The sequence below is a fragment of the Nocardia sp. NBC_00881 genome (assembly GCF_045207455.1).
Taxonomy (GTDB): Bacteria; Actinomycetota; Actinomycetes; order Mycobacteriales; family Mycobacteriaceae; genus Nocardia.
The window spans coordinates 4,884,791-4,942,461 of sequence record NZ_CP108798.1 but is presented as its reverse complement, the minus strand read 5'-3'; the positions used below and the strand labels follow the sequence as shown (position 1 = coordinate 4,942,461).

Sequence of the window (57,671 nt, the reverse complement as noted above, 5' to 3'; positions counted from 1 at the left end):
ACTTCGGTTCGGTCGGGTGCGGACGTGATAGTTCTGCCGTGCAACACCGCCAGCGTCACGGCGCTGGAGCATGTTCGCGTGGAGGTCGGTCCCGGTGTGCCGGTGATCGGCACCGTTCCCGCGATCAAGCCCGCGGCGGCCGTGTGCCGCTCGGTAGCGGTGTGGGCCACCGCGGCGACCACGGCAAGCCGGTATCAGGCCGATTTGATCGCGAAATTCGGTGGCGACGCGAACGTGGTCGGCGTCGCCTGCCATGGTCTGGCGGACGCGATCGATCGCGGTGACCTGATGGCTGCCGGCGCCGCGATCACCAGCGCCGCCGAGCGGACGCCGCGGGACGTGCAGGGCGTGGTGCTCGGCTGTACGCACTACCCGTTGGTGATCGATTCGATCATGGCCGCGCTGCCTGATGGCGTCCGTCTCTTCGACAGCGCACAAGCCGTTGCCGCACAGACCACCCGGCGCATGGATTCCCTCGGTCGCCCGAGTATTGGCAACGGCGAGGTCCGGGTGCTCGACAGTGGTAGGCCCGGTGAACTGCCTGCTAGTGCGGCCGCGTTCGAGTCGGGCCGCATCTTGGGCGCGCAGGAGTGAACACTGGCGTGGCGCGACCGTCCGCCGTGGAGGTCCAGGAAGCGCTGCGGGCGATCGCGGACCCGGCCGATGCGATTCATCTGCGGCGGTTTTTCAAGACCGGCCCCGGTGAGTACGGTGAGGGCGACGTATTCATCGGAGTCCGAGTGCCCGCGACCAGGGGCGTTGCGAAACGTTTCGCGGCGCTTCCGCTCGACGAGATCGATCGGTTGCTCGACAGCACTGTGCACGAGGACCGGTTCGCCGGCCTGGTCATCCTCAACGCCAGGTTCGCCGCGGTGTCCAAGCCGCGCACCTTCGACGACGCGGCCCGCGCGACCGTGGTCGAGCTGTACCTGGCGGCGGTGCGTCGTGGCAGGGTGAACAATTGGGATCTGGTCGACGTGTCGGCGGAGAATATCGTCGGCCCGTGGCTGCTCGATAAACCGCGCGAGCTGCTTTTCCAACTGGCGCAGGTGGATTCGGTGTGGGAGCGGCGGGTGGCCCTGCTGTCCAGCTTCGCGTTCATCAAGGCAGGCGACGCCTCGACCACGTTCGCGCTCTGTGCAGGGCTGCTCGACGACCGGCGCGATCTGATCCAGAAAGCGCTGGGCTGGATGCTGCGCGAAGTCGGCAAACGTATCGATCGATCGCTGCTGATCAGCTTCCTCGACCAGCACGCCGCGGTCATGGGTCGCACCGCATTGAGCTACGCGACCGAACATCTGGAGCCAGCCGTTCGCGCCCGCTATCGCGCGCACTAGCCGTTCTGGCGATCGAGGAATCCGCACCGCCGACACGTCGAACCTTTGAGCTTCTTGCCGCGCAGGCGATTCGGCTGCTACCGGCGGCGATGAGAATGTGTTTCCGGCACCGATCGGTGCCCGATCAGAACTGAATCTTCAGGTGATCGGTCACCGGATGCGCCTGGCATCCGAGGATGTAGCCGTTCTCGATATCCTCCGGATCGAGGATCTCGGCGTTGTCCATATCGACTTTGCCCTCCAGCACCGTGCACGCACAGGAGCCGCATTCCCCTTCCTGGCAGGAGTAGGGCACGTCCAATCCCTTGGCCAGCATGATGTCCACCAGAGTCTGCTTGCGCGGCCATGTCAGCTCGTGCACCTCGCCGTCGAGTTCGACCTCGACGGTCGCTGCGTCGGCTGCCTCTTCGTCGGACACCTCGGCCGGTGCCTGGTCGGCGAACGGGTCTCCGGCGAGGGAATTGAAGACCTCGGCGTGCGTGCGTGCACGAGGCACGCCCAGCTGCGCGAGTGCGTCGTGCACCCGGTCCATGAACGGCTTCGGCCCGCACAGGAACGCGTCATAGCCCCGGTAGGGCGCGACCAGGGTGGCCAGCGCGTCGGCCGTCGGCAACCCCTGCAGGTATTCCAGCCAGTGGACCACCGTGAGTCGCTGCGGATGCTTCTCCATGAGATCGCGCAGCTCGCCCGCGAAGATCACCGACTCGTGGTCACGGTTGGCGTACACCAGCACGATGCGGCCGGTGCCGCGCGCGAGCGCCGACTTCAGGATGGACATCACAGGTGTGATACCGCTGCCCGCGCCGAACAGCAGCAGGTCTTCGTCCAGGTCCTTGGGGGTGAAGACGCCCGACGGTGGCAGCACTTCGAGCTGGTCGCCCGCTTTCACGTTGTCGCACACCCAGTTCGACCCGTAGCCGCCCTCGGTCCGCTTGATGGTGACCTTCGGCCGATCGTCGGTGTAAGGCGAGCTGGCTAGGGAGTAGCACCGGGCAACCGAGCCGGTTCGGGCGCTGGGAATCCGCAGTGTGAGGAACTGGCCGGGCTGGTAGCGGAACTTTTCGGCCAGTTCGTCGGGGACGTCGAAGACCAGCGAGCAGGTGTCGGCCGTCTCGGTGATGACGGTGGATACTCGCAGCACGACCGAGCGCGAGCCGTGTGGAACCTCGACAGTGGTCATGTCGTCCTCTCGAACCTGACACGGGCGCCGCGGCGCGCGAAAACTAGAACGTGTTTCAGTTTCATCGTACGTCGGTCGTCGCCTGCCTCACAAGCTGGGCCTCGAGACCGGCGATCAACACCTCCATGCCGAAGTCGTACGAATACCGTCCGCGCAGGTCCGCGATATGCCGGGTGGCTCGCTCGACAACGGAGGGCAGCGTCACGTCGACGGGTGCGGACCGATCGCGCGGATTCACCCGGCTGCGGCCGAACAGATAGGTGTGAATGGTCGCGTAGCCGGCGAGCACGTTGCGGTCGTCGAAGCCCGCGTCGGCCAGGATGTCCATTACCGCGGCGATCAGGTCCAGCTGTTTGCCGAGCATCTGTTCGATCAAGATGTCGCCGAGCCCGGGGTGCTTGCGGAGTTTCTCGTCGATCTGGTCGACGAGGTCACGCAGCCGGTGCTGCCACGGTCCGGACTGTGGCGGTGGTGTGCGAACCCCGGTCAGCGCCGCGGTCGCGACGAGGTCGAGCAGCTCCCGCTTATCGGCGACGTAGTAGTACGGCGCCATGGGGGAGACGCCGAGTTCACGCGAGAGCCGCCGCATGGAGAGCTTCTCCACGCCGTCCGCGCGGACCACCCGCAGTGCCGCCTCGACGATCTCGGACTCCGACAGTGTGTTGCCGCCTCCGTTCGCCTGCATTCGTCCGACTCCCATGTCACCTCTACCGCTGTGGGCGCGCGTCGCCCGCCACGTGCTGTTCACCCGATTTCCATCCCGAAGTCTAGAGTGCCGCGCCGCTGGCCCGTCAGCGCGCGTTCGACCCGGGCCGTGGATGGAATCGCCCGGTCGCCCCCGATGGCCGGCGCGATACAGCCGGTCGTCATCCCACTGAGTGATACCTGTTCCATTTTGTCAGCTGATGACGTTATCGTGGGGTCGCGGCTGCATCGGGTAGCCGGGCACACGGATCGTCCTCTCGGAGGTAGACATGCCGGAATACGGATCCATCGGAAACGCCGACAACATCGGACGGGTGGAGACAGCGGCCGCGCGGTCGTCCGACGAGACGCCCCTGGTGGAGGAGAGCCTCATCGAAGAGGTATCCATCGATGGTATGTGCGGCGTCTACTAGACGGGCGGTACACGACGATGCTCGATCTCGATACCCGCTGGCAACTGCATCCGCGAGTGGCGCTGCGCCCGGAACCGTTCGGTGCGCTGCTCTACCACTTCGGCACGCGCAAGCTCTCGTTCCTGAAGAATCCGCGGATCGTCGAGATCGTGCGGTCGCTGCCGGAGCACGCCTCGGCCCGCACCGCCATCCGTGCGGCGGGCGTGCCGGACGACGGTGTCCTGTCGTACGTGAAAGCACTGACACAGCTGGTCGATTCGGAGATGATCATCGGTGTGCCCGCCGGCGCACCGGCGGCGCCTGCCGCCGTGAGCGAGCGCCAGCGAGCGAGCCAAGAACACAGCGCGCCACTCGCGCACGACGGAGTCGAGCGCCAGCGAGGCGTAGTCGTGAGCGAGCGCCGGCGAGCGAACCGAGGACACAGCGCTGCTTCGGCAGCCTCGGAGGCAGCAGTGGTCCCACCGCCGGACGGTGCCGTACGCCTGGTGGACCGCTTCGAATCCGGTCTGGCCGCACCGATCTGCCTCACCTGGGAACTCACCTACGCCTGCAATCTGTCCTGCGTGCACTGTTTGTCTTCCTCAGGACGCAGGGACCCGCGTGAGCTGAGCACGGAGCAGTGCAAGGCGCTGATCGACGAGTTCGAGCGGATGCAGGTGTTCTACGTGAACATCGGCGGCGGCGAACCCACGGTGCGCCCGGATTTCTGGGAGCTGGTAGACTACGCGACCGCGCACCACGTGGGAGTGAAGTTCTCCACCAACGGCGTGCGGATCACGCCCGAGGTCGCGGCCCGCCTCGCGGCCAGTGATTATGTCGACGTGCAGGTCTCGCTCGACGGCGCCGACGCCGCGGTCAACGATGCCGTGCGCGGGCCAGGCTCCTACGACATGGCCATCCGCGCGCTGGAAAACCTTGCGGTGGCGGGCTTCCGGGACGCGAAGCTGTCGGTCGTGGCGACCAGGCACAACATCGGCCAGCTCGACGAGTTCCGCGCCATCGCCGAAAGATACGGCGCCACGCTGCGTTTGACCAGGCTGCGGCCGTCAGGACGTGGTGCGGACGTGTGGGACGAACTGCATCCCACCCCCGAACAGCAGCGCATGCTCTACGACTGGCTCTTGCGCAACGGTGCGGGTGTGCTCACCGGCGACTCGTTCTTCCACCTGTCCGCGTTCGGGCAGGCGCTGCCGGGCCTGAACATGTGCGGCGCCGGACGGGTGGTCTGCCTGGTCGACCCGGTCGGTGACGTCTACGCCTGCCCATTCGCCATTCACGATCGGTTCCACGCCGGCAACGTGGTGGCGGACGGCGGTTTCGGTGCGGTGTGGCGGTCGTCGGAGCTTTTCGCCGAGTTGCGGGAGCCCAGCGGCGCCGGCGCGTGTGCGTCGTGCAGCCACTACGACGCGTGCCGTGGTGGCTGCATGGCGGCGAAGTTCTTCACTGGGCTCCCCGCTGACGGGCCGGATCCCGAATGCGTGCAGGGTTACGGCGAGGCGGCGCTGGCCGACACCGGCCGGATGATCCCGCGCTCGTCGGTCGACCACTCCCGCGGAACAAGACCGCGTGCCGGTGCGCGCGGGACCGGCCCGATCCCGCTGACGCTGAGCGCGACGCGCCCGGCCGGATTTTCGCCTGAGCGCCGACCTGCCCGAGCTTGTGACGAGAGTCCGCTGGCGTGATTCCGTGTGGGTAGCCAGAAGTTTGCTATTTGTGCGGCAAGGGCGTTCGTCCGGTTGCGACCGGGCGATTGCCCGTTCGTTGCCGGATGCTCGAACAAGATCACAAGCGGGGTCCCTGCGCTGGTTATGGCGAGTGCTGCGCCCTGCGGTGGGATCGATTCGGCCGGAAATCCTTTCTTTTTTCCGGACTGTTGATGCTCTCGCGCGAAACTCCGCCTAGCATGCCAGGAATGCGCCATGATCGCCTGCCCGATGGATTCGGGGTGCGGATCGATCCTCGGGTACGCGCATACTCCGGTGGGCGGGTCCTGATCGGCGGTTCGCCTGCTCGGTTGCTGCGGCTTGCCCCGGAGGCCGCCGAGATGATCGGCGACGGGTACCTCGAGGTGAACGGCCCGAAGTCCGCCATTGTTGCCAGACGGCTGCTCGACTCCGGGGTGGCCAATCCCCGTCCCCGGCTGCTGCCCTCGCCGGACGATGTCACCATTATCGTGCCGCTACACAACAACAGCGAGGGGCTGGTCAGGCTGCTGGCCGCGCTACGCGGGCACAACGTCATCGTGGTCGACGACGGTTCAGACCAGCCGGTCCGTATTCCATCCAACCGCGGCGCCCGCTGCCGGGTGACGGTGCTGCGGCACGACCGCAAGCATGGCCCCGCCGCCGCGCGCAACGCCGGGTTGCGCGCGGCGACAACCGACTTCGTCGCTTTTCTGGACTCCGACGTGGTGCCGCGCAGTGGCTGGCTCGAGGTGATGCTCGGCCACTTCAGCGACCCCGAGGTGACGCTGGTCGCCCCGCGGATCGTCGCGCTGGACCCGGAGTCCAACGCGCTTGCGCGCTATGAGCACACCCGTTCCTCACTTGACCTCGGCAGGCGGGAGGCTGCCGTGCAGTCGCGCGGGCTGGTGTCCTACGTGCCTAGCGCGGCGCTGCTGGTGCGCCGCAGGGCGCTGCTGGCCCAGGGCGGCTTCGACGAGTCGATGCACGTCGCCGAAGACGTCGACCTGTGCTGGCGGCTGGAGCGGGCGGGCTGCCGACTGCGCTACGAACCCGCCGCGCACGTGGCGCATGATCACCGGGTCTCCTTTCGCGCCTGGTTCGGTCGAAAGATGTTCTATGGCACCGGCGCCGCACCGCTGGGTGAGCGGCACGCGGGAATGGTCTCGCCGCTGTCGGTGCCGTCCTGGACGGTGCTCGCCGCGCTCCTGTTCGCCACGCTGACGAAGTGGGGACTGTTCGGCGGGATCATCACCCTGATCACCGCACTGGCTCGACTACGCCGTGTCTTCACCGAGTTGGACAACCCGACCCGGATCGCAGCGATCTATTTGTCCCGCGGCTTTTTCGCCGGGCTCTGGCGGCTTGCCTCGGCCATGTGCCGCCACTACTGGCCGGTCACGCTGCTCGCCATGCTCATGTCGCGGCGGATTCGCCGTATCGCGCTGACCATGGCGGTCGCGGACGGCCTCGCCGACTGGTTCACCCATCGCGACGCCGGTGGCCTCGACCCCGTGCGGTACGTCGCCTACAAGCGGCTCGACGACATCGCCTACGGCGCCGGACTGTGGCTCGGCGCCTTCCGTGCGCGCAGCATAGAAGCGCTGAAGCCCACGACGCCACCACGGTGATCGAGTCGGACGACTCGAGATGACCCGCACGCTGCTCGCCGTACCGCATCGTCGTCGCACGGCGACGTGGCCGGCGCCGAGATACTGAACGGGACGGGTCCGGATGGCCGACACGCTCATCGTCGGAGGCGGGACCGCCGGGTGTGTGCTCGCGGCGCGGCTGAGTGCGGACCCGGGCCACGCGGTGCGACTGCTCGAGGCGGGTCGGCTGTGGACCACCCCCGGTGCCGTCCCCGACGAGCTGCTCGACGCGACCGCCATGCCGATCGGCCCGCATTCGCCGTGGCTGTGGCGCTACGAGGTCACGCTCGCCGCCGACCCGCCGGTGGTCGGAAACATCGTGCGCGGCCGGGTGATCGGCGGCTCGGGATCGATCAACGGCGGCTACTTTCTCCGTGCCACCGCGGCGGATTTCGATGCGTGGACCCGCGCGGTGGGTGCGTCGGCGTCCTGGTCGTTCGACGACGTGTTGCCGATGTACCGCCGCACCGAGCACGATCTGGACTTCGGCCATCAGCCGTGGCACGGACGCTCTGGTCCGATTCCGGTGCGCCGCACGGCGAATCCCGCCGCCCTCAGCGCAGCGTTCGTGACGGCGTGCCTGGCCGCCGGATTCACCGAAGTTCCTGATCTCAACGCACCGGAGGGTGACGAAGGCGTCGGCGCGGTGCCGTGCAACGTCGCCCAGGGCAGACGGATCGGCTCGGCACTGGGCTATCTGCTTCCCGCGTTGGCCCGCCCCAACTTGACGGTCAGCGGGGAAACGCAGGTCACCCGCATCCGTTTCGACGGTACGCGCGCGATCGGCGTGGATTGCCTACGTGCGGGCCGGACCCACACCGAATGGGCGGACCGCATCGTGGTCAGCGCCGGAGCGATCGAGTCGGCCGCGTTGCTGCTGCGCTCCGGCATCGGTGACCCCGGCCGGCTTCGCGCACTGGGTATTCCGGTGGTGCATCCCAGCCAGGTCGGCGCCTGGTTCAGTGATCATCCCGAGATCGGGATCGACTACCTGCTCGAGTCGGACGAACAAGCCACCGTCCCCTTGGAATCCGTGCTCGAGCTCGACGACGTCGAACTCCGGCCCTACGCTGTGTCCTTCGCGCCGGGTGTGCGTCGGCTCGGCGTCGCGCTGATGCGTCCGCGCTCGACCGGCGTGCTTCGGCTGCGCTCGGCCGACCCCACCGTCGCTCCGCTGATAGACCATCGGTATCTCGCCGCGGAACACGATCGGGCCCGGTTGCGTGCTGGGGTGTCGACCGCCGCCGAACTGCTGCGGTGGATGAACGTGCACCCGCTCGTCGAGCCGATTCCGGCGGGTGCGGATCTCGCGGGCGCCTGGCTACGGGCAAATCTGGCAACGTCGCAACACCTATCCGGAACCTGTCGAATGGGAAGTGAAAACGACGAAGCGGCGGTGGTGGACGAGTCGTGTCGAGTGCACGGGGTGACCGGATTGTTCGTTGTGGATCTCTCCGTAGTGCCCGTACCGCTGAGTCGTGGACCACAGGCTACGACGATGATGATCGCGGAAAAGGCCGCCGGGTACCTCACCTCGTGAAGTGAGGGGGTTTCGGCTCCTGGCCTGCCGGTGGCGCGGCAGCTCGGCCCGGGCCGACGCGAATGCGGTCGCGCCCACAGTTGCGTCCTCGGCTTCCGGCGCTGGTAGTGACCGTCGGCGCTCGTGCAAAATTTTTTAGAGGAATTTATTCCTTTTTGTTTAGGAAGCGCCTAGCATTCGCCATGCACGGAGTGCCCTGCTGCGATGTAGCCGACCCGAGGCGCGGCGCGCTCCAAGAGGCAATGACGTGCCAGTCGTCGTGCGCCAGCACCGGCGCAGGCTTGTTCTTGCTGCTCTGAAGCGCTCGGCCAGCTGTGGTTTCGCCATCTAGGAGGTTTTTCTGGTGCACGGTAGCGACTCGGCTGGCGTCCGTGCGCTGCCAGAGCTGAACGGCGCCTATTCGGATCGGCTTGCCGACCGGGCTGAGGCGGTACCGAGCCTGTCGGTGACCGCGCGCACCACCGCGGCGCCGCGGGTGTCGGCTGCCGCCCGTCTGCACTATCTGTATGGTCCAGCAGAGGCGGCGGTCGACGTCACCTCTCGTGAAGTGACCGATACCGATAGCCTCTCGGCGCGATCGGCGCGCCGGTGTTCGACACCCGGCTCCACGTGCTCGATTCGCGGCTTCGGTCGTTGCCGGTCGTGGATGAGCTGTATCTGTCGGGGGTACAGCTCACCCGGCGTTATCTCGGTCGCGCGGGACCGACTCCCGCACGCTTCGTCGCCGACTCGTTCGCCGGCAACCCGGTGCGCCGGACCACACATTTCGAACCTCGAATGCCTCGGGCGCAGCGACTTCCAGATGAAGCTGGGGTCGGCGGCGGACCGAGCTGGGCGAGATCGAGCCCGTGCACGGTGCGGTCGATTCGGTGGTCCGCCAGTGGTCGTAGTGCGTGACCAACCCGGAATCAGCGAGCAGCCGGTCGCCGACGGCGTCGAATTCGAACCGGGCACTCGGCAACTCGCGCAGTTGCCCGCGCCAGCGGTGCGGATGGCGGCACAGGTCGCCGCCCGGCTCGGTGCCGAACTGAACTGCCTGCTCGGAGTCCGCGAGCTGTGCACCGCTACCGCGGTGACCGAACTCGCCGAACTCATCGAGCGGGCGGGTGGATCCGGCGGCGCGTCCCTGGTCGCGCAGCTGCGGGCGCGGCCACGGCCGCCGCTGGTTCCACTTGATACCGCACGGCGGCGCAGCACGGCGGCGCTGCACACCGACGCCGACGGTCCGTTCTCCCGGTTGCGCGTGCAGGTGCGCGAGCGTGACATTGCCGCCTTCTTGCACGCCGGGGTGCCGTTCGGGCAGCGGGTCGAGGTGCCCGACCTGCCGCGCTCGTCGGCGCGCCCCCCACTGTTCGAGGTGCTGCTCGCCTTCGGCAATGCCGAGGCAATCGCCGTCGAACTGCCCGTACTGTCGGTGGCCACCAGTACCCTGGACACCGGAGTGACCGAGTTCGATCTCCAGCTCACGGTCACCGAGTACTCTGCCGGTGCCGGACTCGGGGAAGGTCCGGCATCGGCGGGGATTCCGGGGAATTCACCCGCGCCACGGATTTCTTCGACGAGGCGTGGCACGCAATACGCGCGAGGGCAGGCCCGCTTCCTCGGCGCGGACACCGAAGAGGTGTGCCTGCGCGGCCCCGCCGCGGCGCGCGGACTGCCGTGCGCGGTCCGCACCTTCGGCCGAGCACTTCGTCGCAGACCCCTCGCGCCCGCGGGCGGGCGGCTCTCCCCGACCCGAGATCTGATGTGGTGGACCCGCTCCGGCGCGAAACGTTTCAGCGGACGGACCGATCATCAGGTGAGGGTGCGCGGACTGCGCTCGAACTCGGTGACATCGACGCCATCGAGCTACGCGTACGCCGTGGACGGGAACCGTGCGCAACCATGCGGTGGATGCCTCGCACCGGCGGATGACCCCGGACTCCGCGCTGGACAGGATCGGCCACGCCAGCACCGTGGTGCGGACGGACCCCACCGCACTTGGACCCCGACTCGAACTGGACCAGGAAGAAGGAAAGAATGACCAACCCGTTCGACGACAACGACGCCAAGTTCTATGTCTTGATCAACGACGAGGGCGAACACTCCTTGTGGCCGGTCTTCGCGGCCGTTCCTGACGGCTGGACCATCGCCTATGGCGCCGCCAACCGAAAGTCCTGTCTGCGATACGTGGAAACCCACTGGGTGGACATGCGCCCCAAGTCGCTCATCGAAGCCATGGCCAACGAGGCGAACTGACCAAGACCACCTGAATACGCGGGCGCGCCGCTCACCTCCCGCTGGTGATCGGCGCGCCCCGCCCAATGCCCGCGATCACCCGTCGGCGCGGAGGGATTCGATCACCATCTAAGCCTGTTGGCGCCATTCGGCAACGGCCCTGATGCGCAGGATTCGAGTGTCGAGTCGAACTGTTCGGCGCGCTCGGTCGACCGATGTAGGTGCAAGCGGCATTCCGGACGTCGGTCGTGTCCGGGCGGGTCGTCCCCGACAGCTGGCCGACGGCTACTGCCGCTGATCAGGCGGCGGCGGAGAGTGTGTCGAACTCCTTGTCGGTCAGGGTGATCCGTGCCGCCTCGGTGTTCTCCTCGACGTGCGCGACGCTGGACGTGCCTGGGATCGGCAGCACCACCGGCGCGCGGCGCAGCAGCCAGGCCAGCGCCAGCTGCGCGGGCGTGGCGCCGTGGTCGGCGGAGATCGCGTCGAGCGGGCCGCCCGGCTTCGCCAGTTCACCGGTGGCGATGGGGAACCACGGGATGAAGGCGATATTCTCCTGCTCGGCGTAGTCCAGTACGTCCTCGTCGGTGCGGTTGGCCAAGTTGTACAGGTTCTGCACCGACACGATGGTGGCGATTTCGCGTGCCTGGCGCAGCTGCTCGACGCTCACTTGTGAGACGCCGATGTGGCGAATCTTGCCTTCCCGTTGGAGCAGAACGAGCTCACCGAGCTGGTCGGCCAGCGGCACCTGGGGGTCGATGCGGTGCAGCTGGTAGAGGTCGATCCGGTCGACGCCGAGGTGACGCAGGCTGAGTTCGGTCTGTTGGCGCAGGTACTCGGGTCTGCCGACCGGACGCCAATCCCCGGGTCCGCCCCGGGTCAGTCCGCCTTTGGTGGCGATCACCAGGTCGTCGGCGTAGGGGTACAGCGCCTTCCTGATCAACTGCTCGCTGACGAACGGGCCGTAGGAGTCTGCGGTGTCGATGAAGTCGACGCCGAGTTCGACAGCGCGGCGCAGCACCCGCACCGCCTCGTCGGGATCCTTCGGGTCGCCCCAGATGCCGGGCCCGGTCAGCTGCATCGCGCCGTAGCCGAGCCGGTGCACCGGAAGGTCGCCGCCGAGGGCGAAGGTTCCGGAGGCTTCGGCGGGGCGTGCGTGGAGGTCTGTGCTCATGGAATTCGGTTCCTTCCGAAGTAATGGAACTGCGCGAAAATGCTTGCGAGCGTCGCGCCCGCGCGGGTATATCGTCGCGGTGCGGGCGCCGGCTCTCTTGCGGGAACGTGATCCCCTTGGCGTCGATTCCCGTAGCGTGGTCCGTGTTCGCCGTGGGCGGAATGGTCGGGGGTTGCTTCCGCGCTGTGCCGGGCGACGAGGCCGGGTTCACCACAGCGCATTCGCCGCCGCCACGTGGCCGAAACGGATGCCCATGAGATGCATGACCCGCAGCCACGAGCACACGGGCATCCGAGCCGAAGCGTTGGCCCAGATCGACCTCCGATGCCGGTGCGGCGTGCACGACCGGGCATGATCGCAGCAGATCCGAACCGGGCCCTCGCCGAACGCGGATCAGGCGCCGGGCAGCGATCGCCGAGACGAGGAGGCTCCCGATCGAGACATCACGCGGGCATGGTGCGCAGGCCGAGCATGGACAGGACCACGCCACCGCGCCGGGTTTCGCGGCCCTGACGAGCGCAGTCCTCGGTGTGGCCGTTCTATTGTGCGTCCACTTCGACTGGGCTCCGTTCGTTAGGAACTCGACCGGTCCCGATCAGCTCATCGGCATGCTGAGCGGCGGGATTCTGGTGGGCGCTTCCCTGCTGGTGTGGGCGATCAAGTCGCTATATCTGCTCGGCAGGGAGCACCGGTGGTCCTGGAAGGTCGCCGCGGTACCGGCGGTTGCGCTCGCAGGGCTGGTAGCCGGCTTGGTCACGCAGCCCGCGAGCTTCGACTCCGCACGTCCGGAAATGGAGGAAGTCGCGGTCGAGATGCTGCGCGAGGATGGGCTGGGTACCCGCCAGGACCTGAGTCTCGACGGGCTCGATATCAGCTTGGCTCAACGTGAGTCCGATGGGCGTGTCTACTTCTACGATGCTGACGGGTTCGTGGGCTCGAACGTCTACGGTTGGGTCTACTCGCCCGGCACCGAGCCGGTAGGGAATGCCGGCCAACGGTTCGAAAAACTGTCCGGAGACTGGTACTCGTTCGTCTTCACCACCGACTGAGGGCCGCTGGCGGCCTCGACTCAGAACCTCGCGATCCGCATGGGTACAACCCAACGGGCGCTCGCCTCGGCGTCAGGGTCGACTTTCACGCGGCGGTGGTACCGACTTCGCCGTTTGAAGTTGCATCCCGTACCGGGGTACGGGCTTACCGTGGCGTCATGATGATTACACCTGCTTCCGGGGATTGGGTGCCGGACTCGTGCACCCTGCCCACCGCTGAGCAACCGGTTCGGGTCGCGGAGTTCGACCGGTTCTTCGCCGAGTCCGTGCGGCGCACACATCGGCCTGCACGGACTGGGCTGGATCTGCTGCTTGCCGCCGACGCCGAACCTGCCGGCCGTGACCTGGCTGCCCGTGAATCGGGCTGCTGCTCGTTCTTCGCTTTCAGCTTCGCTACCACTGATGCGGGGCCGGTGATGCACATAGAGGTTCCCGACTCCCAGGTCGAGGTACTGGACGCGCTCGCCGCGCGGGTGGACACCTTCATCGGCAGCGAACACTGATGAACGGCTGCGCACAAGCCGTCGGCCGCGGTGGTGCCTATGATCGCGCGGAGCTGCCGAAGAGGACCAGCCGCATCAGCAGGCGCACCCGGTCCTGCGCGGCCATCGATGCGTTGCCGAAGGTGCGGCCCAGATCGACGACCACCGTGAAGGCCGCGTGGATGAGAAACCGCGCCTCGGCGGGAGTGAGTTCGGGACGCACCTCGCGCAGCAGCCGGGCCCACTCCTCGACGCTGAGCCGCTGGATATTGCGCAGCACAGTACGTTCCTCGGCCGGAACATGTTGAAACTCCGTGTAATACACAAAGGTCAGTGCGCGTTCGGCGAACGATCCCGCGACGTACTGGGTGATCAGTGTGGTGAGCGCGTCCTCGGAGTCGGCGGCCGCCGTGACCGCGGGCCCGATGGCGCCGGAAACCCGTTCCGCGGCACGGCGGAACGCGGCGGCGAGCAGGTCGCTTTTGCCGCGGTAGAACCGATACACCGCAGACGCGGCTGACAAGCCCGCTGCGGTGGCGATGTCCTCCACGCTGACGTTCGGGTATCCGCGTTCGTGGAACAGCTCCACCGCTTTGCGCAGCAGGAGTTCGTGTTTGAACGAGTCCGGGATCTCCACCACCGCGACCGGCTCCACATCCCGCTCCTCCGGCAGATCGGCGTGCACGATCGACCAGCACGCCGAACTCAACAGACGGGCAAGCGCTTTCACGGGTAGGTTGGCGTGGTGGTCGGCGATGCTGGTGATCGTGCTGAGTAGCGCGGCGCGCAGCACTCGATGATCGTCGTCGGTCAGCTCCGGGCGCAGTGCGGCCAGCTGGGCGCCGAGCGCGCCGAGGACTGTCGCCTGCTCCTCGTTGAGCGTGATCTGGTCGTCGGGTTCGAGGTATCGGCCCTCCCAGCGCACCAGGGTGACCGTGGGACGGTTCTCGATCGTGATCGCGATGAGCGCGTCGAGTATGTGTCGCAGCCGCTGCTCGGCCGGCCGGCCGGCCGCCTCTTCCGCCAGCTGGACCGATGCGGTCATGGCCCGGCCCACACGCAGCAGTTCCTCTCGGAACAGCGCGTACTTGCTCGGATAGTGGCGGTAGAGCGCGGCGGAGCTGATGCCGAGCCCGGATGCGATGTCCTCCATGCTCACACCGTGGTAGCCGAGTGCGCCGAACGCGGCGGCCGACGCAGCAGCGATCTGGGCCCGCCGATTCTTCGGCCTGCGCCGGATCTCCCGAGGTGCCGAATCGCCGCTGCCCGCCCTCCGCGCCATACGGCGATTGTCGACACTCATGCGGCCATGGTAACGACACTTACCGGCCAGGACGCCGCGCGATAGTACTGCATGCGGCCGAACCAAGCCGGGCGCCTGCTGATCCAGCGCCGGCGCGCAAGGGCCACTACCGAGCCGCGGGGATCGTGAATCCAACGGGAAGCGGCACTGGCTCATTCGTGGCCGGGGGACGTGTGCCGGTGGCGTCGGTCGCGCGACCAGCGGCGGCAATGCGACTCCTACACTGTGCGCGAGACCTGAAAGCCGCGGTCATACGGGCCGCTGCGCGGTTAGATCGCATCCTCTGGATTGTTTCGTGTCGAACGTTGCCACTCCTAGCGTCCGCCACGCATCCAGTAGACGCTTGTCGCCTGACCCCGCGACGAGATCCGGGTCGTCGAGTTGTTCAGCGGAGGAGCAATGGATGGCGTCATATCCCCGCAGTGCACAACCATCAGCCAGCTCGGCCGCGCGCAGCATCAATGCCTCGTCGATCTCGATTACCTCAACTTGCGGCCAGAGCTGGTCCAATAGGCGCCGGCAGCCTGAATAGGCCACGTCATCGAGGCGCCTTATCCGATGAGCCTGCGCGAGCGCTGCTGTGGTCTCCACGTAGAGGAGCCTGTTCGACACCACTGCGTCGGCATCATCCCAAAAGCGGCGGCAGGCTTGACTGCTCGGCTCGTCGACCAGTAACGGAACAAAAGCGGAGGTATCGAGATACCCGATCACCGGCGCTGCTCATCGATGAGCTCACTGACGATGCCGTTCCCGTGGATCGGTTCAGGGGCTGGCTGCTTCTTCTTGCGCGCGGGTTGAATGCGTCCTTCGCTGCGGAGCTGTTCCAGCCGTGTCAGGCGGCCGACCGGAACGATGCGGGCGATCGGTTGCCCATGATCGGTAACCGTCACCGTATGTCCTGATCGAACCTCCGCCAAGTGTCGACTGAGGCTATCTCGTAGCTCTCGAATTCCGACGTCCATGGCAGAAGTCTCCTCTTGTCGCCATATATTCGTATTAAATTATAGCCACAATTCTCACCCCGCAGGGCGTGGCCGCTGGGTCAGGTACCAGTCGAGTAGGTCCGGGTTGTCGACCGCGCTGGGTTCGACGACGCGAGCTGGATCGGCGCCCTGGAAGAGCTTCTTGATCGGCACCTCCAGCTTCTTACCGGTGCGGGTGTGTGGGATGCCGGGGGCGAGGATGATTTCGTCGGGGATGTGGCGTGGGGACACTTGGGTTCGGATGGTGTTGTTGATGCGCGTTTTCAGTTCGTCGGTCAGTTCGGCGCCAGACGCGAGGACTACGAACAGCGGCATCCAGTATCCGCCGTCGGGTTGCTCGGCGCCGATCACCAGGGCTTCGGCGATCTCGGGTAGGCGCTCGACGGCCTGGTAGATGTCCGCGCTGCCCATCCGGATGCCGTGCCGATTGAGCGTGGAGTCGGAGCGGCCGTGCACGATCACGCTGTGCCGGTCGGTGATGGTGATCCAGTCGCCGTGCCGCCATACGCCGGGATAGGTGTCGAAATACGCCTCGTGATAGCGCTTTCCGTCGTCGTCGTGCCAGAAGCGCACCGGCATGGACGGCATCGGTGCGGTGACGACGAGTTCGCCGACTTCGCCGCGCACCGGCTGCCCCGCGGCGTCGAAGGCGTCCAGCGCGACGCCGAGGTACGGCGCCGACAGCTCGCCAGGCCACACCGGCACGGTGCGCACGCCGCCGATGAACGCGGACACCACGTCGGTGCCGCCGCTGATCGAGGACACCTGGACGTGGTCGCCGACGTTGGCGCCGAGCCACAGCGCCGAGGAGGTAGGCAGCGATGCGCCGGTGATGCCGACCATGCGCAGTGTGGACAGGTCGTAATCGGCGCGCGGCACGGAGCCTGCCTTGATGCAGGCGAGCACGTAGCCGGGGCTTGTGCCGAGCACGGTGGCGCCACCGCGCGATAACCAGCTGGTTGAGGAAGCTTCACGATGATCTGGGGTCTGCCATATTGCTGGCGTATTTCGGCGTTCGGTGGATGGTGGGCTGATGACAGCTTCCGGTCATCTCTTGCTGCCGGTCACCAGCGCGCCGCGCTTGGTGACCGCGAGAGGCGCGGGCAGCTTGTGCGCGTTTGCGGCGGCTCGGACTGGCGCCCAGGATCACAGTGCATCGAGGTGGCTCAGCAGGAGGATGGTGAGGCCGACGGTGCCGGCGAATCCGACTCCGCCGTCGCGGATTGCGGCGGCGGGGTGGGCGCCGCGGGCGTGAGCGAGTAGGGCGGTGATGATGCCGATGATGATGCCGAGCAGGACGGAGATCGTGATCAGCAGGATTTTGGTGAGTTGGTTGTCGTGCATTGAGTTTCGCCTTCGATCCGGTGGGACTGGTGGGTTCCCATTGAGCTCGATCGGCTGGTGACTGAGGTCGTGTGGCTCGGCTATGGTGCGGGTGTGCGCATGTCAGAGCTGGTGTGGCGACTTCGGGACTCGCCGCGACTCCCGATGATCGAGTGCGTGGGTAGGGGCTCGGTGCGGTGACTGGCGGCGAGGGTATGACGAAGGAGAGCTTTCTCGAAGAGCTTGATTGCCTGCACGAGGCGGCGGGGTCGCCGGGTATGCAGAACATCGCCCGGTGGACAGAGCTCAACCATCCGCCGGGCGTCAAGCTCAGAACTCTTTCGGGGTGGTTCGCTGGCGGTGCGCGCAGGCATGTGCCGCGGTCGGTGTCGGAGAAGGACTTCGCCGTTGTTGTGGAGTACCTACTCGACCGCGCTGGCAAGACAACCACGATCGACGCCGAGGTCGGCAAATGGGTCAAATGGCTGAGAGAGGCGAATACAACTCGATCAGCTCCGAAAGTGGTGGTGGTGGGCAAGATCCCTGCCGAAGCAGCGTATTTCGTGACTCGCGATCAGCTGCGTCGGCTTGCCCATGCTTTGGCGGGTTCGCGGGTGGTGGTGGTGGTGACCGGGATGATGGGGGCGGGCAAGACACAGTTGGCTGCCGCCTACGCCCGCAGTACTGGCGCCACTGTGGTGGGTTGGGTCAACGCCGCAACTGACGGCACACTCTTAGAAGGACTGGCGGACATCGCCGAGCGGCTGCGTGTCGCGGATCCTGAGGGGGATTCGCAGCGTTCGGCGCACCTGCTGCGGGATCATCTCGCCTCCCGCGCAGAGGAGGGGTTGCTGGTGTTCGACAACGCAAGTGACCCGGATCGGGTCTGTGAGTTCATTCCCGCCCGGGGCGGCACACGCGTGATAATCACCAGCACCGACCACGACTTCACCACTTTGGGCACCCGAGTGCAGGTCGAGGTCTACAGCCGTGCGGAATCGGTCGGGTTCCTAACCGCCGCAACCGGACTCGTCGACGACCATGGCGCCGATCAAGTGGCAGAGGATCTGGGTGATCTGCCGCTGGCATTGACGCAGGCTGCAAACACCATCACCACCCTCTGCCCCCCGGATTACGCCAGCTATCGGCAATTGCTCGCCCAACCGATGCCGCGAGCCTTCACCTGCCGGGCCGGTGAGAGCCATCCCCACCCGGTGGACAAGGCGATCCTGCTGTCGCTGGAAACTATCGAAGCTCCCACCGGCGATCCCGAACTCGATACCGCGGTGCGGGAACTACTCGAGATCATGGCGATGCTCTCACCCGCCGGAGTATCCGTCGCAATCCTGCCCGACAAACCGGGGCGTCTTCGTGAGGCTCTGGCCCGGTGTGTCCGAGGATCACTACTGACTCGCTCGACCACAGGCGAGTCGGTCACAATGCACTGCCTCATCGCCCGGGTCCTGCGCGAACGAGCCGGAACCGACCACACGTTGGCACAGCTTGCTGCCAACGCACTCACCGTCATCGAAGGCAACCTGTTCGATAGAAGTCAAGCCTGGCAACGCCGTGCCGAAGGTGCACATCTCATCGACCAGATCGACGCCATCTGGAAGACCGGAGCACACACCACCAGCGCAGAAGTCACCACGCGGTTGTTCCGAGCACGCGCCTGGGCCAGCAGACAGTTGAGCGCAGCGGCGGATACGGCGCGCGGAGTCACCCACAGCAAGCAGACGCTCACCGACGCCGAGCATTGGCTCGAGCCCGATCACCCTCTCACTCTCGCCGCGCGCAACAACCTCGCCCACGCCTACTTCTCCGCGGGACGGCTCCGGAAAGGCATTCGGCTCTACAAACGCAACCTCATCAAGGCCAAGCGGGTACTAGGAGCCAACGACCACCACACCTTCCTCGCCCGCAACAACCTCGCGGGAGGTTACCGATCGGTGGGCCGAGTTGCCGAGGCGATCACGCTCTACGAGCGCAATCTCCCCAACGTCGAGCATTGGCTCGAACCCGATGACCACATCATCTTCACCACCCGTAATAACCTCGCCAGCGCCTACGAATCCGTCGGACGATTCCCCGAAGCCATCCGGCTCTACAAGCGCAACCTCGCCGAGGCCGAGCATTGGAGCGAGACCGATAACATCACTACCCTCAACAACCTCGCTGGCGCCTACACAGCCACCAACAATCCCCTTCAGGCCATCCCGCTCCTCGAGCAAACTCTCACCGACGCCGAGCGGGCACTAGGAGCCAACGACCACCCCAAACTCCTCACAATTCGCCACACCCTCGCCAACGCCTACGCATCCACCGAACGATTCCCCGAAGCCATCCGGCTCTACAAGCAGATACTCCCGGAGCTCGAGCAGACGTTCGGAGCCAACCACCCCCGCACCCGCACCACTCGCGAAAACCTCGCCAAAACCTACAGATTGGTGGCCGAAGCCATCGAATGGTACGAACAGATCCTTACCGATCACAAGCGGGTACTCGCACCAGACCACCCCGACGTCTGCGCCCTGCGTAACCTCCTCACCACCCTCCGCAGAAGCCAGGACGAGTGTCGCTGAACGATCTCCAACACCGGCGGTGTGGGAGCAGACCTGCAGTTACACAACAGATCACATGTCCAAATACGCCGGAACGGGCATCCCCGGTCACCCTGATCAGCGGCTACGCCATATCCGCCCGCCTGTTTTTGCGACTACTACGGCGACGCCGATAACCCCCCACGTCCGAGTGGTTCTCGGTGGTTAGGCTGCCGTTAGCATGGGGCCTCGAATCGCACCTTGGTGTCGGGTCGGCTGCATGCACCGGTCAGTCGTCGATGCCGTAGATGTTGCGGCGTATGCTGTCGTGCTGGTGCCGGTCTCCCGCGCCTCCCTACAAGCCGATCTGCTCGCCGCCCAGCAACGCTGCCTGCGCATCGCCGCCCGAAACCACACTCGAAACACAACGGATCCGACGACAGCGTCTCCGACCATTTCGCGGCCTCCACGTGCTTGCCTGGAGCCGGAACTCACCCTGTCGCGTAGCTGCGCGGCACGCTCGATGGTCAAGCCCATAACGTGCGCGTGGCACCAGCGCTCGGCTAGCTGGCCGTCTGCCGCGACATAGACGCCGCCCACACGGACTACCGGCTGGACCGCGGCACGGTCCCGCGCGGAGTCACCAATTCGCACACCAGACTCACCGCCCGTGCGGCACCACCGAAATGCGCAAGATCCGGTGTAACGATCGCAGCCGCCTGGACCTTGTGCACCGTGTGGACCACCAGCGTTGTCGGCATGTAGGTGTCCGGCTGAATGGTGAGCAATCCCGCGAAGGCGTAGCCGCCCTGACGGGCAAGGTCTCCGATCACTTGCTCATCGCGCATTCTGTCGTCGGTGACGTCCAGGCGCAGCAGTCCTATTGCTTTTGGCTGCACGAGTTTTCCCTTCATCAGAGAATTTCGGGCGGCGGTGAGTGCGCGCCGCCCGCGGGTGGTGGTCGTCGCTAAGTTCTCGATCTAGGCGCGCTTGGAGCACCGCGAACGGCTCGACCGGCGGTTGGCCCTCATCGTTCGGCGCAGAGCCCAGGTCGTCATCCCCGAGCGGAAGGAGGCAGGCGGCGGCGATGATCCCGACGGCGCACAGCAGGATTGCGAACAGCGCGCCGCATACCTCTGCATCCATGGTCATCGCCTCGATGTCGGAAACACCAGGTACTGAGCTCGCGTGGCCGTCATCGTGGATCAATCGAGGATCGAGGACACATGGCCGAGCGCGGCGACGTACTGCTTGCACGTCGGCCTGTGTCCTGCATGTTTGGAGAGCACGAACCGCGCTCGCTCGAAGTCCATCACGATGGGCTGCACGGTGCAGTCGCGGTGCTCTATCTCCCACCGGTCATAGGCGCTCATCAATGTCGGCATGTCGTGCCTCCAAGGGTTGGGGGTTTGGGAGCACACCCGACTGGGGGCCGAACGAGTCCGGACCGAAAATGACCTCGTTCGGCTAGCTTCCGCGGATCCGAGAAAGGGGGATCGGAGCCCCGGCGCTGGGTGTGCTGGCTCCAGATTCCGTTCTGAGACTTGCGATCCCAACGCCCAGCAGGGCTAGCCCCAGTGGGGCTTGTCGTCCGGCAAAGACAAACGCTTCTGGGCCAAGGATCGAGAGTTTCAGCACGTGGGACGGCTTCGGCGCATAGGCTGATGACAACAGCGGTTGATCCGGCTGAAGGGGACACATGGGTGTTGGGGGACGCATTTGCCGCGCGTGCAGAGCGGCATTACCGGTAGTCGACACCGGCAGCATCTGTGCGTCCTGTGCTCGCGCCGCTGGATTCAAGAAGTTGCTGCCCGCCGGCTTCTTCGACGAACCCGCGATCCGAAAAGCGTTGGCCAACCATGACTTCGGCGTCGTGTTCGCCGCCGTCCGCGAGCAGACCGGCCTCTCACAACTGCAGTTGGGTGCGTTGCTCGACCTCACCCAGTCCCGGGTCTCCGCTGTAGAGCGGGGTGAACGTCGTCTGATCAGCGTCAAGCTGGTTGCCCGGATCTCCGATACTCTCGGCATCCCGGCTTCGCTCCTCGGGTTCTACTCCGAGTCTCCGAGTAGCCTGGCCAGCGAGGAGGTGACTTGGATGGAACGTAGGGATTTCATCACCTTGGTAACCGCGGCAGCGCTCGGTTCCCACCTTCACCCGGAACTCGAACGGCTGGGAGGACTGCTTCCCGGACGGCTCGAGCCAGTTACCCGGCCGCACATCGGGTCCGGAGACATCGATGCCATCGAGGCCATCACCGATGGCTTCCGGCGATGGGATCTGGCGTACGGCGGGGGGCTATGCCGCACAGCGGCACTCACCCAGTTGCACCAGGTCCGCGCGCTCGAGGGCGCGGTATGCGCCTTCGATGTCCGCACGCGATTGTGGATCGCCACCGCCGAGCTGGCGAGCATGGCCGGATGGCTCGCCTACGACATCGAAGAACACGACTCGGCCCGCACGCTGTGGACTTACGCTCTGCAGACGGCGTACCGCGGTGAAGACCACCCGCGTAGCACAGATCTGACGGTCAGCATTCTGCTGGACATCGCGCACCAGTCACTGCACTTGCGGCGGCCGCGGGAAGCGCTGAAGTTCGCCCAGCTGGCCTCGTCGACGGCGGTCAACCGAAAGCATCCGGTCAGTACGATCACCGCCGGATACATTGCGGCCGTGATGGGCTGGTGCTGGGCGTCGCTGAGCGAGACCGCAGCGACCGAGCGGGCGATCGGACAGTCGGAAAATCACTACACGTCTGCAGACCCTGACACGCTGCCGCCATGGGCATGGTTCGTGACATCCGCCGAAATCGCTGCACAACAAGGGCATTCGATGTATCTGCTATCACTCTCGGAACCAGATTTCGCACCGACGGCGATCGAACGGCTGTCGATCGCGGTCAACGGACATGCGATGGAACATGCGCGCAGCCGTGCTGTCGTCCTGCCCACCCTTGCCGGTGCGTGTCTACAGGCTGGTGATTTCAAATCAGCGGCCGGCTATGGCCGTGACGCGATCACGGCAATCACCGAACTGTCGTCGCAGCGTTGCTATGTACGGCTGCGCGACCTGGACGCCATCGCAGCCCACCACGACAGCGACGTGTATGTCGCCGAGCTGCGTGACGGAATTCGGGCGGCGCTCGCGGCCACCTTGTGACACCGGACAGCGAGCTGCCAGGGCGCGAGGCGCTGCGGGCAGCGTGCATGAAGTTCGGCGTCAACGACGAAGGCGCGCGGCTGCTGCACCACCGATCTAACGCGGTGTGGCTACTTCCTGAGCAAAACCTGGTCGCGCGCTTGGCGCCCGACACTGCCTACCGGCGGGAACGTGCCGTCACAGCGATCGCCGTCACACGTTGGCTCGGGGACGCCGAGAAGCCGATTGCCCTGACTCCGCTCACCGGACGGCAACCGGTGGTCACCAGCGACGCGATCGCAACGTTCTGGCCATATCGTCCCTCGAACAACCAACCCAGCCCAGCAGACCTCGGCGCGCTCGTGCGGCGGCTGCACACCGTCACCGCGCCAACGTTTTCGGTTCCGCATTATCAGCCGCTCCGGCGACTCTTCGAGGCTCTAGCCCTTGACGACGAACGAGCGGCACCAGCACTTGCGGGTCCAGATCGGGCATGGCTGCGGGGACGCGCCGACACAGTGGTTGCCGAGTTTCGCCGTACCCGATTCCCTCTGGGAGAAGGTCTGATTCACGTCGACGTCCACAGCGAGAACGCAGTTCAGGACCACAGGCAGTGGGTACTGATCGACTGGGACCAATGCTGCATTGGTCCCCGCGAACTCGACCTGGTCAACGGCCTACCTGACCACTTCCACCAACCTGCGGGTGATCGTGAGCTGTTCGCAGCCGCCTATGGTTACGACCTACTCGGCTGGTCCGGCTGGACATTGCTCCGCGACATCACCGAACTCCACTCCATGGCTTCCTATATTCGGCTCGCGCCGAGCAAGCCCGCCGCGGCAGTCGAACTCCGCCATCGCTTCCATTCGCTGAGAACGGGCGACGCCACAGCCATCTGGCACGCAATCTCATAGATTTCGGTCCCAAGAGCACTCGCTCCGCTACGACATCGGCGCGCACAACGTGCTCGAACAGCGAACTGAATCCAACTTGATCGGTGGTTTGGGTCGCTTGGATCAGCGCACCCGGCACCTCGATCGAGGGCAGGCTCACTGCCGGAAGTTCGCTTACTTTAAACCCATTGTGTCGCAGTGGAACCCATGAAGGATCTGTCTAGCTGTCAGTTGCTTCCGCCCGGACGGATCGCGCTGTACCAGTCGAGTAGGTCCGGGTTGTCGACCGCGCTGGGTTCGACGACGCGAGCTGGATCGGCGCCCTGGAAGAGCTTCTTGATCGGCACCTCCAGCTTCTTACCGGTGCGGGTGTGTGGGATGCCGGGGGCGAGGATGATTTCGTCGGGGATGTGGCGTGGGGACACTTGGGTTCGGATGGTGTTGTTGATGCGCGTTTTCAGTTCGTCGGTCAGTTCGGCGCCAGACGCGAGGACTACGAACAGCGGCATCCAGTATCCGCCGTCGGGTTGCTCGGCGCCGATCACCAGGGCTTCGGCGATCTCGGGTAGGCGCTCGACGGCCTGGTAGATGTCCGCGCTGCCCATCCGGATGCCGTGCCGATTGAGCGTGGAGTCGGAGCGGCCGTGCACGATCACGCTGTGCCGGTCGGTGATGGTGATCCAGTCGCCGTGCCGCCATACGCCGGGATAGGTGTCGAAATACGCCTCGTGATAGCGCTTTCCGTCGTCGTCGTGCCAGAAGCGCACCGGCATGGACGGCATCGGTGCGGTGACGACGAGTTCGCCGACTTCGCCGCGCACCGGCTGCCCCGCGGCGTCGAAGGCGTCCAGCGCGACGCCGAGGTACGGCGCCGACAGCTCGCCAGGCCACACCGGCACGGTGCGCACGCCGCCGATGAACGCGGACACCACGTCGGTGCCGCCGCTGATCGAGGACACCTGGACGTGGTCGCCGACGTTGGCGCCGAGCCACAGCGCCGAGGAGGTAGGCAGCGATGCGCCGGTGATGCCGACCATGCGCAGTGTGGACAGGTCGTAATCGGCGCGCGGCACGGAGCCTGCCTTGATGCAGGCGAGCACGTAGCCGGGGCTTGTGCCGAGCACGGTGGCGCCGACCTCGGAGGTGATGCGCCACAACGCGTCCGGCGTCGGATAGGTGGGGCTGCCGTCGTAGCAGACGATGGTCGCCCCGACCAGCAGGCCCGCGATCTGGAAGTTCCACATCATCCAGCTCGGGCTGGTGTACCAGAAGAACGTGTCGTCCTGGCCGAGGTCGGATTGCAGGGCAGCGGCTTTGAGGTGTTCGAGCACCACGCCGCCGTGCCCGTGCACGATTCCCTTGGGCAGTCCGGTCGTGCCGGAGGAGAACACGACCCACAGCGGGTGGTCGAAATCGACCGACTCCGTGGTGATCACCGCGGACATTGCCTCGGTGTTGTCGATCGCCTCGTGCCACGGCATCGTGTCCGGCACGTCCAGCCCCAGCTGGGTGACCGCGACGGTGGCCTGTAGCGTGCCGAGCCCGGCCTGTAGCGCGGCGACGTCGGCACGTTTGTCGTGCGCCTTGCCGCCGAAGCGATAGCCGTCGGCGGTGACCAGGACGGTCGGTTCGAGCTGACCGAGCCGATCCAGCGCCGCCTTCGCCGAATAGTCCTGCCCGCAGGCGCTCCAGACGGCACCGATGCTCGCGGTGGCCAGAAACGCGATGACCGCCTCGGGAATATTCGGCAGGTATCCGGCCACCCGGTCGCCGGGTCGCACGCCGAGGGAGCGCAGGGTGCGGGCGAAGGTGGCGGTGCTGTCGATCAATTCGACCCAGGACACTTCGCGAATCGGACCGTCCTCGCTGACCGCCTTGATCGCGGGCCGGTCGGTATTCAGCTGGCGGATCACCTGGTCCACGTAATTCAGCCGGGTGCCGGGGAACCATTGCGCGCCGGGCATTTCCGCGTTCGCCAGTACTTCGCCGGCAACCTCGCCGAGCTCGAAATAGTCCCACAGCGCCCGCCAGAACCCGGCCGGATCCGCTACCGACCACTGCCACAGCGCGGCGTAGTCCGGCGCCCGCACCCCGGTGCGCTTCGCGACGAACGCCGCGAAGTCGGTGATCCTCGCCTCCGCGATGTCGCGTTCGGTCGGCACCCATTGTGGTTGCATCGCAGTCCTCCTGGCTGTACGAACTCGGTGGTCAGTCGCGGTCGGCTCGTCGCACGATCTGCTCGGCATGTCGCAGCACGGGGGCATCGACCATCCTGCCCTCGAAGGCGAATACCCCGCGATGCTTCGGCACCTCGTCGAGTACCCGCTGAGCCCAGGCGATCTCGTCCTCGGACGGCGCGTATGCCGCCCGCAGCACCGGAACCTGGCTCGGATGGATCGCGACCTTGGCGTCGAAGCCGATCGCGACCGCGTCCAGCGCCTCGGCCCGCAGGCCGTCCAGGTCGCGGATGTCCAGATATACCGAGTCCAGCGCGAACTTTCCGTACGCTTTGGCGGCCAGCAACGTCGTGGCCCGGACGTGGCGGACCACGTCCCGGTAGCTGCCATCCGCGTGCCTGCTGGCGTTGCCGCCGAGCCCGGCGATCAGATCCTCGGCGCCCCACATCACGCCGATCGCGTTGCGGGCCAGCAGAGCCCGTCCGACCTCGAGCGCGCCGAGCGGCGACTCGATCAACGCGATCACCTCGTGGTCGGGCAGCGCCGTGATCTGGTCGGTGGATTCGCATTTCGGCAGCATGATCCGGCGGTAGCCGGTCTCGGCCAGCGCCGCGAGATCGAGCGCGTGCTCCGCGGTGGCCGCCGCGTTGACGCGCACCACCGTGGTCTCGGGATCCAGCGGCGTCTCGATCAGTGCTTTGCGCGCCGCGAACTTGTCACCGGCGGCGACGCCGTCCTCCAGGTCGAGGATCACCACGTCGGCTGCCGCAGCGGCCTTCGTATACCGTTCCGGGCGATCGGCCGGGCAGAACAACCAGGCTGGACCGGCCATCTGCCAGCTCATGCTGTATCTCCTTCGGCATACCCGGGCCCTTCGTGGTCGCGCGGGCTGCCGCCTCCGGGCCGGCCGCTCCTGCCGGGCTCCGGGGCCTTGCGGACCAGCGTCTTGCGGACCGCGGTGGCCACGATGTCGCCGTCCTGGTTGCGTGCCGTGTGCGCGAACGTGACGATGCCCTCGCCGGGGCGGCTCTTCGATTCGCGTTTGTCGGTGACCACGGTTTCGGCGTACATGGTGTCGCCGTGGAACAGCGGCTTGGGGAACGCGATCTCGGAGAAGCCGAGGTTGGCGACGATGGTGCCCTGGGTGAGCTGCGCGACGGACAGCCCGACCAGGGTGGACAGCGTGAACATCGAGTTCACCAGCCGCTGGTTGAACGGGGGCAGCCGCTCGCTGAACGCAGCGTCCAGATGCAGCGCCTGCGTGTTCATGGTCAGCGTGGTGAACAGGACGTTGTCCGCCTCGGTGATGGTCCGCCCGGGCCGGTGCTCGTAGACCACCGCCGTGTCGAACTCCTCGAACCACAGCCCGCGCTGCACCACCGCGCGCCGCTGCGTCACAGGCCGCGTCCTTTCGGCCTGGGCGGGCGCCCTGCGTGGTTACGCTCCGCTACCTCCTCCGGGCGCTGCCCGCTCAGGCCGAGCTCCCGTCCGATCAGCATCAACTGCACCTCCGTTGTGCCCTCGCCGATTTCCAGGATCTTGCTGTCCCGATAGTGCCTGGCGACCGCGTATTCATTCATGAAGCCATACCCGCCGAAGATCTGCGTCGCGTCGCGGGAATTGTCCATCGCGGCCTCGCTGGCCACCAGTTTGGCGATGGACGCCTGCTTCTTGAACGGCTTGCCTGCCAGCATCAGCGCCGCCGCGTCATAGTAGGCCGTGCGGGCGGCGTGGGCCCGCGCTTCCATCCTGGCGATCTTGAAGGCAATGGCTTGGTTGCGGCCGATCACCTGGCCGAACGCCTCGCGCTCCTTGGCGTAGCGCACGCTCTCGTCCACACAGCCTTGCGCGGCGCCGACCGAGAGCGCGGCGATGGCGATGCGCCCCTCATCCAGGATGCGCAGGAAGTTGGCGTAGCCGCGGCCGCGCTCGCCGAGCAGATTCTCCTCGGGCACCCGCACGTCGGTGAAGCTGAGCGGATGGGTGTCCGACGCGTTCCAACCGACCTTGTTGTACGCGGGCTCGGCGACGAAGCCGGGAGTGTCGGCGGGCACCAGGATGGTGGAGATCTCCTTCTTGCCGCCGGACTGCCCGGTCACCGCGGTCACCGTGACGAGCTCGGTGATGTCGGTGCCGGAATTGGTGATGAACTGCTTGCTGCCGTTGATGATCCACTCGCCGCTGTCGGCGACCGCCGTGGTCCTGGTGCCGCCCGCGTCGCTGCCCGCGCCCGACTCGGTGAGCCCGAACGCGGCAAGGGTGCGGCCGCTGGTCAGCCGCGGCAGCCATTCCTGTTTCTGCTTGTCGTTGCCGAACCGGTAGATCGGCATGGCGCCGAGGGAGACGCCCGCCTCCAGGGTGATGGCGACGCTCTGATCGACCTTGCCCAGTTCCTCCAGTGCGAGGCACAGCGCGAAGTAGTCACCGCCCATACCGCCGTACTCCTCGGGGAACGGCAGGCCGAACAGCCCCATCTCGGCCATCCCCGCGACCACCTCGTAGGGGAAGGTGTGATTCGCGTCGTGCTCGGCGGCCACGGGAGCGACCACCGACCGCGCGAAGTCGCGCACTGTCAGTGCGAGATCGCGGTACTCCTCCGGCAGCGTGCCGGTGGACAGGAAGTCGGTCATAGGGGGATTCCTTCGTGCTCGGCGGATTGCGGTTCGGCGTGCGCGCCGATGACCCGCGCCAGCACCTGGTCGAGGCGCACTTGGGCGCCGGGCTCGACCAGCAGTTCGACGGTTCCGGTGACTGGCGCGGTGAGCGAGTGCTCCATCTTCATCGCCTCCACGATGACCACAGGCGCGCCTGCGGCCACGGTGGCGCCCGCGGTGACCGGCACCGCGATCACCGAACCGGGCATCGGGCTGCGGATCTCGGCGTCGCCGACGTGTTCGTCCCCGCCGCGCACATCGACCTCGGCGACCTCGCGCAGCACGGCGACGCCGGACGGTCCGGCCACCCAGAGGTGGCCGTCCTGCTCCGCGACGCGATATTCGCGCCGCAGGCCATGCCTGGTGAGGGTGAGCACACCGGTGTACGACTCGGTGCGTCCGGTGAATGTCGCGGTGAGCGAGGATATTTCGCCGTCGCCGATGCGAACCGTTCCGTTGTCGGGCGTGCCGGACAGATAGACGTGCTCGACCCGATCGCCACCCGCGAGCCGAATCGGCGTGGGCGCGGCGGCCCCGATCCGCCACCCGGAGGGGACGTCCCAGGGATTGCCCTGCGTCCTGGGCCAGCGCCGCAGCCAGTGACAAGTGGCGGCGGCGACGAACTCGTCGTCGCCGACGGCGAGGGGATGGAAGTCGGCCACCCGCCGGTCCAGCAGGCCGGTGTCCAGCCGTCCTTCGGCGACGTCGGGGTCGGCCAGCAGAAACCGCAGGAACTCGAGGTTGCTGGTCACCCCGAGCAACACCGTATCGGCCAGCGCCCGATCGAGTTTCGCGAGCGCGGCGGTCCGGTCTCCGGCGTGCGCGATGACCTTGGACAGCATCGGGTCGTAGTCGCTGCCGACCAGCGTGCCGACTCGCAGGCCCGAATCGACCCGCACACCTCGGCCTTCCGGCTCGGCCAGGTCGAGCACCGTGCCGCCGGTGGGCAGGAATCCGCGTCCTGGATCCTCGGCGTAGACCCTGGCCTCGATCGCGTGGCCGACCATGCGAATGTCGTCCTGCGCCACCGCGAGCTTCTGCCCGGCCGCCACGCGGATCTGGCATTCCACCAGGTCGACGCCGGTGACCAGCTCGGTCACCGGGTGCTCGACCTGCAGGCGGGTGTTCATCTCCATGAAGAAGAACTCGTCGGGCCGGTCGGCGGAAACGATGAACTCCACGGTGCCCGCGCCGACGTAGTCCACGCTGCGCGCGGTGTTGCAGGCGGCGGCGCCGATCCTGGCTCTGGTGTCGGCGTCGAGCAGTGGCGAGGGGGCCTCCTCGATCACCTTCTGGTGGCGGCGCTGCAGGCTGCATTCGCGCTCGCCCAGGTGCAGGACGTTGCCGAACTGGTCGGCGAGGATCTGCACCTCGATGTGCCGGGGCCGGGTGACGAAGCGCTCCAGAAACAGCGTGTCGTCACCGAACGCTGCCGCGGCCTCGCGCCGTGCGCTGACCAGCGCGTCCGGCAGCCGTTCCGGGTCGTCCACCCGGCGCATGCCTTTGCCTCCGCCGCCGGCGGAGGGCTTGACCAGCACCGGATATCCGACTTCCGTTGCCGCGGCGATCAGCTCGTCGTCGGTCAGCCCTGGCTTCGCGATGCCGGGCACCACGGGGACGCCGAACGAGGCGACGGTGTTCTTCGCGGCGATCTTGTCGCCCATCACCTCGATCGCCCGCGTAGGCGGGCCGAGGAAGACGATGCCCGCCTCGGCCAGCGCGGCGGCGAAAGCGGCGTTCTCGGAAAGGAATCCGTAGCCGGGATGTACCGCCTGCGCACCGGTCCGTGTGGCGGCCGTAACCACCTTGTCGATGGCGAGGTAGCTCGCTCTGGCGGGCGCGGGGCCCAAGCGCACCGCGGTGTCGGCCTCGTGGACGTGTCTGGCGTCGGTGTCGGCGTCGCTGTAGACGGCCACCGATCGAATACCCATGGCATGCAGCGTGCGGATCACGCGTACCGCGATCTCGCCGCGGTTGGCGACGAGCACGGTGTCGAATTCGACCGGAACGGACTTGTTCAGCATCGCGATCACATCCGGAATACGCCGTAGGAAACGGGTTCGAGCGGCGCCTGCGCACACACCGAAAGGGCAAGTCCGAGTACAGTTCTGGTGTCCGCGGGGTCGATCACACCGTCGTCCCAGAGGCGGGCGGTCGAGTAGTAGGGGTTGCCCTGGCTCTCGTACTGCTCCCGGATCCGCGCCTTGAACGCCTCCGCGTCGGCGTCTGCTCCCTCCCTATCCCCACCCGGGCGGGACCAGGGCTGCCCGCTGCTGTCGAGCCGATCACCGCGCACCGTCGACAGCACCGAGGCCGCCTGCTCGCCGCCCATCACCGAGATTCTGGCGTTGGGCCACATCCACAGGAACCGCGGCGAATACGCGCGCCCGCACATCGAGTAATTGCCCGCGCCGTAGGAACCGCCGATCACCACGGTCAGCTTCGGTACCCGCGCGCAGGCCACGGCGGTGACCATCTTGGCGCCGTGCTTCGCGATGCCGCCCGCTTCGTAGTCGCGGCCGACCATGAACCCGGTGATGTTCTGCAGGAACAGCAGCGGGATCTTTCGCTTGTCGCACAGCTCGATGAAATGCGCGCCTTTCATGGCAGATTCGCTGAACAGCACGCCGTTGTTGGCGACGATGCCCACGGGATGCCCGTGGATGCGCGCGAAGCCGGTGACCAGAGTCTTGCCGTATTCGGCCTTGAACTCGTGGAAACCACTCTCGGCGTGACCACTTCCGTCGACCAGGCGGAGGATGACCTCGCGCACGTCATAGGGTGTGCGCAGGTCGACCGGAACGATGTCGTACAGCTCGGATTCCGGCGCGGCGGGCGCGGCGGTGGGCAGCACCTCCCATGGACTCGGCGGGCGCGGCCCGAGCGTGGCCACGATACGGCGCACGATGCGCAGCGCATCCTGATCGTCCTCGGCCAGGTGGTCGGTGACACCCGATGTACGTGAGTGCAATTCGCCGCCGCCCAGCTCCTCGGCGGTGACCACCTCGCCGGTCGCCGCCTTCACCAGCGGCGGGCCGCCGAGGAAGATGGTGCCCTGGTTGCGCACGATCACGGCCTCGTCGCTCATCGCGGGCACGTAGGCGCCACCGGCGGTGCACGAGCCGAGCACCGCGGCGATCTGCGGAATCCCTGTGGCGCTCATGGTCGCCTGGTTGTAGAAGATGCGCCCGAAATGCTCCCGGTCGGGGAACACCTCGTCTTGGCGCGGCAGATACGCTCCCCCGGAATCGACCAGGTACAGGCAGGGCAGCCGGTTCTGTAGCGCGATCTCCTGCGCGCGCAGATGCTTCTTCACCGTCATGGGGTAGTAGGTGCCGCCCTTGACCGTGGCGTCGTTGGCCACGATCACGCATTCGCGGCCGGACACTCGCCCGATCCCGGTGATGATCCCGGCGCCCGGGGACTCGTCGCCGTACATCCCGGTCGCGGCCAGCGGGGAGAGTTCGAGGAACGGGCTGCCCGGGTCGAGCAGTTGGTCCACCCGCTGCCTGGGCAGCAGCTTGCCCCGCGCGACGTGGCGATCGCGCGCCTTCGCGGGCCCACCGAGCGCCGCTGCGGCCAGCCGGGCGCGTAGGTCGTCGGCCAGTGCCGCGTGCGCGGCACGGAGCTCGGCGGCCTCTTCGGGAACGGTCATCACGCCATCCTGCCATCCAGTTAGTCGCCGATAACTGGAATTCAGGTTAGTCTTGATTAACCGAGATGTCCAGATCGGGCGAAAGGAGCGCATGTGACCAGCGCCGACCCTATTGCGCTCACCCGTCGCGAGCAGTTGAAAGCGCAGCGCCGTGCGCAATTGCTGGAGGCAGGAGCCCGGCTCATCGCCGACCGCGGCTTCTTCGGCATGCGCCTCGACGACCTCGGCGCCGCCGTCGGAATCAGCGGCCCGGCCGTCTATCGGCACTTCCCGAACAAGGAGGCGCTGCTGGTCGAATTGCTCGTCGGGGTCAGTCAGCGGCTGCTCGCCGGCGGTAAGGCGGTGGTCGCGGCGACCGAATCCGCGGGGGACGCGCTGGCCGGGCTGGTCGACCACCACCTGGACTTCGCGCTCGGCGAGCCGGAGCTGATCCGCATCCAGGACCGCGACCTGGACAATGTGCCTGCCTCCGCCCGCCGCGAGATTCGCCGCACCCAGCGACAGTACGTGGAGATCTGGGTCGCGGTATTGCGCGAGCTGCACCAAGACCTACCCGAGGAGACGGCGCGGGTGCAGGCCCACGCCGCCTTCGGCCTGATCAACTCCACACCGCACAGCGCGACAATGGCGACCGCCGTCCGTGCCCGCCCGGTGCTGCGCAGCATGGCGCTGGCCGCCCTCGGTTGAGCGCGCCCTCATCGCGCGCTCCAACCGCCGTCCATCGTGTAGGAGGCGCCGGTGACCATGCCGGCCCACGGCGACGCGAGCCAGCCCACCAGTGCCGCGACCTCCTCCGGCTCGACGAGGCGCTTGATAGCGCTCTCGGTGAGCAGGATTTTCTCCAGCACCTCCTGCTCGGCGATGCCGTGCGCGACGGCCTGGTCGGCGATCTGCTTGTCCACCAACGGCGTTCGGACGTAGCCGGGACTGACGCAATTGCTCGTCACGCCGTGGCGGCCACCTTCCAGCGCGGTCACCTTCGACAGCCCTTCGAGCCCGTGCTTGGCCGTCACGTATGCGACCTTGTACTCCGAGGCCCGTAGGCCGTGCACCGAGGAGATGTTGACGATCCGGCCGAAGCCCTGCCGATACATGTGCGGCAGGGCCGCGCGTACCACCAGGAACGGCGCCTCGACCATCAGCGTGAGCAATTCGCGGAACCGGCGCGGCGCGAAGTCCTCGATCGGGCTGATGTGCTGCACCCCGGCGTTGTTCACCAAGATGTCGGTCTCCAGCTCCAGCGATTCCAGTGCATCGACGTCGAGCAGGTCCACCGCCCAGGACTTTCCGCCCAGCTCGCGGGCGACGGCTTTGGCGCCGACATCGTCGATGTCGGCGACGGTGACCTGGGCGCCACGTGCCGCCAGCTCCCGCGCGCATGCCGCGCCTATGCCGCTCGCGCCGCCGGTGACCAGGGCCGAACGCCCGTCGAGGTCGCTCATCGCACCGACACCGTGGCGGGGTGTCCGCCGAGGCTTGCGGCGTCCGCGAGGTCGACGCTTTCCAAGGTCAGTCCTTTCGTTTCCTTGGCCACGAGCACCGCGATCGCGGTGACCGCGGCCGCGCCCGCCAGGTACCAGGCGATCGGCACCGCGGAGTGGTAGGTGTTGAGCAGCCGGACAGCGATGATCGGGGCCAGCGACCCGGCCACGATCGAGGTGACCTGATAGCCCAGGGACACGCCGGAATAGCGCATCCGGGTGGGGAACATCTCCGCCATGATCGCGGGCTGTCCCGCGTACATCAGCGCGTGGAAGACCAAGCCGATGATGATGGCGGACAGGATGATCACGTTGTGGCCGCTGTCCATCATCGGAAAGGCGAAGAAGCCCCAGGTGCCCGCGGCCAGCGCCCCGACGAAGTAGACCGGTCGTCTGCCGAAGCGGTCGGACATTTTGCCCGCGAGTGGGACCATCACGAAGTGCACCGCGTGCGCGGCGAGCAGCCACCACAGGATCACCTGGGTGTTCACGTGTACCTGCACCTTGAGGTAGGTGATGGTGAAGGTGACCACCAGGTAGTACATGACGTTCTCGCCGAAGCGCAGGCCCATGGCGGTGAGCACGCCGCGCGGATAGCGGCGCAGCACCTCGACGACGCTGAGCGAGGTCGCCTTGATCTGCTCGGCCTCCCGCTGCGCGGCGACGAAAATGGGCGCGTCGGTGATCTTCGTGCGGATGTAATAGCCGACCAGCACCACCACCGCGGAGAGCCAGAACGCCACCCGCCAGCCCCAGCTGAGGAACGCCGCGTCCGAGAGCGTCGAGGTGAGCACGAGCAACACCATCGTCGCCAGCAGGTTGCCTGCGGGCACGCCTGCCTGCGGCCAGCTCGCCCAGAAGCCCCGGCTTCGGCTCGGACTGTGCTCGGCCACCAGCAGGACCGCGCCGCCCCATTCCCCGCCGACCGCGAAACCCTGGATGAAGCGCAGCAAGACCAGCAGCGCGGGCGCCCAGTAGCCGATCTGCGCGAAGGTCGGCAGACAGCCCATCAGAAACGTCGCTGCGCCCACCAGCACCAGGCTGAACTGCAGCAGCTTCTTGCGGCCGTACTTGTCGCCGAAGTGCCCGAAGACGACGCCGCCCAGTGGGCGCGCGGCGAAACCGACGGCGTAGGTCACGAAGGCGGCGAGGATGGCGTCCAGATCGCTGGTGTCCTTCGCGAAGAAGACCTTGCTGAACACGAGCGTGGCGGCGGTGCCGTAGAGGAAGAACTCATACCATTCGACGACCGTGCCCGCCATCGACGCGGCTACCACCCGCTTCAGGCCGTTCGTCGTACCGCCGGGGTCCTCGCCCCTCGGAATTTCCGCGTTCGGCCCGCGGCTTTCGGCGCTCCTCATCGAACTCTCCTTCGTGCCGGGGGTCGCACATCGGGTCGCGATGTGACGACCCCCACAATCTCTGGCTGAACAGAGTATTCGTGCAGATGAAATACGCCGCAATGACCAGTAATGCAGTGTGCATCTGCAAAGATGCAGGTATGCGCCCGGCCTCCGCTGGTCGTCCCAGCGCGGATGACCTACTCGTACTCCTGGCGGTCGGGCGTTCCGGCCGATTCGTCACCGCCGCAGAAGAACTCGGTATCAACCACACGACGATCTCGCGGCGCATAGCGGCGCTGGAGCAGACCCTCGGCGGCCGGGTGCTCACCCGGGTAACCGGTGGCTGGGAACTGACCGATCTCGGCAAGGAGGCGCTGGCCGCGGCCGAGGCGGTGGAGTCGGCCGTGAAATCCCTTGCCGCCGACGCGGGTGGCGACCGGCTGCTGGAGGGGGTGGTCCGGATCTCGGCGACCGACGGATTCAGCGCCTACATCGCCGCGCCCGCGGCCGCCGAGGTGCAGCGGCGACATCCGAAGATCGCGGTCGAGATCGTGGCGACGACCAGGCGCGCGTCGCAACAGCGTTCGGGACTCGACCTCGAGGTGGTAGTCGGGGAGCCGCAGGTGCATCGCGCGACCGCCACGCGACTGGCCGACTACTCTCTCGGCCTCTACGGCTCGCGCGAATACCTGCGCGAACACGGCACTCCGGCAACGATCGACAACCTGGCCGCGCATCCGCTGGTGTACTTCATCGATTCCATGCTCCAGGTCGACGACCTCGACCTGGCCTCCAGCTTCGTACCAGCGATGCGCGAATCCGTCACCTCCACCAATGTTTTCGTGCACGTGGAGGCGACCCGCGCGTCCGCGGGTCTCGGCCTGCTGCCATGCTTCATGGCCGACCGGCACCCCGACCTCGTCCGCGTACTCGCCGACTCGGTAACGGTCACCCTCGGCTACTGGCTGGTCGCCAGGAAGGAAACCCTCCGCCGCCCCGAGGTGTCCGCCGTCGTAGACGCCATCCGCGCCGTGGTCGCGGACCTGCGCCCCACCCTCCTCGGCCGCCACGGCTGACGCGGATTCGAGACCTGCGCTGCCCGGCTCGGCCGGTGCCTCATGGCGTCACGGGTGGGTGCCGCGTTCGGCTGCATAGACTGTGATCCAGATCACATTCTGCGGCGCGGCAAGTGTGGTGGCGGCCAATGGCAACCTCGGTGAATGCACGGCAATGCTCCGATTATGGTGTTCTCATACTCGCTGGCGCTGCTCTCTCGTGATCGAAATCCCAAAAGCATACAACCCGACTGACCTATCCGCATTTCTCATGGTAGGGAACATTTGCCAGCAGTGGGGAGTTGCATACTTATCTGCATGAGGTACGAACCGGAGCTTGTGGGCCACTGTAGCTAGTCGATCAGCCAGATGTTTCTCCGCATCGCTGCCGGGCGTTGGCGGAGGCGTAATTCTGTCTTCGTTTCCGGCGTCATATCGACTTCAGTGTTCCGGCTTCAAGCGGAGGAACCCGTGCAGCCACACGTGACCGTGAACTATCGAGTAAGCGGCGTCGACGTTCCGTATACCGAATGTATCGACCACGGTATCACTCTTGTTGCCTACGTATACGCGAGCCGGGTGCTCGGGGATATGCCTAAGTGTGCGACGGCCGCTGTCGCGGTCCTTGGCGACATAACTCTCGTACAGGCCGCGAAGCGCGACCCGGCGGCCCGGTTCGCGGCGCTGGAACGCATTGTCGTAGGGCGCGAATCCGCCCTCATGGCGGTCGCCGAGTTGCGCGCGGAGTCGGACATCCCGGGTGATCGACCACAATATTTCATGCGGCTTCGAGACAAATCATCTATGGTCGGCGCAATTGTCGCGCGGAATGTCGCCTTACCCGAATTTCGTGATTCTCTCGATGTGCATGCGGTCATGGAATTCGCCGCGAACCACGGATTTCCGATCATCATCGAACCGCGACTTGGCACCTGCGGTGGAAACTCTTTGAATTCGGATTCCGAAGCGGATGCACCGGAATTGTCGGACTGCTGCCCCCGGTTGTCGGCTTCTGGAACGAATAGGCCCGCCATAAGTATGTGTTCGCCCCGGCGCAGTGAAGCCGGGAAGCGAATTCTGCTGCGAATAACTCGACCACGCAGCGGGATGCGCTTGGGATATTTGCACGAAAGGAAACCACGATCGACATGGAACCAACGGTCGATGTTCGCCTAACCGAAGCGGACCTGCGAGACGCGCTGTGTACGGACGTTCTGCTCGGGTTGTCGGGACGACGAAAATGGCTGCCCTCCAAGTGGTTCTACGATGGGCAGGGCAGCAAACTGTTCGAGGCGATCACCGAACTGCCCGAGTACTACCCGACACGGACCGAGCGCGCGCTGCTGCGCGCCGGCGCGGACGAGATCGCGATCGCGGCGTCCGGCGCCGCGGAGCTGGTCGAACTCGGCTCGGGTTCATCGGAGAAGACTCGCCTGCTGCTGAGTTCGCTGAGCGAGCACGGATCGTTGCGCTCATATGTGCCACTGGATGTCTCCGAGTTCGCTTTGCGGGCCGCCGTGGGATGGATCAACGAAGAATTCCCGCGGCTGGAGATTCATGGAGTGGTCGGTGATTTCATGAGCAGACTGGATTCCCTCCCGCGCTGTGGCCCACGGATCGTCGTGCTGCTCGGCGGCACACTCGGCAATCTGGTACCGGCGGAGCGGGCCGAATTCTTCGGGCGCATGTACGACGTCCTCGAGCCAGGGGAACAGCTGATGCTGGGCGTGGGTCTGGTGACCGATCCGGCCGTCATGGTGCCCGCCTACGATGATGCCGCCGGCGTGACCGCCGAGTTCAACCGAAACATCCTGCAGGTGGTGAACAACCGACTCGGCGCGGACTTCGAACCCGACCGGTTCGCGCACGTAGCGGTGTGGGATGCCGACAACGAGTGGATCGAGATGCGGCTGGAGGCGACGGCCGACATGACGGTCACCATCGCGGATCTGGATCTCGTGATCGAATTCGCCGCCGGTGAGCAGATGCGCACCGAGATCTCGGCGAAGTTCCGGTTGACGCCGTTCCACGGGGAACTCGCGGCGGCCGGTTTCCGACCGCAGCGATGCTGGACCGATCCCGCCGATCGTTTCGCTGTGGTGCTCGCAAGAAGATGAGTGACGTCATTGCGGCGACCGGGGCGACGCCTGCCGAGCGTCCCCGGTTGCGATCGAGTGCCGGACGGAGGATCGTCGCGGCGACCGTGCTCGGTTCGGCGGTGGTGTCGTTCGATGCCACGGTGGTCAATATCGCCGCGCCACACATCGGTTCGGGTCTCGGCGCCGATGTGGTGGACCTGCAGTGGGTGGTGAGCGGCTATACCCTCGCCTTGGCGTCGCTGATCCTGGTGGGTGGCGCGTTGGGCGACCGGTTCGGTCGTCGCGCGGTCTTCATCTGCGGCAGTGTGGGTTTTGCGCTGGCGTCGGCGTGGTGTGGTGCTGCGTCGGATGTCGGGATGCTGGTGGCGGCGCGGGTGGTGCAGGGAGTCGCGGGTGCGTTGATCACACCCGGCAGTCTGGCGCTGATCTCGGCGTCGATCGATCCGCGCGATCAGGGGGCGGCGATCGGAATGTGGTCGGGTCTGGGGGGAGTGGCGGGCGCCATCGGGCCGATCGCCGGCGGATGGCTGGTGGAGCTGGCAGGGTGGCGCTCGGTGTTCCTGATCAATGTTCCGCTGGCGGTAGCCGTGGCCGTCATCTCGGTGCGATGTGTTCCGGAATCCCGGGATCCGCATGCGCCCCCGCGGCTGGATGCGCTCGGAACCGCCGCAATCGTCACGGGACTGGGGATGCTGACCTACGGGTTGATCGCTGCGCGGGTATGGATGGAGCTAGTCGGTGTGGCGCTGCTCGCTGTGTTCGTCCTGGTGCAGATCCGCAGCCGTCACCCGCTGGTTCCGCCGGCGCTGTTCAGCTCGCGTGTGTTCACCACGGTCAATCTGGTGACGTTTCCGGTGTATGCCGCCCTGGGATGTGTGTTGTTCCTGCTGCTGCTCCAGTTGCAGATCGTCGCGGGGTATTCACCCCTAGCGGCAGGGACGGCGACGATGCCGATCACCGCGATCATGTTGGTGTCGTCGACCTGGGTGGGGCAGTGGGCGCAGCGGCACGGTGCGCGCGTGCCGATGACGATCGGGTTGCTGCTGGCCGCCGCGGGATCGGTCCTACTGGCCCAGATCGATACGCATGCTTCTTATTCGACCGCGGTGCTGCCCGGCGTCGTTCTCTTCGGCGCGGGCATGGCTGTGTTCGTGGCTCCGCTGACCGAATCCGTATTCGCCGCGGTGCCAACCGAAGAAGCCGGGATCGCCTCCGGTGTCAACAATGCGATCGCCCGCATCGCCCAGTTGCTCGCCATCGCCGCTATCCCCAGCCTCGTGGGAATCTCCCGAGCGCCCCTCACCGACGCTATCGCCTTCGGTGCCGGTTACCGCGCGGCCATGTGGATCTGTATCGGCCTGTTCGGTACCGGCGCGGTGCTCGCCGCTGCACTCATGCCGCAGCCGCGGCATATCGGCGGCAAGGCATCATGGCCGCGATCGCGCGGCGCGAGTGCATTCCGGCTGTCGCAGTGACCTGAGGTGACAGGATCGACAACGGTCCGCGTCCGTGCTCGAGCGGCCGGGATGCGGCCGGCGACGAGTGATCCTATGAATCCGACACCCGGCTGGATGCTCGATGACCGACACTGGCAGTGGGTCGCCTCTGCGATGACCAGGCCAGACAGTTACTGGTCACACCGCGGCGCGACGAGCTCGTTGTGCACGTCGCGGTCACGATCCATTCCGCGGGAACCCGGCTGGTACCGACCGGGTCTCGACATCCATCCGGCCGATTCCATCGGCGACTCACCTGCCCGCGCGACATGCGCTGTCGATGCGCGCACTACAGCCGACGGCGACCTAGGGTGAACGGATGGCCTCTCTCTCGGATCCCGACGTGCGCGAATTCCTCACCCACGGCACTCGAACGGGCAAGGTGTCGTTCGTAGCGGCCGACGGCAGGCCGCTGGTCACGCCGGTCTGGTTCATCCTCGATGGTGACGCGTTGGTCTTCAATACCGGGAAGTCCACCGTCAAGGGCAAGGCGTTCGCGCGCGATGCGCGCGTCGCGGTGTGCGTCGACCTGGAGGAGCCACCGTACTCATCGATCCAGTTGCAAGGCACCGTGACGCTCTCCGAGGACCCGGACGAACTGCTGCGCACCGCCACCGAGATCGGTGGACGCTACATGGGTGCGGACCGGGGCGAAGAGTTCGGCAAACGCAATGGCGTGCCAGGCGAACTCGTCGTCCGGCTCCGGCCCTCGAAAGTGATCGCACACTTCGACGCGACGGCCTGACTTCCCGATGCGGGCCTCACTCCCGGGGCAGCAGCGTCCCCAGCGGTCCGAGGTCGATATTGAGATCCTCAGGGGTGAGCCCGAAGTGGTTCCGCAACTCCTCCATTCGCTCCTCGAGCAGCATCAGGGTGGTGCCGATCCGCTCGATCTGCGCGTCGCTCAGGTCGCCTTCATCCACCCGCCGCAATGCCTGCCGCTCCATCAGTTGCCGGAGTAACTCCACCAGGGTGAGTACGAGCGTGACGAGCCCGCGCTCGACGGATTCCGGATTCGAGTCGATATGTGGTGGAATGCCGTCGAATTCAGTCATCGCTGTGCGGCTCCAGCTCATCGCGCGGTGCGGCGGACTCGAGTGGCTTGGTGGAAAGGGGAGTGATGGAGGAGATGAGAGCCCGCAGTGAGATCTGCACCATGTCGACATCCGCGAGGGAGAGCCTGATGTCGCCCGAGATGACGACCCCGCCCGCCAGCACCCGGTCCAGTAGGTCGATGAGGGCGATGCGGCGCTCCCCGTCGGCGTTCCTCATATGGGCTCCCGTTCCACGCCGGCGAACGAATACGGTGGCCACGGGCCGGTGAGCTCGAGCCGGATACCGGGATATTCCTTCCCGAGTTCCCTGACTGTCGAGACGAACTCGTCGGCGCGCTCGTCGTCCACCAGATAGGTGCCGTTGAGTACCATCCAGTCCCGCCTGCCACTCAGCGCGGGATCGGTCGCGGCCTGACGTCGGCCGCCGGCGGCATGCCGTACCAGGTGCGCATGGATCTCGTCGGCACGCGTCGCGGCGTCACGTTCGACGGTCTCCCGCGCGGACAGCTGGGCTTTGCGACGGAGCAGATACGCCGTGCCTGCGCCTCTGTCACTGCTCGTCGCCTTGGCCTCGGCCACCGCGGCGGTAAGGGCGTCGCGGTCGCCGTAGGCTTTGACGCCCCACTCCGTGCGGTCGGTCACCAACTCGAGGGCCGACTGGAAGTCCGTCCGCCGCTCGTCGAGCAGACCGAGAACTCTGTCGTCGTCGAGGTAGACGGTGGCCAGGCGCAGCGGGACAGCCGGGCCCCGTCGCGCGACAGCGGAGACGACGGTGTCATGGGCCCGGGCCGTCGCCTCCAGCCATGTCAGATCTTCCAAATTGCGCCGCAGCGGTTCCTTCCCGAAAACCTCGAGTGGGACCGTACCGACGACGGCCGCCAAGCCGTTCGCGATCACAACGCGCACCGCCTCGCCCGCCACGCCGGTCACGTGGCCCAGCTCGTCCGCGGTGCCGCCGTCGACCGTCACCGCGTACAGCCACACCCCGACACCGTCAGTCACGGTCCTCCTCTTCCGCCGGTTGGCGGGCGCGCTCGATGGGTGTGTGGCGGTCGCGTCCGGCTTCGAGTTCGGCGATCCGGTCGCGGAGTTCGCGGTTCTCGAGTTCGAGGTCCCGATCCTGCCGCTCGAGTGTGCGGGCTTTGCTGTTGAGCCAGGGATCGGTCTCCCACCAGTCGATTCCCACCGCCTTCGCCGTCTCCAGCGACGCGATCACCAACCGCAGTTTGATGGTGAGCAGTTCGATGTCGAGCAGGTTCACCTGGATGTCACCGGCGATCACCAGGCCCTTGTCCAGAACCCGTTCGAGGATGTCGCCGAGGTTTGTCGACTGGTGTCCGCCGCCGTAGGGCTGCGGCATCGACGATCCGCTCCCGGCTACCGTCATGTCCGAGTCCTTCCGCCGATGTCGCTGCTGCCGCGGCTGTAGCGCTTGGTTCTGCGGTAGGCCAACAGGTTCCCGTCCAGGTCGATCTCCACCTCGTAAAGCGCCATCATGTCCGCCGACGACGGGATGCGGCGGTCCTCGAGTACCTCGACCTCCACCGTCCACCCGTGGTCCGCCGGCTCCACGGAGGTAGCCCCCTGCGCTTCCTTCGCGGTCAGCTCCACGAGGTGGTCGATCGCCGCACCGGCGGCCTGCGCCGCGGTCAGGGGAGCGGGTTCGGACTCGTGGGTGGTTTTGCCGGTCACGCGGGTCACTCCTTCCCTTCGGGCGGTACCGTGCCGACGGACGGCCGGACCATCCGGTCGAGGACCGCCTGCTGCGCGGCCGCGTGTTCCTCCTTCGAGAGGTGACCCGCTGCCATGGCCTGATCGATCTCCTCCAGTTCCCGCCGAACGATCGCCGGATCGTGGAGCTGCTGCTCGACCTGGTCCTGGATCACTTCACCCAGCCAGATCACGCCACGGACCGGGGCGAACGGCAACGAGAGGATCGAGGAAAGCAGACCCATGCGTCAGCCCGCCGGTTCCCGCTTCATCACGAAGTCGTAGGCCGCCATCGGGCCGAGCAGACTTATCTCCACGCGGCCGTCCCATTCCTCGGCGAGTCTTCCCAAAGCCTCCTCGAGTTCGCCCTGCCGAGACATTTCGATGAGGACCGCGACGTGGACGGCGTCTTCCTCATGGGTCGGGTTCCGCTCGCTGACAAGGGGTTCGAGTGCGTCGAGCGCGGCTGTGACCCGGTGGGTGTCCTCGGCCCGCTTGGCCTCGATCGCCTGGTTGATGATCTCGCCCAACACCATCCGGGCATCCCGGGTGGCGTCTTCGGGCTTGTCGTGGATTTCCTCCCGCAGCCGCGCCGCCTCGGAGTTCTCGTTCACCAACTCACGCAGGATCGCCTTCTCGACGTAGCGTCCCTTGATCACGAACTGCGCGCGACCCTCCAGTTCCTCCAACGCGGCATGGAACTCGTCGTAGTGAGCCTCGAGCAGTTCCTTCTCCACTGCGTCCGGGTCGGACATGACCGCTCCGAACCGGAGCGGCAGCACCGGGGTGACAGCCGCGGAACCGTCCAACAGTTTCGCGTGCGCCGTGAGGTCGTCGGGAGTGCCGAGTGGCCGATCGACCGAAATCTCGCTGACCAGCGCGGCGATCTCGCCGTGGCGCACCGTCGAGACGTCGCTCGGCGGATCTCCGACAGCGGGGGCGTGCTCTTCGGGCTGCACATCGGCCGGCACGATGCCATACACGTACACCCCGGCGGTCTGTCCGCGTTCGCGGTCCGGCGCCGCGGTGGCTTGCTGGGTGGGCATCATCTCTCCCTTCGCTTCGATGACCGGTTCGCCGTTTGGCGCTTGTCCTCCACGTCGTCGAGAAAGCTCATGACCTTCTCACCCGCGGCCTCGATAGCGCCTTTGGTCTTGTGTTTCGCGCCGCCTTCGGTGATGTCGCCGACCAGGTCGGGTAGGCCCTTCGGTTCGGTGTCGGAAATCTCCAGCCGGTTGACTGCCTCGGCGAACCGTAGGTAGGTGTCAACGCTGGCCACGACGACCCGGGCGTCGATGGTCACCAATTCGATGCCGACCAGCGACACCCGCGCGAACGCGTCGATGACCAATCCCTTGTCGAGAATCGTGTCGATGACTTCGGCTAGGCCCGAGGAGTTCGGGCGGGCCATAGTGCCGGCGCCCCCTCCACGGCTGGCGGGTTCGATTGTCATGTTCGTGCTCCTTGCTTGTCCCCCGATCGGGTTCTGGGTGTGGCGGTGCGCCGGGCCGCGGGTCGACGACGGGGCGACTCGGGCTCCCCCTCCTCGTCATCGGATTCCTCCTCTTCGGGGACTTCGTCCTCGAGTTCCTGGTCTTCGTCTTCCGTCCCCTCGCCTTCGGCGCTGTCCTGCTCCTCGCGACGGGCGCTCTCGTCGTCCTTGACGACTTTCTTGTCGTGGATCTCGCCGTGCCAGCCCTCGATGTCGTCCGGGTGCAGCAGGCTCTCGGTCATGACGTGGCGCTGGAAATGCTTCAGCTCCAAGCGGGCCCGGCGGCCGACTGCACGCCAGAGGTTGGCGGTCCTTTCGAACAATCCGCGGGGGTGATATTCGAGCACCATGATGACGCGGGTCAGATCGGGGGCGAGCTCATGGAAGGTCACCGCGCCGTCGATGTAGCCCTTGTCGCCCTTCGAGCGCCATACGATCCGCTCGAACGGCACCTGCTCGAGGATCGTGGACTGCCAGGTCCGTCGGGACCAGAACACCTTGCCTGTCCACTCGAGTTTTTCGTCGGCGACCTGTTCGACCTGCTCGACCTTCTTCATGAACTTCGGGAAGTCCGCGAACTGGGTCCACTGGTCGTAGGTGAGCCGGATCGGAGCGCCGATGTCGACCTGTTCGACGATGTTCGCCACCTTCAGCTTCTTGCCGCCGGAGCCCTTCCCCTTCCCGCCGACAAGTGATTCCTTGACACCTTGGAACGTTTCCTTGGCGGTGTGCTTGATCCCCTCCATTCCGGTGCTCATGGCCGCCCGCATCGGCGATTTACCCTCGGCGAGCTTCTCGATGCCGGTCACCGCCGACAGCAGATTCCCACCGTCGCCTTCCGCGTACTTGTTCAGGCGTTCGGCTGTACCGGACATGGTGTCCGAGAACCCGGCCAGCGCACGTCCGGCCAGGGTTCCCGCGAGGTCCTGCAGCGATTGCTGCAGGTGCCCGGTGGGGCTGACATCATGGACCTTTCGCTGAGCGCTTCCGGCCGCGCCGGTCGCGGCCTTCCCGACCCGGCCCGCGGTGTCGGCGGTGGTCTTCCCGACCCGGCCCGCGGTGTCGGCGGTGGTCTTCCCGACCCGGCCCGCGGTGTCGGTGGCGGTCTTGCCGACTCTGCCCACCGTGTCGGTCGCGGTCTTACCCACCTTGCCGGGAACGTCTTCGAGAGATTTCCGCACCATCGAATTCACCTCCTCGTACGCCGTACCGGCGCATGCTCGGCGGTGTCAGCGTCGGCGCGTACCCGGCGTCGGCCGGGCGTAGCCGACGCCCTGCCTTCGGAGCCGGACGCCTTGTCCGGTCCCCGTGAGCGGGACTCGCCGGCTCGGGTTCGCCCGGTGCGTGCCGCCGGCCGGGCACGGGCGGGCGCCCGGGTCTCCTGGTCGCCGTCGTCTTCGTCGGTCTCCTCGACGTCGATGTCCTCTTCCGGTTCGCCCTCTTCGTCCGGGTACTCGTCCTCCAGATCCTCCTCGTCGGATTCGCGTTCGTAGTCGTCGCCGGCGTAGTCGTCCTCGGAGGTTTCGTCGTATTCATCCTCGTCTCGGCCTGAGGTGAACTCTCGAGACTCTCCGGGTTCTTCGTCCGCTCCGGTTTCCGCGGCTCGTTGCTGCAGGCGGGCGTTCAACGAATCGATTCGGTTGCTCGCGGCGGTGACCGCCGCCGCCCGCGCCGCACCGAGCAATTCGGCGCGGACCGTTTCGGTGATCTTGGTCAGCTCCGGGGACGAGCGGATCAATGAGGTCCCTTGCTGCAGCAGCTCCTGCGGCCCTCCCGAAGACCGCCTGGCCAATACCGCGCCTCCCAGCGACAACGCCAGTCGCATCTTGCGCGTGCGGCCCAGGACGTAGCCAACTCCCACCCCCGCCGCTATTCGTGCTCCACCCTTCACGATGATCACTCCTTGCATGCTTTCGACTGCGACTCGCCGAACAGCGGGTTCATCAGTGGCACCACGTGCTGATAAATGCCGGGTAGACCACATCGGCCCCGGCAAACCTCCCGCGTCCTTATCTAGTCGCGGTATTTTCGCCGGTCGGCACCCCGAGTCATAGGCCACACACGGTCGCCCGCGGCGAACCGCGAACCAGCTGGCGACGTCACCGAGATCGTCGTCCGGTACACGAGTGCGGATCGGGCCGAGGAATTCGGGAGCACAACGGCATGCCTGGCGGGTTGGTGGTGCCGGTGTCCCGCGAGGTCATCGCACACGTCGAGGTGACGGCCTGAATACACTCACCGCATGACCGTGCATTTCATCGGCGCGGGGCCGGGCGCCGCGGACCTGCTGACCGTGCGAGCGGTCACTCTGTTGCGAAGCTCTCCGGTGTGCCTCTATGCGGGCACCTACCTCGACCCCGAGGTGCTGGCGCATTGTGCCCCGGACACGGAGCTGATCGACACCCAGCATCTGGACCTCGACCAGATCACCGGCCATCTGGTGCGCGCCACCCGATCAGGGAAGGACGTGGCCCGGTTGTGCTCGGGCGACCCATCGCTCTATTCGGCGCTCACCGAACAGACCCGCAGGCTCGCCGCGCACGGTGTCTCATGGGACGTCACGCCGGGTGTGCCCGCCTATGCCGCCGCGGCGGCGCTGCTCGGCGCCGAGCTGACCGTGCCCGAACTCGTGCAGTCTGTCGTGCTCACCCGCACCCAGGCCCGCTCGACCGCGATGCCCGATTCGGAAGCTTTGGCGAACTTCGCCGCCACCGGCGCCACCCTGGTCCTGCACCTGGCCATCACCAGCATCCGTGCGCTGGCCGGCGAGCTGGCCACCGATTACGGCCCCGACTGCCCGGTGGCCGTCGTGTACCGAGCCAGCCAGCCCGAACAGCGGATCCTGCGCGGCACTCTGATCGATATCGCCGACCAGGTCGAGGTTGCCGGATTGCGGCAAGCCGCGGTGATCTTGGTAGGGCGTGCGCTGAGGTCCACCGCGCACTGCGCCGAATCCCACCTCTACAACCCGGCCCGACTGCGCCACTTCTGACCCGGTGGTGCCCAGATGTCACGCCGAGGAACGGTGTGAGAACGACAACAGCTCATCATCGGACCGACGAAACCCACCCTGCCTGCGTTGATGCGTATCAGCTATAACGGTTGGTTGGTCGGGTACGCGCGGCGACGGTAGATTGATCCGGTGATCCGCAGTGACAGTCCCGGCACAGCCGGTCAGTGGCCGTTGGGCACGGTCGAGCCCATGTAACAAGGTTTGCCTAGTGGACAGATAGTTCAAACGAACATTTTTGCCTGATTGATGAGAACAGAACACCGGAGACGTAGGCGCCACGCTTGGATGGGTGGGCGCCCCGTCCGGGTGTTGGCGGGGAGCGCTTGCGTGGTGTTCCGGAAGCGAGGTTACGGTTGAACCGGCTGGATTTCGGCGGAAACGGTGAAACTGAGGGCGAACGGGCACCTGCGGGTTCTGGGGCAAAACCCGGCCTACTGCCGCCCGGTGCCTTTCCATTGTCTCCTGCCCAGCTGGGCATCTGGTACGCGCAGCATGTCGACCCGCGGGTTCCGATCAACATCGCGCAATACGTCGACCTGCATGGCGAGTTCGACATGGAGCTGTTCGACCGCGCCGTCTGCAACGTGTCCGAGGAGCTCGGTTCGGGCTTCCTGCGCATCGTCGAGCACGACGGTGAGCCGATGCAGTGGGTCGACCACAGCATCGCCGACGGCGGCATGGTCGAGTACGTCGATCTGCGCGGGGAGGACGACCCCGAGGCCGCTGCGCTCGCGTGGATGCGCGCCGAATACAGCCGACCCCTCGACCTGACCGCCGACCAGCTGATCGGGCTCGCCGCCCTGCAGCTGGCAGAGGACCACTGGTATTGGTACTCGCGGGCGCATCACATCGCCCTCGACGGCTTCGGCGCCATGACCAACATGAACCGGATCGCCGAGCTGTACACCGCGTACGTCAACGGCACCGAGCCGACGGCCGCCAAAGCGACCGACCTGTACACGCTCTACGAGCAAGAGATCGCCTACCGCTCCAGTACCCGCTTCGCCTCCGACAAGGAGTATTGGGCCGAGCGTGTCGCGGGGCTGGAGGAAGGCACCAGCCTGACCGGCCGCTCCGCGCCGCCCGCGGCGGTCAACGGCATCGCGAGCGCCGCGCTGTCGGACGAGCAGAACACGTTGCTGGAGGCGGCTGTCGCGCGGCACGATTCGTCGCCCGCGGGATTGCTGCTCGCGGGTTTCGCGGCGTATCTGGCGCAGTGGAACGGCGTCGAGGACGTCATCCTCAGCCTGCCGGTCACCGCGCGCACCACCGCGGCGATGCGCCGCTCCGGCGGTGTGTCGTCGAACATCGTGCCGCTGCGGCTGCAGGTCGGTCACGACACCACCGTGACCGAGCTGCTCAAGCAGGTCCAGGTCGAGGTGTCCGGCGCACTGCGTCACCAGCGCTACCGGCACGAGGACATCCGCCGCGACGCGGCGGGCGACGGCGTGGTGACCACAGAGTTCTTCGGGCCCTGGGTCAACATCATGCTGTTCCACGACCAGTTGGTGATGGGGCCGATGGTCGGGCAGCTGAGTGTCCTGTCCACCGGCAGCATCGAGGATCTGGGCGTCAACTTCTACCAGTCGGTCGCGGGCACCCGTTCGCACATCGACTTCGAGACCAACCCGAACCTGTACACCGAGGACGAGGCGCGCGCCCATCACGGCCGCTTCCTCGAGTTCTTCGATCGTTTCCTCGCCGCCGACGGGGACGCGGTGGTGTGGGGCCTCGAGGTCACCACCTCGGGTGAGCGCGAGCGGACACTGCTGGAGTGGAACGACTCCGAGCAGGAGGTTCCGGAGACCACGCTCGCGGCGCTGCTCGACGCGCAGATGCCGCTGACTCCGGACAACATCGCGCTCGACTTCGAAGGCGCGACGCTGACCTACGCGGAGTTGGATGCTCGGGTCAACCGGTTGGCTCGGTTCCTGATCGCCGACGGCGTCGGCCCGGAATCACTCGTCGCGCTGGGGATGCGCCGCTCGCTGGAGCTGGTGATCGGCATGCACGCCGTGTTGAAGGCCGGTGGCGCGTATGTGCCGATCGATCCGGATCATCCGGCCGACCGCACCGCCTACATACTCGACAGCGCCGCGCCGGTGTGCGTACTGACGCTGTCCTCGGACGCGCTGGAGCTGCCCGAGTCGGTACGCCGGGTGGAGATCGACACCCTCGACGTGTCGGCTTACGCCACGGACCCGATCACCGACGCCGAGCGGCTGACGCCGCTGCGCCCGGACAACACCGCCTACGTCATCTACACCTCGGGCTCGACCGGCCGCCCCAAGGGCGTCGCGGTCCCGCACCACGCGATCGTCAACCAACAGCTGTGGATGCTCGACGAGTACCGGCTGACCGCCGAGGACGTGTACCTGCAGAAGACCGCGACCACGTTCGACGTGTCGCTGTGGGGCTACTTCCTTCCGCTGATGGTGGGCGCCAAGCTGGTCATCGCGTCGCCGGATGGGCACCGTGACCCGTTGTACGTCGCGGAGATGATCGAACGGCACGGGGTTACCGTGACCGACTTCGTCCCTTCCATGCTCACGGTGTTCGTCGAGCACGTCACCGGGGCCCAATGTGCCACGCTGCGTGCGGTTTTCGTGATCGGTGAGGCGCTGCCGCCGGAGACCGCGACGAAATTCAGAGAGATCACCGCTGCGCCCGATGGTCGCTCCGCAGGCTCCGCTGCTGCGCCTGATGGTCGCTCCGCAGGCTCCGCTCCGGCCGGACTGCACAACCTCTACGGCCCCACCGAAGCCGCGGTCTCGGTGACCTACTGGGAGGTGACGGCCGCCGACACGGTGACCGTGCCGATCGGCATCCCGGAGTGGAATGTCCAGGTCTATGTGCTGGATTCGCGGCTGCGTCCGGCGGCGATCGGCGCGCCGGGCGAGCTGTATCTCGGCGGGCGCCAGCTGGCCCGGGGCTACCGCGGCCGACCTGACCTGACCTCGGACCGGTTCGTCGCGAACCCGCTGTCGCCGAACGGCGAGCGGATGTATCGCACCGGTGACCTGGTGCGCTGGAACGACACGGGAACCCTGGAATACATCGGCCGCACCGACTTCCAGGTGAAGTTCCGCGGCCAGCGCATCGAGCTCGGCGAGATCGAGACCGATCTGCTCGCCCATCCCGCGGTCAGCCAAGCGGTCGTGCTGGTCGTGGACACGGCCACCGGCCAGCAGCTGGTCGCCTACGTCGTCGCGGCGCCCGCCCGCACCGCGGACCCGGCGGAGCTGACCAGGTTCGCGGCGCAGAAGCTTCCGAGCTACATGGTGCCCGCGTCGATCATGGTGCTGGACGCCTTTCCGCTCAACACCAGTGGCAAGCTGGATCGCAAGGCTCTGCCCGAGCCGGTGTTCACCACGGACGCGTCCGGATTCCGTGCGCCGCGCACCCAGGCCGAGCAGATCGTGGCCGGCGTCTTCGCCGATGTGCTGAGCCAGGACCGGATCGGGATCGACGACAACTTCTTCGATCTCGGCGGCAACTCGCTGGTCGCGACCCAGGTGGTGGCGCGGATCGGCGCGGCCTTCGGCACCCAGATCGGGGTGCGCGCGCTGTTCGAGACACCGACCGTCGCGGGTATCGCCGTGCGCGCCGAGAAAGCCGCCGCGGCGGAGGGGCACGATGCCGTCGCGCCCCGGCCGCCGCTGGTCCCCCAGCAGCTCCCGGAGCGGGTGCCGCTGTCGCTGGCACAGCAGCGGATGTGGTTCATCAACAAGTTCGATCCGACCGCGCCGACCTACAACCTGCCGTTTGTGGTGCGATTGCGCGGCCAGGTCGATCTGGACGCATTGCAGGCCGCGTTGTTCGACGTGGTGGCGCGGCAGGAATCGCTGCGCACGATCTTCCCCGAGTCCGGCGACGGCGGGTACCAGCAGGTGCTGCCGGTCGATCAGGTGGACCTCGGTCTCACGGTGCGGACAATCGACACATCCGAATTGCACGGTGTGCTGGCGGAATTCGCGTCCACTGGGTTCGATGTGTCGTGGGAACTGCCGATCCGGGTACGGATCTTCGCGGTCACCGGTGGCCTCGGTAACGGCACCGCCGACTATGCGGTCGCCTTCGTGGTGCATCACATCGCGGCGGACGGTTTCTCCTTCGGCCCGCTGGCCCGCGACGTCGCCACCGCCTACCTGGCCCGCACCGCGGGCGAGGAGCCGAGCTGGGCGCCGCTGCCGGTGCAGTACCAGGACTTCAGTGTCTGGCAGCGCGAGCTGCTCGGCGCCGAATCCGACCCCGCCTCCATGGCTGCCCGCGAAATCGCGTACTGGCGGACAGCTCTGGCGGGTCTGCCAGATCAGCTGGATCTGCCCGCGGACCGTCCGCGTCCGCCGGTGCAGAGCTTCCACGGCAGCCGGGTGGGCTTCGAGATCGACGTCGAGCTGCACCAGCGCTTGGTCGCGCTCGCTCGCGCGCAGGGTGTCAGCCTGTTCATGGTCATGCACGCTTCGCTGGCCGTGTTGCTGGCCCGGCTGTCGGGCACCACCGATATCGCAATCGGCACGCCGGTCGCGGGCCGCGGCGAGCAGGCGCTAGATGATCTGATCGGCATGTTCGTCAACACCCTGGTGCTGCGCTCGGATGTGGACGGCGAGCAACCGTTCACCGAGCTGCTGGCCCGAACCCGGGAGACCGACCTGGCGGCCTTCGCCTACGCCGATGTGCCGTTCGAGCGGCTGGTCGAGGTGATCAACCCCACCCGCTCGCAGGCGCGGCATCCGCTGTTCCAGGTGATGTTGTCGTTCCAGGAGATGTCGCACGCGACCCTGGAGTTGCCGGGTCTGTCGGTGACCGCCGACGAACTAGATGTCGATATCGCCAAATTCGATCTGCAGTGGACGGTCACCGAGGAGCGCGGTGCGCACGGTGAGCCCGCGGGCATGGCGGCCGTGGTGTCCTTTGCCACCGACCTGTTCGATGCCGAGACCGTCATCGAATTCGGGCGCCGCTTCCTGCGGGTGCTCGAATCGGCGGTCGCCGCACCGGAGTCCATGGTGCACGACATCGACATCCTCGATGATGCGGAGCGTGCCCAGGTTCTCACCGGGTGGAACCAGACCGCGCGCGAGGTGCCCGCGGCCACGCTGGTGTCGATGTTCCAGGCGCAGGCCGCCCGGACCCCCGACGAGATCGCGCTGACTTTCGATAGGACAGGTCTGGCCCACCCGTCGCCCGACCACCACCCCTCATCGAGTCGCTACGCGACGCTGACTTATGCCGAATTCAGCACCCGGGTGAATCGCCTTGCGCGTCACCTGATCTCGCTCGGCGTCGGGCCGGAGTCGATGGTTGCGCTCGGCATGAGCCGATCCCTCGAGCTGGTGATCGGCATGTACGCGGTGAGCGTGGCCGGTGGTGCGTATGTGCCGTTGGATCCGGATCATCCGGCCGACCGCACCCGCTATGTGCTGGACACGGCTGACCCGGTGTGTGTGCTCACCACCTCTCGCGACGGCTTCGATGCGGGCGCGGTTCCCACGATCGACATCGATGAACTCGATCTGAGCGAATACGCCGAGGCCGTGGTGACCGACGCGGAACGTATCGCGCCGCTGCGGCCGTCGAATGCCGCGTACGTGATCTTCACCTCCGGTTCGACCGGTCGCCCCAAGGGTGTCGCTGTCTCGCATGCCGCGATCGTGAACCGCCTGGTGTGGATGCAGGCCGAATACGGCCTGCGAGCGGATGATGTGGTGCTGCAGAAGACCCCGGCCACCTTCGACGTGTCGGTATGGGAGTTCTTCTGGCCCTTGCAGATCGGTGCCCGGCTGGTCGTCACTCGGCCGGACGGGCACCGCGACCCGGGCTATCTGGTCGATGTCATTACCGAAGAACGGGTTACCACGGCGCATTTCGTGCCGTCGATGTTGTCGGTCTTCTTGGCCGAGGGCGGCGCGAGCGAGTGCCGCATCCTGCGCAATGTCTTCGCCTCGGGTGAGGCGCTGCCCGCCGCGGCCGCACAGCGGTTGCGGAAGCTGACCGGTGCCCGGCTGCACAACCTGTACGGTCCGACCGAGGCCGCGGTCGACGTGACATATCACGAGGTCGTCGACACCGACACCACGTCGGTGCCGATCGGCGCACCGGTATTCAACACCAAGGTGTATGTGCTGGATTCGCGTCTGCACCCGGTGCCGATGGGTGTCGCGGGTGAGCTGTATCTGGCGGGCGCGCAATTGGCCCGCGGTTACGTCGCGCGCCCGGACCTGACCAGCGACCGTTTCGTCGCGAACCCGTTCGACCCGGCTGGTTCCCGCATGTACCGCACCGGTGACTTGGTCACCTGGACCGCCGACGGTGAGCTGGAGTACCTGGGCCGCACCGACTTCCAGGTCAAACTGCGCGGTCTGCGCATCGAACTCGGCGAGATCGAGGCGGCCTTGACCGGCCTCCGGTCCATCGCCCAGGCAGTCGTGTTGGTGCGCTCGGACGACCGCCTCGGCGATCAGCTGGTCGCGTACGTCATTGCGGCCTGGGGCCGTTCGATCGATATCGAAAGCATCCGCGCCGAACTCGCAGGCGAACTGCCCGCCTATATGGTCCCGAGCGCCTTCGTCGTGCTCGACGAGTTCCCGCTCAACACCTCCGGCAAGCTGGACCGCAAAGCTCTGCCCGCACCGATCTTCGAGGTCAAGACCTTCCGTGCGCCCTCGACGCCGATCGAGGAGATCGTCGCGCAGATCTTCGGTGAGGTCCTCGGCATCACCCGCATCGGTGTCGACGACGACTTCTTCGAACTCGGCGGCAACTCCCTCAGTGCCACCCAGGTTGCTTCCCGGCTCGGCATCGCACTCGACACCCGGGTGCCGGTGCGCATGCTCTTCGACGCTTCCACCGTCGGCGCGCTGGCCGCTCGCGTGGAATCGCACGCCGGCGATGGTGCGCGCAAGGCGCTGGTGGCGCGCGAGCGCCCGGAGGAGGTACCGCTGTCGCTGGCCCAGCAGCGCATGTGGTTCCTCAACCGCTTCGACACCGGTTCCGCGCTGTACAACATCCCGATCGGCATCCGCCTTTCCGGTCAGCTGGACGTGGCGGCGCTCCAGGTCGCCATTATCGACGTGATCGACCGGCACGAGTCGCTGCGCACCGTCTTCCCGGAAACCAACAGCGGCCCGGTGCAAGTGGTGTTGGACGCCGCGCAGATCGTGCCGGACCTGACCCCTGTGCCGGTGACCGAGCACAACCTGATCGACCATGTGGTCGAGCTCGCCTCCATGGCGTTCGACGTGACCAGCGAAGTGCCGTTGCACGCACGGCTTTTCGAGATCAGTGAGTCCGAGTACGTGCTCGGTATGGTGGTGCACCACATCTCGGCCGACGGCTGGTCGATGGGTCCGCTGGCCCGCGACGTCATGGTGGCCTACGCCGCTCGCACATCGTGGGAGGCGCCCGCTTGGTCGGCGCTGCCGGTGCAGTACGCCGACTACGCGCTGTGGCAGCGCGAGGTGCTCGGCTCCGAGGACGATCCGAGTTCGCTGATCTCCACTCAGATCCGGTACTGGACGCGCGAACTCGCCGATCTCCCGGACGAGTTGGTGCTGCCGTCGGATCGGCCACGACCGGCCACCGCCTCGTACCGCGGCGGTACCTACCCGTTCGTGATCTCCGGCGAGACCCAGCGAGCACTGGTCGAGCTGGGGCGCGGGCACAACGCATCGCTGTTCATGGTGCTGCACAGCGCGCTCGCGGTGCTGCTGGCCAGGGCAAGCGGGACTAGTGACATCGCCATCGGCACTCCCGTCGCCGGCCGCGGCGAGGCCGCGCTGGACGACCTGATCGGCATGTTCGTCAACACTCTCGTGCTGCGCACCCGGGTGGATGGCGCGTCCAGCTTCGCCGACCTGCTCGCCACCGCGCGCGAGGCCGACCTGCACGCGTTCGCGCACGCGGATGTGCCGTTCGAGCGGCTGGTCGAGGTGCTCAACCCGGCCCGCTCGCAGGCCAGGCATCCGTTGTTCCAGGTGATGCTGACCTTCCAGAACACCAGGCAGGCCAGCCTGGAGCTGCCCGGTCTCTCGGTCAACGGCGTCGACTACGACGCCCGGCTCGCCAAGTTCGATCTGCAGCTGACGCTCTCGGAGACCGAGGACGAACAGGGTGACGCGGCAGGTATGTCGGCCGAGTTCTCCTACGCTCTCGACCTGTTCGACGAAGCGACGGTCGCCATGTTCGCCCGGCGTCTGGACCGGATTTTGGCGGCTGTGACTGCTGATCCGAGTGTGCCGGTCGGCGATATCGACGTGCTCGCGCCGGAGGAACGCGCGCGGGTGCTGGCCGGTTGGAACGATACTGCGCGTCCGTTGCCTGTGGGGACGTTGGTGTCGTTGTTCGATGCGCAGGTCGCGGCGACGCCGGATGCGGTGGCGTTGGTGTTCGAGGACGAGCGGTTGACTTACCGTGAGTTGCAGGGGCGGGTCAATCGGATCGCCAGGCAGTTGATCGGTGCGGGTGTCGGGCCGGGAACGGTGGTCGCGTTGGCGATGCGGCGTTCGATGGAACTCGTGGTCGCGATGTACGCGGTGGTGCAGACGGGTGCGGCTTATGTTCCGTTGGATCCGGATCAGCCCGCTGAACGGATCAACGACATCGTCGAGACCGCGCGGCCGCGGATGGTTTTGTCTGGCTCGGCCGACGGGTTCGGTCTGGACCTGTCACCGCGGGTGAGCGTGTTGTCGGTCGAGGGTATCGAAGCGACACCCGGGTTCGCTGCCTCCAGTGGTGCGCCCATCACCGACAGCGAACGCACGCGACCGCTGCTGGCGGCGAACACGGCGTATGTGATCTTCACCTCCGGGTCGACTGGTCGGCCGAAGGGTGTGGCGGTCAGTCATGCCGCGATCGTCAACCGTTTGGTGTGGATGCAGCATGAGTATCCGATCGGCCCGCAGGACGCGGTACTGCAGAAGACCCCTGCCACATTCGATGTGTCGGTGTGGGAGTTCTTCTGGCCGTTGCAGACCGGTGCCCGGCTGGTTGTCGCGCGCCCGGACGGGCATCGTGACCCGATGTATCTGTTGCGGGTGATCGCCGAACACGGGATTACGACAGCGCATTTCGTGCCGTCGATGTTGTCGGTGTTCGTTTCGGTGCTGGGCAACGAGAGTGGCGCCGGCCTGCCCGCGCCGCGTCTGCGGCAGGTATTCGCCTCTGGTGAGGCATTGCCGGCGGTGACCGCGCGGCGGTTGCGTGAGTTGACCGGTGCCCGTCTACACAACTTGTACGGTCCGACCGAGGCCGCGGTCGACGTCACCTTCCACGAGGTAACCGACACCGACACGGTGTCGGTGCCGATCGGTGCTCCGGTGTTCAACACGCGGGTGTATGTGCTGGATGCACGGTTGCACCCGGTACCGGTGGGTGTCGCGGGTGAGTTGTATCTCGCGGGCGTGCAGCTGGCGCAGGGCTATGCCGCTCGCCCCGATCTGACCAGCGAGCGTTTCGTGGCGAATCCGTTCGGTGATACCGAACGGATGTACCGTACCGGCGACCTGGTCGCCTGGACCGACGGTGGCGAGCTGGAGTATCTGGGCCGCACCGACTTCCAGGTGAAGTTGCGTGGTCTGCGTATCGAGCTGGGCGAGATCGAGTCGGCATTGACGGGACTGGACTCGGTAGCGCAAGCGGTGGTGGTGGTGCGTTCGGATGACCGCCTGGGTGATCAGCTGGTCGCTTACCTGGTCGCGGAATCCGACCGTGTGGTCGATACCGAGTCGGTGAAGACCGCGCTGAGTGAGCGGTTGCCCGCCTACATGGTGCCGTCGGCTTTCCTGGTGCTCGATGAGTTCCCACTCAACGTGTCCGGCAAGCTGGATCGTAAGGCGTTGCCCGCTCCGACATTCGAAGCCAAAGTGTTTCGCGCACCCGCCACCCCGGTACAGGAAATCGTGGCCGAAACCTTCGCCGAGGTACTGGGTGTCGAACGCGTCGGCTTGGATGACGACTTCTTCGAACTCGGCGGCAACTCGCTGATCGCGACCCAGGTGGCGGCCAGGCTCGGCGAGGCGCTGGACACCCAGGTACCGGTGCGCGCCTTGTTCGAGGCCGCCACCGTCGACGCGCTGGCGGCGAAGGTGGAATCCGCCGTGGGACAGGGCGGGCGAGCGCCACTGGTTCCGCAGGAGCGCCCCGATCTGGTGCCGCTGTCATTCGCCCAGCAGCGGATGTGGTTCCTCAACCGGTTCGACAACCGCACCGCGGTGAACAACATCCCGGTCGCCATTCGGCTGACCGGTGACCTCGATGTGGCCGCGCTCAGGGCGGCGATCGGCGACGTGCTCGCGCGGCACGAGGCGCTGCGCAGCGTCTATCCCGAGGTGGAGGGCACCGGCTACCAGCGTGTCCTGCCCGCCGCGGCGGCGGTCGAGCTGGTCACCGAACCGGTCGCCGCCGACGCGCTGCTCGCGCGGATCGTCGAGCTCGCGAGTGTCCACTTCGACGTGACCGCCGAGATCCCGTTCCGGGCTGATCTGCTCGAGGTGTCGCAGACCGACCACGTCGTGGTGCTGGTCATGCACCACATCAGCGCGGACGGCTTCTCGCTGCGCCCGCTGCTGCGCGATGTGGTGCTCGCCTACACCGAGCGCACCCGCGGCGAGGTTCCCTCGTGGACCTCGCTCGAGGTGCAGTACGCCGACTACGCGCTGTGGCAGCGCGACGTACTCGGCGCCGAAGACGACGCGGAATCGGTCGCGGCACAGCAGATCGGGTACTGGACCGAGCAGCTGCGCGACCTGCCCGACCAGATCGAGCTGCCCGCCGACCGCCCCCGCCCGATGGTCGCCTCCAATGCCGGTGGCACACACAACTTCTCGGTCGACGCC

The 57,671-nt window shown here is 66.7% G+C and carries 46 protein-coding genes and 3 pseudogenes (2 of these 49 running past the window's edge); 21 read left to right on the top strand and 28 right to left on the bottom strand.

Going from position 1 to position 57,671, the window contains the following annotated elements; all coding sequences use genetic code 11:
• A protein-coding gene (locus OH799_RS20755) for a glutamate racemase (RefSeq protein WP_406266620.1) crosses the window boundary here: on the top strand, positions 1 to 594 show its 3' portion. 168 nt of this gene lie to the left of the window's left edge; 594 of the gene's 762 nt are visible here — the last part of the coding sequence; its start codon lies beyond the left edge, outside the window; the stop codon is at positions 592 to 594.
• Positions 595 to 602: 8 nt separating this feature from the next.
• Positions 603 to 1,337, top strand: a complete 735-nt coding sequence (locus OH799_RS20750) for a DNA alkylation repair protein (protein ID WP_406266617.1) — start codon at positions 603 to 605, stop codon at positions 1,335 to 1,337.
• Positions 1,338 to 1,461: 124 nt separating this feature from the next.
• Here the strand turns inward: OH799_RS20750 and OH799_RS20745 are convergent, their stop codons facing one another.
• Both OH799_RS20745 and mftR2 read right to left on the bottom strand, forming a co-directional pair.
• Positions 1,462 to 2,517, bottom strand: a complete 1,056-nt coding sequence (locus OH799_RS20745) for a 2Fe-2S iron-sulfur cluster-binding protein (protein ID WP_406266614.1) — start codon at positions 2,515 to 2,517, stop codon at positions 1,462 to 1,464.
• Between the two features lie 61 nt (positions 2,518 to 2,578).
• Entirely contained in the window at positions 2,579 to 3,202 is a 624-nt protein-coding gene (mftR2, locus tag OH799_RS20740; RefSeq protein ID WP_357271509.1) for a mycofactocin system transcriptional regulator MftR2, read from the bottom strand.
• A 334-nt stretch (positions 3,203 to 3,536) separates the two neighbouring features.
• Between mftR2 and mftA the strand changes: the two genes are divergently transcribed.
• From mftA to OH799_RS20705, 7 genes and pseudogenes are all read left to right on the top strand, one after another.
• The gene (mftA, locus tag OH799_RS20735) at positions 3,537 to 3,635 is read left to right on the top strand and encodes a mycofactocin precursor MftA (RefSeq protein WP_357271607.1); all 99 of its coding nucleotides are present in this window, start codon (positions 3,537 to 3,539) and stop codon (positions 3,633 to 3,635) included.
• Between the two features lie 17 nt (positions 3,636 to 3,652).
• A pseudogene (gene mftB, locus OH799_RS20730) lies at positions 3,653 to 3,892 on the top strand (mycofactocin biosynthesis chaperone MftB); the annotation flags it as partial.
• A 195-nt stretch (positions 3,893 to 4,087) separates the two neighbouring features.
• Positions 4,088 to 5,317: a mycofactocin radical SAM maturase gene (mftC, locus tag OH799_RS20725; protein ID WP_406282305.1), complete on the top strand. Its 1,230-nt coding sequence runs from the start codon at positions 4,088 to 4,090 to the stop codon at positions 5,315 to 5,317.
• Positions 5,318 to 5,547: 230 nt separating this feature from the next.
• Positions 5,548 to 6,948 carry a mycofactocin biosynthesis glycosyltransferase MftF gene (gene mftF / locus OH799_RS20720; protein ID WP_406266609.1) on the top strand — a complete coding sequence of 467 codons (1,401 nt, stop codon included), beginning with the start codon at positions 5,548 to 5,550 and terminating at the stop codon, positions 6,946 to 6,948.
• A gap of 103 nt (positions 6,949 to 7,051) precedes the next feature.
• Positions 7,052 to 8,509 (top strand): mycofactocin system GMC family oxidoreductase MftG, encoded by a 1,458-nt coding sequence (mftG, locus tag OH799_RS20715; RefSeq protein WP_406266606.1) that lies wholly within the window; start codon positions 7,052 to 7,054, stop codon positions 8,507 to 8,509.
• 889 nt (positions 8,510 to 9,398) lie between these two features.
• Positions 9,399 to 10,532, top strand: a complete 1,134-nt coding sequence (locus OH799_RS20710) for a hypothetical protein (protein WP_406266603.1) — start codon at positions 9,399 to 9,401, stop codon at positions 10,530 to 10,532.
• On the top strand, positions 10,529 to 10,747 hold the full coding sequence (locus tag OH799_RS20705) for an MbtH family protein (protein ID WP_406266600.1): 219 nt from the start codon (positions 10,529 to 10,531) through the stop codon (positions 10,745 to 10,747). The genes OH799_RS20710 and OH799_RS20705 overlap by 4 nt, the downstream gene beginning before the upstream one ends.
• A gap of 277 nt (positions 10,748 to 11,024) precedes the next feature.
• On the opposite strand, the gene OH799_RS20700 is transcribed toward OH799_RS20705, so the two are convergent.
• Entirely contained in the window at positions 11,025 to 11,897 is an 873-nt protein-coding gene (locus tag OH799_RS20700) for an aldo/keto reductase (protein WP_406266597.1), read from the bottom strand.
• A 608-nt stretch (positions 11,898 to 12,505) separates the two neighbouring features.
• Between OH799_RS20700 and OH799_RS20695 the strand changes: the two genes are divergently transcribed.
• Together OH799_RS20695 and OH799_RS20690 are read left to right on the top strand one after the other, a co-directional pair.
• Positions 12,506 to 12,946: a hypothetical protein gene (locus OH799_RS20695; RefSeq protein WP_406266593.1), complete on the top strand. Its 441-nt coding sequence runs from the start codon at positions 12,506 to 12,508 to the stop codon at positions 12,944 to 12,946.
• A gap of 158 nt (positions 12,947 to 13,104) precedes the next feature.
• Positions 13,105 to 13,449, top strand: coding sequence for a hypothetical protein (locus OH799_RS20690; RefSeq protein WP_406266590.1), 345 nt, complete (start codon positions 13,105 to 13,107; stop codon positions 13,447 to 13,449).
• Between the two features lie 37 nt (positions 13,450 to 13,486).
• Here the strand turns inward: OH799_RS20690 and OH799_RS20685 are convergent, their stop codons facing one another.
• The 5 genes and pseudogenes from OH799_RS20685 to OH799_RS20665 all read right to left on the bottom strand — a co-directional run bounded on the left by OH799_RS20685 (position 13,487) and on the right by OH799_RS20665 (position 17,058).
• The gene (locus OH799_RS20685; RefSeq protein ID WP_406266587.1) at positions 13,487 to 14,731 is read right to left on the bottom strand and encodes a TetR/AcrR family transcriptional regulator; all 1,245 of its coding nucleotides are present in this window, start codon (positions 14,729 to 14,731) and stop codon (positions 13,487 to 13,489) included.
• 249 nt (positions 14,732 to 14,980) lie between these two features.
• Positions 14,981 to 15,442 (bottom strand): type II toxin-antitoxin system VapC family toxin, encoded by a 462-nt coding sequence (locus tag OH799_RS20680; protein ID WP_406266584.1) that lies wholly within the window; start codon positions 15,440 to 15,442, stop codon positions 14,981 to 14,983.
• A complete protein-coding gene (locus OH799_RS20675) occupies positions 15,439 to 15,693 on the bottom strand; it encodes a type II toxin-antitoxin system prevent-host-death family antitoxin (RefSeq protein ID WP_357271533.1) in 255 nt (84 codons plus the stop codon). Before OH799_RS20675 ends, OH799_RS20680 begins: the two co-directional genes overlap by 4 nt.
• 54 nt (positions 15,694 to 15,747) lie before the next feature.
• Positions 15,748 to 16,653: pseudogene (locus OH799_RS20670) on the bottom strand (AMP-binding enzyme); the annotation flags it as partial.
• Positions 16,654 to 16,860: 207 nt separating this feature from the next.
• Complete coding sequence (locus OH799_RS20665; RefSeq protein ID WP_406266581.1) at positions 16,861 to 17,058, bottom strand: hypothetical protein; 198 nt, start codon at positions 17,056 to 17,058, stop codon at positions 16,861 to 16,863.
• A gap of 194 nt (positions 17,059 to 17,252) precedes the next feature.
• On the opposite strand from OH799_RS20665, the gene OH799_RS20660 reads away from it, so the two are divergent.
• Positions 17,253 to 19,619 carry a tetratricopeptide repeat protein gene (locus OH799_RS20660; protein WP_406266578.1) on the top strand — a complete coding sequence of 789 codons (2,367 nt, stop codon included), beginning with the start codon at positions 17,253 to 17,255 and terminating at the stop codon, positions 19,617 to 19,619.
• Positions 19,620 to 20,182: 563 nt separating this feature from the next.
• Here OH799_RS20660 and OH799_RS20655 read toward each other — a convergent pair.
• Together OH799_RS20655 and OH799_RS20650 are read right to left on the bottom strand one after the other, a co-directional pair.
• On the bottom strand, positions 20,183 to 20,491 hold the full coding sequence (locus tag OH799_RS20655) for a hypothetical protein (RefSeq protein WP_406266575.1): 309 nt from the start codon (positions 20,489 to 20,491) through the stop codon (positions 20,183 to 20,185).
• Between the two features lie 291 nt (positions 20,492 to 20,782).
• Positions 20,783 to 20,962 (bottom strand): hypothetical protein, encoded by a 180-nt coding sequence (locus OH799_RS20650; RefSeq protein WP_406266572.1) that lies wholly within the window; start codon positions 20,960 to 20,962, stop codon positions 20,783 to 20,785.
• A gap of 314 nt (positions 20,963 to 21,276) precedes the next feature.
• Between OH799_RS20650 and OH799_RS20645 the strand changes: the two genes are divergently transcribed.
• Together OH799_RS20645 and OH799_RS20640 are read left to right on the top strand one after the other, a co-directional pair.
• Positions 21,277 to 22,734 (top strand): helix-turn-helix domain-containing protein, encoded by a 1,458-nt coding sequence (locus OH799_RS20645; protein ID WP_406266569.1) that lies wholly within the window; start codon positions 21,277 to 21,279, stop codon positions 22,732 to 22,734.
• Positions 22,731 to 23,627, top strand: a complete 897-nt coding sequence (locus OH799_RS20640) for a phosphotransferase (protein WP_406266566.1) — start codon at positions 22,731 to 22,733, stop codon at positions 23,625 to 23,627. Before OH799_RS20645 ends, OH799_RS20640 begins: the two co-directional genes overlap by 4 nt.
• A gap of 206 nt (positions 23,628 to 23,833) precedes the next feature.
• On the opposite strand, the gene OH799_RS20635 is transcribed toward OH799_RS20640, so the two are convergent.
• The 6 genes and pseudogenes from OH799_RS20635 to OH799_RS20610 form a co-directional block, all read right to left on the bottom strand.
• On the bottom strand, positions 23,834 to 25,783 hold the full coding sequence (locus tag OH799_RS20635) for an acetoacetate--CoA ligase (RefSeq protein WP_406266563.1): 1,950 nt from the start codon (positions 25,781 to 25,783) through the stop codon (positions 23,834 to 23,836).
• A 31-nt stretch (positions 25,784 to 25,814) separates the two neighbouring features.
• Complete coding sequence (locus OH799_RS20630) at positions 25,815 to 26,627, bottom strand: HpcH/HpaI aldolase/citrate lyase family protein (RefSeq protein WP_406266560.1); 813 nt, start codon at positions 26,625 to 26,627, stop codon at positions 25,815 to 25,817.
• Positions 26,624 to 27,181, bottom strand: a complete 558-nt coding sequence (locus OH799_RS20625; RefSeq protein ID WP_406266557.1) for a MaoC family dehydratase — start codon at positions 27,179 to 27,181, stop codon at positions 26,624 to 26,626. Before OH799_RS20625 ends, OH799_RS20630 begins: the two co-directional genes overlap by 4 nt.
• A 74-nt stretch (positions 27,182 to 27,255) precedes the next feature.
• Positions 27,256 to 28,413 (bottom strand): annotated as a pseudogene (locus tag OH799_RS20620) (acyl-CoA dehydrogenase family protein); the annotation flags it as partial.
• A complete protein-coding gene (locus tag OH799_RS20615) occupies positions 28,410 to 30,461 on the bottom strand; it encodes an acetyl/propionyl/methylcrotonyl-CoA carboxylase subunit alpha (protein ID WP_406266554.1) in 2,052 nt (683 codons plus the stop codon). The pseudogene OH799_RS20620 and the gene OH799_RS20615, both read right to left, overlap by 4 nt.
• A gap of 5 nt (positions 30,462 to 30,466) precedes the next feature.
• Positions 30,467 to 32,092 carry a carboxyl transferase domain-containing protein gene (locus tag OH799_RS20610; protein ID WP_406266552.1) on the bottom strand — a complete coding sequence of 542 codons (1,626 nt, stop codon included), beginning with the start codon at positions 32,090 to 32,092 and terminating at the stop codon, positions 30,467 to 30,469.
• Positions 32,093 to 32,185: 93 nt separating this feature from the next.
• Here OH799_RS20610 and OH799_RS20605 point away from each other — a divergent pair, with 93 nt between their 5' ends.
• Positions 32,186 to 32,779 carry a TetR/AcrR family transcriptional regulator gene (locus OH799_RS20605; RefSeq protein ID WP_406266549.1) on the top strand — a complete coding sequence of 198 codons (594 nt, stop codon included), beginning with the start codon at positions 32,186 to 32,188 and terminating at the stop codon, positions 32,777 to 32,779.
• An 8-nt stretch (positions 32,780 to 32,787) separates the two neighbouring features.
• Here the strand turns inward: OH799_RS20605 and OH799_RS20600 are convergent, their stop codons facing one another.
• The gene (locus OH799_RS20600) at positions 32,788 to 33,534 is read right to left on the bottom strand and encodes a 3-hydroxybutyrate dehydrogenase (protein WP_406266546.1); all 747 of its coding nucleotides are present in this window, start codon (positions 33,532 to 33,534) and stop codon (positions 32,788 to 32,790) included.
• A complete protein-coding gene (locus OH799_RS20595; protein ID WP_406266543.1) occupies positions 33,531 to 34,934 on the bottom strand; it encodes an MFS transporter in 1,404 nt (467 codons plus the stop codon). The genes OH799_RS20600 and OH799_RS20595 overlap by 4 nt, the downstream gene beginning before the upstream one ends.
• 101 nt (positions 34,935 to 35,035) lie before the next feature.
• On the opposite strand from OH799_RS20595, the gene OH799_RS20590 reads away from it, so the two are divergent.
• The 4 genes from OH799_RS20590 (at position 35,036) to OH799_RS20575 (ending at position 40,311) form a co-directional block, all read left to right on the top strand.
• Positions 35,036 to 35,992, top strand: coding sequence for a LysR family transcriptional regulator (locus OH799_RS20590; protein ID WP_406266540.1), 957 nt, complete (start codon positions 35,036 to 35,038; stop codon positions 35,990 to 35,992).
• A gap of 1,121 nt (positions 35,993 to 37,113) precedes the next feature.
• A complete protein-coding gene (gene egtD / locus OH799_RS20585) occupies positions 37,114 to 38,088 on the top strand; it encodes an L-histidine N(alpha)-methyltransferase (RefSeq protein ID WP_406282302.1) in 975 nt (324 codons plus the stop codon).
• Positions 38,085 to 39,545 (top strand): MFS transporter, encoded by a 1,461-nt coding sequence (locus OH799_RS20580; RefSeq protein ID WP_406266537.1) that lies wholly within the window; start codon positions 38,085 to 38,087, stop codon positions 39,543 to 39,545. The genes egtD and OH799_RS20580 overlap by 4 nt, the downstream gene beginning before the upstream one ends.
• A 340-nt stretch (positions 39,546 to 39,885) precedes the next feature.
• On the top strand, positions 39,886 to 40,311 hold the full coding sequence (locus OH799_RS20575) for a PPOX class F420-dependent oxidoreductase (protein ID WP_406266534.1): 426 nt from the start codon (positions 39,886 to 39,888) through the stop codon (positions 40,309 to 40,311).
• A 16-nt stretch (positions 40,312 to 40,327) separates the two neighbouring features.
• Here OH799_RS20575 and OH799_RS20570 read toward each other — a convergent pair whose 3' ends face one another.
• The 10 genes from OH799_RS20570 to OH799_RS20525 are packed head-to-tail and all read right to left on the bottom strand — an operon-like array spanning position 40,328 to position 45,714.
• Positions 40,328 to 40,621 carry a gas vesicle protein K gene (locus tag OH799_RS20570; RefSeq protein WP_327110290.1) on the bottom strand — a complete coding sequence of 98 codons (294 nt, stop codon included), beginning with the start codon at positions 40,619 to 40,621 and terminating at the stop codon, positions 40,328 to 40,330.
• Positions 40,614 to 40,838: a gas vesicle protein gene (locus OH799_RS20565; RefSeq protein WP_406266530.1), complete on the bottom strand. Its 225-nt coding sequence runs from the start codon at positions 40,836 to 40,838 to the stop codon at positions 40,614 to 40,616. The genes OH799_RS20570 and OH799_RS20565 overlap by 8 nt, the downstream gene beginning before the upstream one ends.
• Positions 40,835 to 41,623, bottom strand: a complete 789-nt coding sequence (locus OH799_RS20560; protein ID WP_406266527.1) for a GvpL/GvpF family gas vesicle protein — start codon at positions 41,621 to 41,623, stop codon at positions 40,835 to 40,837. Before OH799_RS20560 ends, OH799_RS20565 begins: the two co-directional genes overlap by 4 nt.
• Positions 41,616 to 42,008: a gas vesicle protein gene (locus OH799_RS20555; RefSeq protein WP_406266524.1), complete on the bottom strand. Its 393-nt coding sequence runs from the start codon at positions 42,006 to 42,008 to the stop codon at positions 41,616 to 41,618. The genes OH799_RS20560 and OH799_RS20555 overlap by 8 nt, the downstream gene beginning before the upstream one ends.
• A complete protein-coding gene (locus OH799_RS20550) occupies positions 42,005 to 42,313 on the bottom strand; it encodes a gas vesicle protein (protein ID WP_406266520.1) in 309 nt (102 codons plus the stop codon). Before OH799_RS20550 ends, OH799_RS20555 begins: the two co-directional genes overlap by 4 nt.
• Before the next feature lie 5 nt (positions 42,314 to 42,318).
• Positions 42,319 to 42,576, bottom strand: coding sequence for a gas vesicle protein GvpG (locus OH799_RS20545; protein ID WP_406266517.1), 258 nt, complete (start codon positions 42,574 to 42,576; stop codon positions 42,319 to 42,321).
• Positions 42,577 to 42,579: 3 nt separating this feature from the next.
• On the bottom strand, positions 42,580 to 43,380 hold the full coding sequence (locus OH799_RS20540; protein ID WP_406266515.1) for a GvpL/GvpF family gas vesicle protein: 801 nt from the start codon (positions 43,378 to 43,380) through the stop codon (positions 42,580 to 42,582).
• The gene (gvpJ, locus tag OH799_RS20535; protein WP_406266512.1) at positions 43,377 to 43,784 is read right to left on the bottom strand and encodes a gas vesicle protein GvpJ; all 408 of its coding nucleotides are present in this window, start codon (positions 43,782 to 43,784) and stop codon (positions 43,377 to 43,379) included. The genes OH799_RS20540 and gvpJ overlap by 4 nt, the downstream gene beginning before the upstream one ends.
• Entirely contained in the window at positions 43,781 to 45,007 is a 1,227-nt protein-coding gene (locus tag OH799_RS20530) for an SRPBCC family protein (protein ID WP_406266509.1), read from the bottom strand. The genes gvpJ and OH799_RS20530 overlap by 4 nt, the downstream gene beginning before the upstream one ends.
• 5 nt (positions 45,008 to 45,012) lie before the next feature.
• Positions 45,013 to 45,714: a hypothetical protein gene (locus OH799_RS20525; RefSeq protein WP_406266506.1), complete on the bottom strand. Its 702-nt coding sequence runs from the start codon at positions 45,712 to 45,714 to the stop codon at positions 45,013 to 45,015.
• 351 nt (positions 45,715 to 46,065) lie between these two features.
• Between OH799_RS20525 and cobM the strand changes: the two genes are divergently transcribed.
• Both cobM and OH799_RS20515 read left to right on the top strand, forming a co-directional pair.
• The gene (gene cobM, locus OH799_RS20520; protein ID WP_406266503.1) at positions 46,066 to 46,815 is read left to right on the top strand and encodes a precorrin-4 C(11)-methyltransferase; all 750 of its coding nucleotides are present in this window, start codon (positions 46,066 to 46,068) and stop codon (positions 46,813 to 46,815) included.
• Positions 46,816 to 47,291: 476 nt separating this feature from the next.
• On the top strand, positions 47,292 to 57,671 hold the beginning of the coding sequence (locus OH799_RS20515) for a non-ribosomal peptide synthase/polyketide synthase (RefSeq protein WP_406266500.1). 27,345 nt of this gene lie beyond the right edge of the window; 10,380 of the gene's 37,725 nt are visible here — the first part of the coding sequence; the start codon lies at positions 47,292 to 47,294; its stop codon lies beyond the right edge, outside the window.

Excerpts from the sequence above, each read along its gene's own strand:
- OH799_RS20745 (WP_406266614.1), bottom strand. The coding sequence starts at position 2,517 with ATGACCACTGTCGAGGTTCCACACGGCTCGCGCTCGGTCGTGCTGCGA.
- mftR2 (WP_357271509.1), bottom strand. The coding sequence starts at position 3,202 with ATGCAGGCGAACGGAGGCGGCAACACACTGTCGGAGTCCGAGATCGTC.
- mftF (WP_406266609.1), top strand. The coding sequence starts at position 5,548 with ATGCGCCATGATCGCCTGCCCGATGGATTCGGGGTGCGGATCGATCCT.
- mftG (WP_406266606.1), top strand. The coding sequence starts at position 7,052 with ATGGCCGACACGCTCATCGTCGGAGGCGGGACCGCCGGGTGTGTGCTC.
- OH799_RS20705 (WP_406266600.1), top strand. The coding sequence starts at position 10,529 with ATGACCAACCCGTTCGACGACAACGACGCCAAGTTCTATGTCTTGATC.
- OH799_RS20700 (WP_406266597.1), bottom strand. The coding sequence starts at position 11,897 with ATGAGCACAGACCTCCACGCACGCCCCGCCGAAGCCTCCGGAACCTTC.
- OH799_RS20695 (WP_406266593.1), top strand. The coding sequence starts at position 12,506 with ATGCTGAGCGGCGGGATTCTGGTGGGCGCTTCCCTGCTGGTGTGGGCG.
- OH799_RS20690 (WP_406266590.1), top strand. The coding sequence starts at position 13,105 with ATGATGATTACACCTGCTTCCGGGGATTGGGTGCCGGACTCGTGCACC.
- OH799_RS20685 (WP_406266587.1), bottom strand. The coding sequence starts at position 14,731 with ATGAGTGTCGACAATCGCCGTATGGCGCGGAGGGCGGGCAGCGGCGAT.
- OH799_RS20675 (WP_357271533.1), bottom strand. The coding sequence starts at position 15,693 with ATGGACGTCGGAATTCGAGAGCTACGAGATAGCCTCAGTCGACACTTG.
- OH799_RS20665 (WP_406266581.1), bottom strand. The coding sequence starts at position 17,058 with ATGCACGACAACCAACTCACCAAAATCCTGCTGATCACGATCTCCGTC.
- OH799_RS20660 (WP_406266578.1), top strand. The coding sequence starts at position 17,253 with ATGACGAAGGAGAGCTTTCTCGAAGAGCTTGATTGCCTGCACGAGGCG.
- OH799_RS20655 (WP_406266575.1), bottom strand. The coding sequence starts at position 20,491 with ATGAAGGGAAAACTCGTGCAGCCAAAAGCAATAGGACTGCTGCGCCTG.
- OH799_RS20650 (WP_406266572.1), bottom strand. The coding sequence starts at position 20,962 with ATGCCGACATTGATGAGCGCCTATGACCGGTGGGAGATAGAGCACCGC.
- OH799_RS20645 (WP_406266569.1), top strand. The coding sequence starts at position 21,277 with ATGGGTGTTGGGGGACGCATTTGCCGCGCGTGCAGAGCGGCATTACCG.
- OH799_RS20635 (WP_406266563.1), bottom strand. The coding sequence starts at position 25,783 with ATGCAACCACAATGGGTGCCGACCGAACGCGACATCGCGGAGGCGAGG.
- OH799_RS20630 (WP_406266560.1), bottom strand. The coding sequence starts at position 26,627 with ATGAGCTGGCAGATGGCCGGTCCAGCCTGGTTGTTCTGCCCGGCCGAT.
- OH799_RS20615 (WP_406266554.1), bottom strand. The coding sequence starts at position 30,461 with ATGCTGAACAAGTCCGTTCCGGTCGAATTCGACACCGTGCTCGTCGCC.
- OH799_RS20610 (WP_406266552.1), bottom strand. The coding sequence starts at position 32,092 with ATGACCGTTCCCGAAGAGGCCGCCGAGCTCCGTGCCGCGCACGCGGCA.
- OH799_RS20600 (WP_406266546.1), bottom strand. The coding sequence starts at position 33,534 with ATGAGCGACCTCGACGGGCGTTCGGCCCTGGTCACCGGCGGCGCGAGC.
- OH799_RS20595 (WP_406266543.1), bottom strand. The coding sequence starts at position 34,934 with ATGAGGAGCGCCGAAAGCCGCGGGCCGAACGCGGAAATTCCGAGGGGC.
- OH799_RS20590 (WP_406266540.1), top strand. The coding sequence starts at position 35,036 with ATGACCAGTAATGCAGTGTGCATCTGCAAAGATGCAGGTATGCGCCCG.
- OH799_RS20580 (WP_406266537.1), top strand. The coding sequence starts at position 38,085 with ATGAGTGACGTCATTGCGGCGACCGGGGCGACGCCTGCCGAGCGTCCC.
- OH799_RS20575 (WP_406266534.1), top strand. The coding sequence starts at position 39,886 with ATGGCCTCTCTCTCGGATCCCGACGTGCGCGAATTCCTCACCCACGGC.
- OH799_RS20570 (WP_327110290.1), bottom strand. The coding sequence starts at position 40,621 with ATGACTGAATTCGACGGCATTCCACCACATATCGACTCGAATCCGGAA.
- OH799_RS20565 (WP_406266530.1), bottom strand. The coding sequence starts at position 40,838 with ATGAGGAACGCCGACGGGGAGCGCCGCATCGCCCTCATCGACCTACTG.
- OH799_RS20555 (WP_406266524.1), bottom strand. The coding sequence starts at position 42,008 with ATGACGGTAGCCGGGAGCGGATCGTCGATGCCGCAGCCCTACGGCGGC.
- OH799_RS20545 (WP_406266517.1), bottom strand. The coding sequence starts at position 42,576 with ATGGGTCTGCTTTCCTCGATCCTCTCGTTGCCGTTCGCCCCGGTCCGT.
- OH799_RS20540 (WP_406266515.1), bottom strand. The coding sequence starts at position 43,380 with ATGATGCCCACCCAGCAAGCCACCGCGGCGCCGGACCGCGAACGCGGA.
- gvpJ (WP_406266512.1), bottom strand. The coding sequence starts at position 43,784 with ATGACAATCGAACCCGCCAGCCGTGGAGGGGGCGCCGGCACTATGGCC.
- OH799_RS20530 (WP_406266509.1), bottom strand. The coding sequence starts at position 45,007 with ATGGTGCGGAAATCTCTCGAAGACGTTCCCGGCAAGGTGGGTAAGACC.
- cobM (WP_406266503.1), top strand. The coding sequence starts at position 46,066 with ATGACCGTGCATTTCATCGGCGCGGGGCCGGGCGCCGCGGACCTGCTG.